This window comes from Rhodanobacter lycopersici, assembly GCF_040812335.1.
Classification (GTDB): Bacteria; Pseudomonadota; Gammaproteobacteria; order Xanthomonadales; family Rhodanobacteraceae; genus Rhodanobacter_A; species Rhodanobacter_A lycopersici.
The window spans coordinates 1-57,414 of the sequence record NZ_JBFOHK010000005.1; the positions used below are offsets into that span (position 1 = coordinate 1).

43 protein-coding genes (1 of these 43 only partly in view) are annotated in these 57,414 nt (G+C 68.0%); 19 read left to right on the forward strand and 24 right to left on the reverse strand.

Going from position 1 to position 57,414, the window contains the following annotated elements; genetic code table 11:
- Nucleotides 1–193 precede the first annotated feature (193 nt).
- Complete coding sequence (locus tag ABQJ54_RS16230) at nt 194–877, forward strand: rhomboid family intramembrane serine protease (RefSeq protein WP_367855367.1); 684 nt, start codon at nt 194–196, stop codon at nt 875–877.
- Nucleotides 878–880: 3 nt separating this feature from the next.
- Here the strand turns inward: ABQJ54_RS16230 and ABQJ54_RS16235 are convergent, their stop codons facing one another.
- Both ABQJ54_RS16235 and tfpB read right to left on the reverse strand, forming a co-directional pair.
- Nucleotides 881–1,615 carry a glutamine amidotransferase gene (locus ABQJ54_RS16235; RefSeq protein ID WP_367855368.1) on the reverse strand — a complete coding sequence of 245 codons (735 nt, stop codon included), beginning with the start codon at nt 1,613–1,615 and terminating at the stop codon, nt 881–883.
- Nucleotides 1,612–3,456 (reverse strand): type IV pilus assembly ATPase TfpB, encoded by a 1,845-nt coding sequence (tfpB, locus tag ABQJ54_RS16240; RefSeq protein WP_367855369.1) that lies wholly within the window; start codon nt 3,454–3,456, stop codon nt 1,612–1,614. Before tfpB ends, ABQJ54_RS16235 begins: the two co-directional genes overlap by 4 nt.
- A 98-nt stretch (nt 3,457–3,554) precedes the next feature.
- Between tfpB and glyQ the strand changes: the two genes are divergently transcribed.
- Entirely contained in the window at nt 3,555–4,466 is a 912-nt protein-coding gene (gene glyQ / locus ABQJ54_RS16245) for a glycine--tRNA ligase subunit alpha (RefSeq protein ID WP_367855370.1), read from the forward strand.
- The gene (gene glyS, locus ABQJ54_RS16250; RefSeq protein ID WP_367855371.1) at nt 4,463–6,616 is read left to right on the forward strand and encodes a glycine--tRNA ligase subunit beta; all 2,154 of its coding nucleotides are present in this window, start codon (nt 4,463–4,465) and stop codon (nt 6,614–6,616) included. Before glyQ ends, glyS begins: the two co-directional genes overlap by 4 nt.
- 80 nt (nt 6,617–6,696) lie before the next feature.
- Here the strand turns inward: glyS and ABQJ54_RS16255 are convergent, their stop codons facing one another.
- Nucleotides 6,697–7,278 (reverse strand): helix-turn-helix domain-containing protein, encoded by a 582-nt coding sequence (locus ABQJ54_RS16255; protein WP_367855372.1) that lies wholly within the window; start codon nt 7,276–7,278, stop codon nt 6,697–6,699.
- Between the two features lie 388 nt (nt 7,279–7,666).
- On the opposite strand from ABQJ54_RS16255, the gene ABQJ54_RS16260 reads away from it, so the two are divergent.
- Entirely contained in the window at nt 7,667–8,533 is an 867-nt protein-coding gene (locus tag ABQJ54_RS16260) for a YbaY family lipoprotein (RefSeq protein WP_367855373.1), read from the forward strand.
- Between the two features lie 161 nt (nt 8,534–8,694).
- Here ABQJ54_RS16260 and ABQJ54_RS16265 read toward each other — a convergent pair whose 3' ends face one another.
- The 4 genes from ABQJ54_RS16265 to mnmG all read right to left on the reverse strand — a co-directional run bounded on the left by ABQJ54_RS16265 (nt 8,695) and on the right by mnmG (nt 16,027).
- Nucleotides 8,695–10,713, reverse strand: a complete 2,019-nt coding sequence (locus tag ABQJ54_RS16265) for an autotransporter domain-containing protein (protein WP_367855374.1) — start codon at nt 10,711–10,713, stop codon at nt 8,695–8,697.
- Nucleotides 10,714–10,829: 116 nt separating this feature from the next.
- Nucleotides 10,830–13,160: a Tex family protein gene (locus ABQJ54_RS16270; protein ID WP_367855375.1), complete on the reverse strand. Its 2,331-nt coding sequence runs from the start codon at nt 13,158–13,160 to the stop codon at nt 10,830–10,832.
- A 136-nt stretch (nt 13,161–13,296) separates the two neighbouring features.
- A complete protein-coding gene (locus ABQJ54_RS16275; RefSeq protein ID WP_367855376.1) occupies nt 13,297–14,067 on the reverse strand; it encodes an RDD family protein in 771 nt (256 codons plus the stop codon).
- Between the two features lie 85 nt (nt 14,068–14,152).
- Entirely contained in the window at nt 14,153–16,027 is a 1,875-nt protein-coding gene (gene mnmG, locus ABQJ54_RS16280) for a tRNA uridine-5-carboxymethylaminomethyl(34) synthesis enzyme MnmG (protein ID WP_367855377.1), read from the reverse strand.
- Between the two features lie 615 nt (nt 16,028–16,642).
- Here mnmG and ABQJ54_RS16285 point away from each other — a divergent pair.
- The gene (locus ABQJ54_RS16285; RefSeq protein WP_367855378.1) at nt 16,643–16,828 is read left to right on the forward strand and encodes a hypothetical protein; all 186 of its coding nucleotides are present in this window, start codon (nt 16,643–16,645) and stop codon (nt 16,826–16,828) included.
- Between the two features lie 78 nt (nt 16,829–16,906).
- Here ABQJ54_RS16285 and pepN read toward each other — a convergent pair whose 3' ends face one another.
- The gene (pepN, locus tag ABQJ54_RS16290) at nt 16,907–19,552 is read right to left on the reverse strand and encodes an aminopeptidase N (protein ID WP_367855379.1); all 2,646 of its coding nucleotides are present in this window, start codon (nt 19,550–19,552) and stop codon (nt 16,907–16,909) included.
- 76 nt (nt 19,553–19,628) lie between these two features.
- Between pepN and ABQJ54_RS16295 the strand changes: the two genes are divergently transcribed.
- Together ABQJ54_RS16295 and ABQJ54_RS16300 are read left to right on the forward strand one after the other, a co-directional pair.
- Nucleotides 19,629–20,627, forward strand: coding sequence for an aldose 1-epimerase (locus tag ABQJ54_RS16295; protein WP_367855380.1), 999 nt, complete (start codon nt 19,629–19,631; stop codon nt 20,625–20,627).
- Complete coding sequence (locus ABQJ54_RS16300) at nt 20,624–21,571, forward strand: pyridoxal-phosphate dependent enzyme (protein WP_367855381.1); 948 nt, start codon at nt 20,624–20,626, stop codon at nt 21,569–21,571. Before ABQJ54_RS16295 ends, ABQJ54_RS16300 begins: the two co-directional genes overlap by 4 nt.
- Before the next feature lie 7 nt (nt 21,572–21,578).
- On the opposite strand, the gene ABQJ54_RS16305 is transcribed toward ABQJ54_RS16300, so the two are convergent.
- Entirely contained in the window at nt 21,579–22,703 is a 1,125-nt protein-coding gene (locus ABQJ54_RS16305) for a sterol desaturase family protein (protein WP_367855382.1), read from the reverse strand.
- A gap of 85 nt (nt 22,704–22,788) precedes the next feature.
- Nucleotides 22,789–23,673: a DMT family transporter gene (locus ABQJ54_RS16310; RefSeq protein ID WP_367855383.1), complete on the reverse strand. Its 885-nt coding sequence runs from the start codon at nt 23,671–23,673 to the stop codon at nt 22,789–22,791.
- A gap of 124 nt (nt 23,674–23,797) precedes the next feature.
- Here ABQJ54_RS16310 and ABQJ54_RS16315 point away from each other — a divergent pair, with 124 nt between their 5' ends.
- On the forward strand, nt 23,798–24,367 hold the full coding sequence (locus ABQJ54_RS16315) for a DNA-3-methyladenine glycosylase I (RefSeq protein WP_367855384.1): 570 nt from the start codon (nt 23,798–23,800) through the stop codon (nt 24,365–24,367).
- Nucleotides 24,368–24,392: 25 nt separating this feature from the next.
- Here ABQJ54_RS16315 and ABQJ54_RS16320 read toward each other — a convergent pair whose 3' ends face one another.
- A complete protein-coding gene (locus tag ABQJ54_RS16320) occupies nt 24,393–24,896 on the reverse strand; it encodes a nuclear transport factor 2 family protein (RefSeq protein WP_367855385.1) in 504 nt (167 codons plus the stop codon).
- 525 nt (nt 24,897–25,421) lie between these two features.
- On the opposite strand from ABQJ54_RS16320, the gene ABQJ54_RS16325 reads away from it, so the two are divergent.
- The 6 genes from ABQJ54_RS16325 to ABQJ54_RS16350 all read left to right on the forward strand — a co-directional run bounded on the left by ABQJ54_RS16325 (nt 25,422) and on the right by ABQJ54_RS16350 (nt 33,407).
- Nucleotides 25,422–25,874 carry a Cif family virulence factor gene (locus tag ABQJ54_RS16325; RefSeq protein ID WP_367855386.1) on the forward strand — a complete coding sequence of 151 codons (453 nt, stop codon included), beginning with the start codon at nt 25,422–25,424 and terminating at the stop codon, nt 25,872–25,874.
- 54 nt (nt 25,875–25,928) lie between these two features.
- Nucleotides 25,929–27,023 (forward strand): sensor histidine kinase, encoded by a 1,095-nt coding sequence (locus ABQJ54_RS16330; RefSeq protein WP_367855387.1) that lies wholly within the window; start codon nt 25,929–25,931, stop codon nt 27,021–27,023.
- The gene (locus ABQJ54_RS16335) at nt 27,020–27,769 is read left to right on the forward strand and encodes a LytR/AlgR family response regulator transcription factor (RefSeq protein ID WP_367855388.1); all 750 of its coding nucleotides are present in this window, start codon (nt 27,020–27,022) and stop codon (nt 27,767–27,769) included. The genes ABQJ54_RS16330 and ABQJ54_RS16335 overlap by 4 nt, the downstream gene beginning before the upstream one ends.
- Nucleotides 27,770–27,874: 105 nt before the next feature.
- On the forward strand, nt 27,875–29,299 hold the full coding sequence (locus tag ABQJ54_RS16340; RefSeq protein ID WP_367855389.1) for a sugar porter family MFS transporter: 1,425 nt from the start codon (nt 27,875–27,877) through the stop codon (nt 29,297–29,299).
- 76 nt (nt 29,300–29,375) lie between these two features.
- Complete coding sequence (locus ABQJ54_RS16345; RefSeq protein WP_367855390.1) at nt 29,376–30,401, forward strand: LacI family DNA-binding transcriptional regulator; 1,026 nt, start codon at nt 29,376–29,378, stop codon at nt 30,399–30,401.
- Nucleotides 30,402–30,515: 114 nt separating this feature from the next.
- The gene (locus ABQJ54_RS16350; protein WP_367855391.1) at nt 30,516–33,407 is read left to right on the forward strand and encodes an EAL domain-containing protein; all 2,892 of its coding nucleotides are present in this window, start codon (nt 30,516–30,518) and stop codon (nt 33,405–33,407) included.
- A 25-nt stretch (nt 33,408–33,432) separates the two neighbouring features.
- Here ABQJ54_RS16350 and ABQJ54_RS16355 read toward each other — a convergent pair whose 3' ends face one another.
- From ABQJ54_RS16355 to ABQJ54_RS16385, 7 genes are all read right to left on the reverse strand, one after another.
- On the reverse strand, nt 33,433–33,753 hold the full coding sequence (locus ABQJ54_RS16355) for a type II toxin-antitoxin system RelE/ParE family toxin (RefSeq protein WP_367855392.1): 321 nt from the start codon (nt 33,751–33,753) through the stop codon (nt 33,433–33,435).
- Nucleotides 33,741–33,998, reverse strand: a complete 258-nt coding sequence (locus ABQJ54_RS16360) for a type II toxin-antitoxin system prevent-host-death family antitoxin (RefSeq protein WP_367855393.1) — start codon at nt 33,996–33,998, stop codon at nt 33,741–33,743. The genes ABQJ54_RS16355 and ABQJ54_RS16360 overlap by 13 nt, the downstream gene beginning before the upstream one ends.
- Before the next feature lie 69 nt (nt 33,999–34,067).
- The gene (locus ABQJ54_RS16365; protein ID WP_367855394.1) at nt 34,068–35,537 is read right to left on the reverse strand and encodes an MFS transporter; all 1,470 of its coding nucleotides are present in this window, start codon (nt 35,535–35,537) and stop codon (nt 34,068–34,070) included.
- Between the two features lie 241 nt (nt 35,538–35,778).
- On the reverse strand, nt 35,779–37,944 hold the full coding sequence (locus ABQJ54_RS16370) for an alpha-L-rhamnosidase-related protein (RefSeq protein ID WP_367855672.1): 2,166 nt from the start codon (nt 37,942–37,944) through the stop codon (nt 35,779–35,781).
- A 188-nt stretch (nt 37,945–38,132) separates the two neighbouring features.
- Nucleotides 38,133–40,478, reverse strand: a complete 2,346-nt coding sequence (locus ABQJ54_RS16375; RefSeq protein ID WP_367855395.1) for a TIM-barrel domain-containing protein — start codon at nt 40,476–40,478, stop codon at nt 38,133–38,135.
- Complete coding sequence (locus tag ABQJ54_RS16380) at nt 40,478–42,073, reverse strand: alpha-amylase family glycosyl hydrolase (protein WP_367855396.1); 1,596 nt, start codon at nt 42,071–42,073, stop codon at nt 40,478–40,480. Before ABQJ54_RS16380 ends, ABQJ54_RS16375 begins: the two co-directional genes overlap by 1 nt.
- Nucleotides 42,074–42,259: 186 nt before the next feature.
- On the reverse strand, nt 42,260–45,235 hold the full coding sequence (locus ABQJ54_RS16385) for a TonB-dependent receptor (protein ID WP_367855397.1): 2,976 nt from the start codon (nt 45,233–45,235) through the stop codon (nt 42,260–42,262).
- Nucleotides 45,236–45,694: 459 nt separating this feature from the next.
- Here ABQJ54_RS16385 and ABQJ54_RS16390 point away from each other — a divergent pair, with 459 nt between their 5' ends.
- From ABQJ54_RS16390 to ABQJ54_RS16400, 3 genes are all read left to right on the forward strand, one after another.
- A complete protein-coding gene (locus ABQJ54_RS16390; protein ID WP_367855398.1) occupies nt 45,695–47,317 on the forward strand; it encodes an alpha-glucosidase family protein in 1,623 nt (540 codons plus the stop codon).
- Between the two features lie 231 nt (nt 47,318–47,548).
- Nucleotides 47,549–48,385, forward strand: coding sequence for an EamA family transporter (locus ABQJ54_RS16395; RefSeq protein ID WP_437343371.1), 837 nt, complete (start codon nt 47,549–47,551; stop codon nt 48,383–48,385).
- Between the two features lie 357 nt (nt 48,386–48,742).
- A complete protein-coding gene (locus ABQJ54_RS16400) occupies nt 48,743–49,894 on the forward strand; it encodes a M23 family metallopeptidase (protein ID WP_367855400.1) in 1,152 nt (383 codons plus the stop codon).
- Nucleotides 49,895–50,053: 159 nt separating this feature from the next.
- Here ABQJ54_RS16400 and bioC read toward each other — a convergent pair whose 3' ends face one another.
- From bioC to bioB, 5 genes are all read right to left on the reverse strand, one after another.
- Complete coding sequence (bioC, locus tag ABQJ54_RS16405) at nt 50,054–50,935, reverse strand: malonyl-ACP O-methyltransferase BioC (RefSeq protein WP_367855401.1); 882 nt, start codon at nt 50,933–50,935, stop codon at nt 50,054–50,056.
- Nucleotides 50,928–51,701: a pimeloyl-ACP methyl ester esterase BioH gene (gene bioH, locus ABQJ54_RS16410; RefSeq protein ID WP_367855402.1), complete on the reverse strand. Its 774-nt coding sequence runs from the start codon at nt 51,699–51,701 to the stop codon at nt 50,928–50,930. The genes bioC and bioH overlap by 8 nt, the downstream gene beginning before the upstream one ends.
- Nucleotides 51,698–52,606, reverse strand: a complete 909-nt coding sequence (locus ABQJ54_RS16415) for a sulfurtransferase (protein ID WP_367855403.1) — start codon at nt 52,604–52,606, stop codon at nt 51,698–51,700. The genes bioH and ABQJ54_RS16415 overlap by 4 nt, the downstream gene beginning before the upstream one ends.
- A 28-nt stretch (nt 52,607–52,634) precedes the next feature.
- Nucleotides 52,635–53,813 carry an 8-amino-7-oxononanoate synthase gene (gene bioF / locus ABQJ54_RS16420; RefSeq protein WP_367855404.1) on the reverse strand — a complete coding sequence of 393 codons (1,179 nt, stop codon included), beginning with the start codon at nt 53,811–53,813 and terminating at the stop codon, nt 52,635–52,637.
- A 159-nt stretch (nt 53,814–53,972) separates the two neighbouring features.
- Entirely contained in the window at nt 53,973–55,016 is a 1,044-nt protein-coding gene (bioB, locus tag ABQJ54_RS16425; RefSeq protein WP_367855405.1) for a biotin synthase BioB, read from the reverse strand.
- Nucleotides 55,017–55,144: 128 nt separating this feature from the next.
- On the opposite strand from bioB, the gene ABQJ54_RS16430 reads away from it, so the two are divergent.
- On the forward strand, nt 55,145–55,867 hold the full coding sequence (locus tag ABQJ54_RS16430; protein ID WP_367855673.1) for a ComF family protein: 723 nt from the start codon (nt 55,145–55,147) through the stop codon (nt 55,865–55,867).
- A gap of 53 nt (nt 55,868–55,920) precedes the next feature.
- On the opposite strand, the gene ubiA is transcribed toward ABQJ54_RS16430, so the two are convergent.
- Nucleotides 55,921–56,946, reverse strand: a complete 1,026-nt coding sequence (ubiA, locus tag ABQJ54_RS16435; RefSeq protein ID WP_367855406.1) for a 4-hydroxybenzoate octaprenyltransferase — start codon at nt 56,944–56,946, stop codon at nt 55,921–55,923.
- A gap of 153 nt (nt 56,947–57,099) precedes the next feature.
- Here ubiA and ABQJ54_RS16440 point away from each other — a divergent pair, with 153 nt between their 5' ends.
- On the forward strand, nt 57,100–57,414 hold the 5' portion of the coding sequence (locus ABQJ54_RS16440; RefSeq protein ID WP_367855407.1) for a VOC family protein. It continues 63 nt past the right edge of the window; 315 of the gene's 378 nt are visible here — the first part of the coding sequence; its start codon is at nt 57,100–57,102; its stop codon lies beyond the right edge, outside the window.

Here is a 57,414-nt window from a genome sequence, read left to right on the forward strand (position 1 = left end):
GCACCTCGCATGCAAGAGTAGGTCACCGCCAGGGGCTTTATCCCTCAAACGCCCCCACCGATATCGGTGGGGGCGTTTGCTTGTGCGGCTTCGTCGTATGTCGGTGCCACGGATCGGCGCCGCCGTGCTGGAGTCGTTGCGCAATCGCCTATCATGCACAGTCGGCCGATGACGGCGGCAGCGGAGCGCGAGCTTGTTTGTACACGTCGAGACACGCCGGCGCCGGCAATGGCAATGGGCCACTCTGCTCATCGTCAGCGTGTGCGTGCTGTGCTTCGTGTGGCTGTCCCTGTTGCCGCTGCCGCGGCGGATTGCGGTGCTGGGGGAGTGGGGCACCGTGCCGGCGAACATTTTCAATGCGCACGAGCCATTGTGGCCGCAGTTGACCGATCCTTCGCTGTTGCGCCTGTTCACAGCGCTGTTCATCCATGTCACCTGGTTGCACCTGCTGAGCAACCTGCTGTTCCTGGTGATCTTTGGTTTGCCGGGCGAACGCACGCTGGGCTCGCTGCGTTTCCTGTTGCTGTTCGTAGCCGGCGGCATCGTGGCGAACCTGATCGGTGCGCTGTCGCTGGCTGGCGTGCGTTTGCCGATCATCGGTTGCAGCGGTGCGGTGTCGGCAGTGGTCGGCACCTACATGGCGCTGTTCCCGCGCGCGCGGCTCGGACTGGTTCTGCCGCTTGGCCTGTACCTGGAATTCGTGCGCGTGCCGGCCTTTCTGCTCATCGGCATATGGGTGCTGCTGCAGCTGCTCTTCAGCTATGCCGGTCCCAGCTATGGCGCCTACGTGTGGTGGGCGCACATTGGCGGTTTCGTGTTTGGTCTGGTGTTCGCCTTGTTTTCGCGCGATGCGATCGCGCGACGCCTGCGGCATTGATTCTCAACGATGACGGGCGCCGTGCGACAGCCCGTGATGGCGCGCGAAGCTGTGCAGCAGCCCGCGTGCAATCGGCGTGGCTGCCACCTCGCGGAAGCTGCGCTGCGGATCGAATCCTTCGCGCCGCATGTCGGCACGCCTGCGGCGGATGTAGGCGCGCATCACATCGGCGCTGAATTCCGGATGGAACTGCGTACTGAGCGCATGTGGACCGTAACGCAACAGCTGATGCGGGTCGCGTGCCGAGCGCGCCAGCACGATGGCGCCGGATGGTGCTTCCAGCACACTCTGCTCATGCGTGGTGTGGGCACGGAAGCTCGCCGGCAGTTTGGCGGCAAGCGGGTCACGCACAGCCTCTTGCAGCTTTTCGATCGGCAGCGTACCGATCTCGCGGCCGCCGGGGAGGTAGTCGACGCGACCACCCAGTGCGTGCGCCATCAGCTGATGGCCGAAGCAGACGCCGAACAGCGGCAGCTCCGCGTCCATCGCGTCGCGGATCCAGCCGGCCGTGCGTTCGCTCCAGGCGGCGCGTTCGGTGACCATCGCCGCCGAACCGGTGATGATGGCGCCGGCCAACGCGCCTGGCGTTGGCAGCGCATCGCCAGCCGCCACGTCGACGACCTGCAACCGCTGTGACGGTAGTTGCGCGCTGAGCCGGAACCAATGCGGGAAATCGCCGTGACGGGCACGAATGGCGTCCGGCGCGCGGCCGGTGCGAATGATCAGGACGGGCTTCATGCGTTGCCGGGCTGCTGGGGTAGGTCGGGATCGTCGGGCGCTTCGATCGGTGGCAGCACGGCGAGCACTTCCTGCACCGTGGTGAGTCCGCGCGCCACCTGCTCGGCGGCGGAAATGCGCAGCGGCCGCATGCCTTCGGACAGCGCGGTTTTGCCGAAGTTGCCCAGCTCTAGTTGCGCCGCGATCAACCCGCGCAGCCGCGGCGAGATCGGCATCATCTCGTAGATGCCGGTGCGGCCCATGAAGCCGGTGTTGCGGCATTCCAGGCAGCCGACCGGTGCGCATACCGTCGGCGGCACGGGCAGCGACCAGCCGTGGGTGAGCGCGGCCCATTCGTGCGGGTTTTGCGCAGCTTCCCTCTTGCAGTAGGGGCAGAGCGTGCGCACCAGGCGCTGCGCCACCACGCCAGTGAGCGTGGACTGGATCAGGTAGTGCGGCACGCCGAGATCGAGCAGGCGGGTCACCGCGCTGGGTGCGTCATTGGTGTGCAGAGTGGAGAGCACCAGATGCCCGGTGAGCGACGCCTGCACCGCCATCTGCGCGGTCTCCAGGTCACGGATCTCGCCCACCATGATGATGTCGGGATCCTGCCGCAGCAGGGTACGCACGCCGGCGGCGAAATCGAGATCGATCGAGGGCTGCACCTGCATCTGGTTGAACTCGGACGAGACCATCTCGATCGGGTCCTCCACGGTGCACACGTTCATCGCCGGTGTGGCCAGGTGCTTGAGCGTGGAGTACAGCGTGGTGGTCTTGCCCGAGCCGGTGGGGCCGGTGACCAGCACGATGCCGTGCGGCCGTTCCACCATGTGCCGCCACTGCACCGTCTCGCCCGCGGAGAAGCCGAGCTGGGCGAAGTCCTTCACCACCAGGTCGGGGTCGAAGATGCGCAACACCATCTTCTCGCCGAACGCCGTGGGCATGCTGGAGACGCGCAACTCCACTTCGCGTCCGGTCGAGGAACGGGTCTTGATGCGGCCGTCCTGCGGGCGTCGCTTCTCGGCCACGTCCATGCGCGCGAGGATCTTGATGCGCGCGGTCACTGCGCTCATCACCGGCGGTGGCAGCTCGAATACCTTGTGCATCACGCCGTCGATGCGGAAGCGCATCTGCCCGGCCTCGCGGCGCGGCTCCAGGTGGATGTCGGAGGCGCGCTGCTCGAACGCGTACTGCAGTAGCCAGTCGACGATGTGCACCACGTGGCGATCGTCCGCGCCCACTTCGCCGCTTTTGCCCAGTTCGACCAGCTGCTCGAAGTTGAGGATCGCCGAGGTGTCGTAGCCACCGTTGGCCTTCGCATCCTGCGCCAGCTGGATCGAGCGCTGGACGCCGTAGAACTCCTGCAGGTAGCGGTTGATGTCGATAGGGCTCGACACCACGCGGTGCACGTCCCGGCGCAGCATGTGCGAAAGGTCGGTGGCCCAGGCCGCGTCGAACGGTTCGGCGGTGGCGAAGGTCACCTCGCCGGTCGCGGCGGCCACGGGCAGGATGCGGTGCCGCTGCGCGTAGGCGTGGCTCACCACCTGGGTGACCGCGGCCACGTTGACCTTCATCGGGTCGATCTTGAGATAGGGCAGCCCGGCGTGCCCGGCCAGCCATTCGACCAAGGTTTCCAGGCTCAGCGGGCGGCCGGGATCGCGCTGGTTCGGCAGCTTGGCGTTTGCGATCAGCACCAGCGGATGCAGCTCCACCGCGCTGCGGCCGGAACGCGAACCCATGCGCACCTGCTTGGCGTCCTCGGCAGTGACGTAGCCGTCGACCATCAGCGCGGCGAGCAACTCGTCCAGCTCCAGCCGGCCGCGGCGGCCGAGCAGGCTTGCGATTTGTGGTGATACGGCCATCCGTACAACTCCCCCGTGGCGCGGCGCAACGGTGGAGAGCCAGTGCGCAAGCGTGCTGCGGCTATACTAACGCGCTTTGTTCACGGTCACGGAAAGCCATGTCCGCACGTACCTTCCAGGATGTGATCCAGACCCTCAACCGCTATTGGGGGAACCAGGGTTGCGTGCTGCTGCAGCCGCTCGACACCGAGGTTGGCGCAGGCACTTTCCATCCGGCCACCTTCCTGCGTTCGCTGGGTCCCGAACCATGGGCTGCCGCCTACGTGCAACCTTCGCGCCGCCCCACCGACGGTCGCTACGGCGAGAACCCGAACCGACTGCAGCACTACTACCAGTACCAGGTGGTGATGAAGCCGAACCCGGAGAACATCCTCGATCTCTACATCGGTTCGCTGAAGGAGTTGGGGCTGGATCCGCTGGTGCACGACCTGCGCTTCGTCGAGGACAACTGGGAATCGCCCACGCTGGGTGCCTGGGGCCTGGGCTGGGAAGTCTGGTTGAACGGCATGGAAGTCACCCAGTTCACCTACTTCCAGCAGGCCGGTGGTTTGGAATGCCGCCCGGTGACCGGCGAGATCACCTACGGCCTCGAGCGCCTGGCGATGTACCTGCAGAACGTGGACAACGTCTACGACCTGGTGTGGACCGAGGGTCCGCACGGCAAGGTCACGTATGGCGACGTGTTCCACCAGAACGAGGTCGAGCAGAGCACCTACAACTTCGAGCACGCCAACGTGCCGGAACTGCTGCACTGGTTCGACGTGTGTGAAGCCGCCGCCAACCAGCTCATCGCGGCGAGCCTGCCGCTGCCCGCCTACGAACAGGTGATGAAGGCCAGCCACACCTTCAACCTGCTCGATGCGCGTCGTGCGATCAGCGTCACCGAACGCCAGCGTTACATCCTGCGCGTGCGCACCCTGGCGCGCAGCGTGGCCGAAACCTATGTGGCGCAGCGCGAGAGGCTCGGTTTCCCGGGCCTGAAGAGGAACGCAAAGGAGCAGGCCGCATGAGCGCCGCCAAGTCGCTGCTGATCGAACTGGGTACCGAGGAACTGCCGCCCAAGGCGCTGGACGAATTGTCCGCCGCCTTCCTGCGTGGCGTCTGCGACGGGCTGGCCAAGCGCGGCATCGAGGCCGCGCTGGACGAGGCGCGAGCCTGGTGCTCGCCCCGGCGCCTGGCCGTCCACGTGCCGCGCGTGGCCGCCATCCAGCCGGAGCAATCCATCGAGCGTCGCGGCCCGGCGGTCAACGCCGCGCTGGATGCGGAAGGCAGGCCCGGCAAGGTGCTGCTTGGTTTCGCGCAGTCCTGCGGCATCGCAGTGGAGCAGTTGGAAAAGCTGGAGACCGACAAGGGCGCATGGTTCGTGTTCCGCGCAGTGAAACCGGGCCAGACCCTGGCGGCGCTGCTGCCGGAAATCGTGGACGAGGCGCTCAAGGGCCTGCCGATCCCGCGCCCGATGCGCTGGGCCGACCACGACTATGCCTTCGTGCGTCCCGTGCATTGGCTGGTGATGCTGCACGGTGCCGACATCGTCGACGGCGAGGTGCTGGGTCTCCAGAGCGGCCGCAAATCGCGCGGCCATCGCTTCATGCATCCGCAACCGGTGCACGTGGCCGATGCCGACGGCTGGCTCGATGCGATGCGCAGCGCCAGGGTGCTGGCCGACCCGGTCGAGCGACGGGCGCGCGTGCGCGACGAAGTGGCGCGCGCGGCGAAGGAAACCGGCGGCATGCCGCGGCTCGACGGGGCCTTGCTCGACGAGATCGCGAACCTTGTCGAGTGGCCGGCGGCGATCGCCTGCAGCTTCGAACGCGGCTTTCTCGCCGTACCGCAGGAAGCACTGGTCACCACCATGGAAACCAACCAGAAGTTCGTGCCGGTGTTCGACGCGGACGGCAAGCTCACCGAGCATTTCATCGGCATGGCCAACATCGAGTCGAAGCAGCCCGCGGAGATCCGCAAGGGCTATGAGCGCGTGATCCGCCCGCGCTTCGCCGATGCGAAATTCTTCTGGGACGAGGATCTGAAGGCGCCGCTGGCGAGCTACCAGGAGCAGCTCAAGGGCGTGACCTACCAGCAGGCGCTGGGCAGCCTGTGGGACAAGAGCGTGCGCGTGGCTGAGCTGGCGCGCATCGTCGCCAACCGGGTGGGCGTCGACGCCGGCGCCGCCACGCGCACGGCCTCCCTGAGCAAGTGCGACCTGCTTACCCGCATGGTGGGCGAATTCCCCGAGCTGCAGGGCGTGATGGGCCGCTATTACGCCCTCCACGACGGCGAGCCAGCCGAGGTGGCCGTGGCGCTGGACAGCTACTACCAGCCGCGTTTCGCGCGCGACCACATCGCTGCCGACAAGCTGGGCCAGGTGCTGGCCGTTGCCGAACGACTCGACACGCTGGCCGGCATCTTCGCGGTGGGCATGAAGCCCAGCGGCAACAAGGATCCGTTCGCCCTGCGCCGCGCGGCGCTTGGTCTGGCGCGCACCCTGATCGAGGGCGGCCTGGAGCTGGACCTGCGGGGCACATTCGTCGAGGCACTGGAGCTGCTGCCTGAAGCCGCCTTCATGGCAGGCACAAAGCCCGGCAAGGACGGCAAGAAACCCGCGGTGGACATCGGCCAGCGCCGCGCCAACTTGGCTGTGGAACTGGGCGATTTCGTGCTGGACCGTCTGCGTGGCTATTACGCGGAGCAGGGCTGCCCGGCCGAGGCCTACGAGGCCGTGCTCGCAGTGCAGCCGGAGACTCTGCCCGACTTCGATCGCCGTCTGCATGCCGTGGTCGAGTTCGGCCGGTTGCCGGAGGCGGCCAGCCTGGCGGCCGCAAACAAGCGCGTGGCGAACATCCTGCGCAAGCAGGTCGAGGAGATCGGCGCGCCGGTGCCGGACCAGGCCGTGGATCCGGCGCATTTCGAGGGTGATGCCGAACGCGCCCTGGCCGACGCGCTCGAGGCGGCGGGGAGGGAGACTTCCGAGGCACTGCAACGAAGTGATTACGCAAGCGTACTGAAGCGGCTCGCACAGTTGCAGGTGCCGGTGGACGCATTCTTCGAGCAGGTGCTGGTGAATGCCGAGAACCCGGCGGTGCGCCGCAATCGCCTTGCCCTGCTGGGACGGCTCAAGGCCGCATTCGGCGCGGTGGCCGACATCGCGCTGCTGCGCGACTGATCAGGCATGCGAAGACGCGGCGGCCCGGAGTGGGTCGCCGCGTCTGGATGCAATCGAAGCGCGGATTGCTTGAGGAGGGCTCAGGCGATTTCGCGCGACGACTTGGACTGGCGAATGCGCTCGGCCAGCTGGCGATTGAACCTCAGCATGGCGGTGGCATCCACGCTGGAACCGTCGGTGCCCAGGATCTCGTACAGATTGGTGAGCATGTCGGTGTTCTCGGCCAGCGTCAGCGGGCTGTTCGCCAACTCCAGCTCCGACTGCAGGATCTGCATGGCGGTATTCAGCCGGCGCGGATCGACCGAGGTGTCCGCGACCGCGGCCAGGCGATGGGCATGACCGATGCGGCCGCGCGCGCGATGGGGTGAGACCGTCTCGGAGCTGTATTGCGAGTCGTCCGTGTTCGTGGCGCTCGGGTCGATCTGCAGGGCACCTTCGCCGGCCACCAGCCAGATCAGCGAGATGCCCAGCGTGCGGGCCAAGGTAACGCAGCGTGCGCGTGAGGGATCGGTGTGGCCGTCACGCCAGCTGCGCACCACGCCTTCCGAAAAGCCGCACATGCGTGCGATTTCGGTGGCGCTGCCTACGCGCTGGATGAGCAGCTTGATGCGATCGGCGAAGGTCGACTGGAATGGATCGTGCGTGATTTTCTGCGTATTCATGGCGGTGGGTCGCAATTGGCAGGAGGTTTGTCGCAAGATTACGCGTTGTCGTGTCGAAAAGGCGTGCTGACAGCGTGAAGGAACCGTCTGGCCACGAGGTTTTCTTGCGGTTGCGGTCCAGCCTCCGGCATCCCGGGACCAAGCGCCTTTTACCCTTGGCCCGGAACGAAATCTCCCGCGGAAATGATAAGACTCGCCAGGATGCTTCACTCGATAGGTATTACGAGGCCGTTTCGTATACGTTCACGCAAGAATGCGGGTAGACCGGCTTGACTTTCCCGCAACGATGCTTTTTGGGCTATGCTCGGAATTTCCCCCGCGGCGAAACCGAGGCCTTTCCATGTCTGGGTTTCCGTGTCCGATCCAATTCAGTAACGAGGCTTACCCCATGCGCAAGATGGTTTTGTCGGTGATGTCGATGGCCGTGCTTCTGGCTCTGGCCGGTTGTGGTTCGTCGACGTCCTCGCAGACGGAGGAAGGCGCCGCCAGCGCCAGTTCGACAGCGGCCGCCACCGCCGGTTCCGTGAGCGGCACCATCGCGGTGCGCGGCCCGATCCAGCCCTCGCCGAATGCGCAACTGGTGATCAATCTGGTCGACGTGTCGTCCGCCCAGACCGGCGCGGCGCCGATCGCCAGCAAGACGGTGGCTTCGGGTGCCACCTTCCCCTATTCGTTCGAGCTGAACTTCAAGCCGGGCGAGATCAATCCGGCTGACCTGTACGTGGTGAAGGCCATCCTCACCGATGGCGCCCGCCACTACAGCATGCCGATCCAGGCGCCGGTGCTGACCAAGGGCAACAAGAACCAGGCCACGATCGAGCTGGTGGCCGAGCAGACCCCGGCCGAGAAGGACCTGGCCGACTTCAACACACTGATCAAGCAGATCGGCGGCATGAAGGTGACCAGCGGCACCAAGCTGGAGCCGAATGCCTCGCGCGGCTGGCAGGTGTTCCGCCAGAACGGCGAGACGAAGGTGATCCGCGAGCTGGTGGATTACGGCGACAAGGGTTTCACCAGCACCGATTACGCCTACAAGAACGGCTCGCCGTGGGTGGCCGTGCAGCAGAAGAAGGCGAACAAGGACGCCAAGCCCAGCTCGATCGAGCGCGCCAGCTGGACCGAGAACGGCATGCTGGTGCTGCACGAGCAGCAGACCGGCGACAAGACCGGCGACCTGGACTCCGACGATGCCACCAGCCTGCGCCAGCAGGCGACGGCCATCTACAACCTCGCTGGCGGCAACAAGAAGAAGTAAGCAGTACCGGCACGTCCGATACGAAAAAGCCGTCCGCATCGCGGACGGCTTTTTCATTGCGATGATCCCTGATCACGAGCGTCGAACAGGCGGGCCATCCATGGCCGCACTTTTCAGTGGAGCGGGTCATCTCGTACAGGCTGCCCCACCGACCGCAGGCGTCAGAAGGCGTACTTCACGCCCAGGTTGACGCTGTTGTACTTCTGGCTGTCGTCGCTGAAGTGGCCGTTGTAGCTCACCCAGCCGCTGAGCCGCCGGTTGAACTGCGCGGACAGGCCGAGGTCGGCAGAACCCCAGTTCTTGTCGGGCGTGAAGCCGGGTAGCGCGAAGCTGCCGTTCATGCTGTTGAGGCCGGCGGTGATGTCACGCGCGTTTGCCTTGCTGTCGTTGTTCCAGCCGATGTCGGCATAAGGCGCCAGCACGGTGTTGCCTGCCTGCCAGTGGCCCTGCACGCGCCAGCCCAGCGTGCCGATCAGCGCATTGCGCTGCTGGCGGCCGAACCACATCGCGGTGCTGTCGTCGCCGTCCTCGCTGTAGCCGTTGATCTTGATCGTTTCCCATTCGAGGTTCGCGTAGGGGCCGGTGCGCAGGCTGCCGAAATCGAACCACCAGCCGCCGGTGAGGCCACCGCCGAGGTGCGAGCCGTCAGCCTTGCCGGTTTCGCCGCGCGAGGCGATGCCGATCTGGATGCGGCGATCGATATCGCTGAAGTTGGCCTGGCCGAAATTCACGTAGCCGCCCACATAGCCGCCGCCCTGGTGGTAGGTGAGGTAACCCAGGCCGCTGATGTCCTGCAGCTGGTAGCCGCCACCGCCGGTGAAGTCGGCGTTGCTCTGGCCCACGCCCAGTGCGACGCCGGCCGAAAGGTTGTCGTTGATGCGCGCGTCGGCACCCAGGGTGAGGTTGACGTCGTTGCTGGTGGTCTTCGGCGAATTGCTCTGCGCATCGTAGCTCTGGTGCGCGTAATTCACGTTGACGAAGGCGCGGGTGTCGCTGCCGTTGCTGTCGGCCAGCATCTCATTGCGGATCGCGCTGGTCTGCGCGGTGGTGCTGGCCAGCGCCGTCTCGCCCAGCAGCGAAATCTGGCCGGGTGCGTTGAGTTCGGACAGCACCACCTGGGCCAGCATGGCGTGTGCCGCCGTGGTGGGATGCACCCCGTCGGCGAACAGGTAGCTCTGGTCGGTGCCCGCTGCGTAGGTGTAGGGCAGGCCCGAACCCTGCGGGCCGCATTGCACCGAGCTGGAGCCGGCGCCGCAGGCCGGCGTGGTGACGTTGCTGAAGCCGTAGAGCGACGGGTTGGCAATCACTTCGTTGATCAGCGCGTAGGTGTTGACCGGGATGATGCCCTTGCCCAGCTGGCCCAGGCCGGTGTTGAGCGTGCCGTTGAAGATCACGCTGAGGTCGGTCAATTGCTCCGCTGCCGTGGCGCCTTCACTGGTGCCGTCGGGCGTCAGGCCGATGTTGGGCAGGTTGAACACCAGGATGTTCTTGACGCCGGCGGATTGCAGTGCGCCGATCAGCTTCACCTCCTGCTGGGCGGCGGTGGTGATGGCGGCCTGGGCCTGGTCGGCGGTCATGAAGCCGGACACCTGGGCCTTGGCGAGAACCTGTTGCGTGACGGTCGCGGTTACCTGCTGCGTGATCGTGGGCGTCAGCGCCTGGATCTGTGCGGCGGTGTAGCCGGCCAGTTGCAGCTGGGCGATCTGCGCGGCCACGTTCTGCTGGATCAACTGCTGCGCCGTGGCAGCGGCGCCGGCCGAGGTGGCGGCGTAGAAGATGTCGTTCGCGCCACCCCAGATCGAATACAGCGCGTGCGGATCGACGTTGCCCGCGGCGAGATAGGCGTCCACCTGGTCGGTGATCGTCGGCACTGCCGCCGGCGTGCCGGGCGAGTTGGTCAGCACGCCGGCGCCACCCCAGGCGTAATCGGTGCCGCCCGCGAGCGACGGCCCCAAGGCATAGCCCAGGCTGCCGGCGAGATCCTGCACGGCCACGTGGCCCGGATTGGTGGTGAATTCCAGCGGCGGCTGGATCGACGGGTCGCTCGCCAGCGAGATGTTGCCGGCATCGCTCAGGCTGTCGCCGAACACGACGACCTTGCTGAAGTCGGTGGCGCTGGCGGCGGTGCTGAACAGCAGGGCGGTGGCGATGGCGCCGACCAGGTGGCGGGTGCGAAGCATGAAATACTCCCCTCGGCCGGGATGGCCTTGTTAGCTGGGCGTTACGGTAAGGCATTCCATACGGAACCGCATGCTGCAGCGCATCGCTGCCGCATGCGGTTCCGTATGCCGAGGTTTCAGCGCTTGATCGCGCGTGCCAACGCGTCGGCGAAGGCACTGTTGGCCGGGGCGGGAGCCGGCTTGGGCGCGTTGCCCGGCCGCGGGCCGCGGCCGTCGCGCTGGCCGGGTCGGGCGTCGCCGCCGGCAGGCTTGCCGCGCGTCTGGCCCGGCTCGTCGTCGAGGCGCATCGACAGGCCGATGCGCTGGCGCGGGATGTCCACCTCCATCACCTTCACCTTGACGATGTCGCCGGCCTTCACCGCGTCGCGCGGGTCCTTCACGAAGGTGTGCGACAGCGCGGAGACGTGGACCAGGCCATCCTGGTGCACGCCGATGTCCACGAACGCGCCGAACGCGGCCACGTTGGTGACGCGGCCTTCGAGGATCATGCCGGGGCGCAGGTCCTTCACGTCCTCCACGCCTTCGGCAAAGCTGGGGGCCACGAATTCGGGGCGCGGGTCGCGGCCGGGCTTTTCCAGTTCCCTGAGGATGTCGCGCACCGTGGGTACGCCGAACTTCTCGTCGGTGTACTGCTCGGGCTTGAGGCCGCGCAAAAAGCCGGTGTCGCCGATGATGTTGCGCACCTCGCGGCCGCACTGGGCGATGATGCGCTCGACCACCGGGTAGGCTTCCGGATGCACCGCGCTGGCGTCCAGCGGGTTGTCGCCGTTCGGTACGCGCAGGAAGCCTGCGCACTGCTCGAAGGCCTTGTCGCCGAGCCGCGGTACCTTGAGCAGGGCCTTGCGGTTGGCGAACGGGCCGTTGGCGTCGCGGTGCTTCACCACGTTCTCCGCCACGCCGGCGGAAAGGCCGGCCACGCGCGAGAGCAGGGCGGCGGAGGCGGTGTTCACATCCACGCCCACCGCGTTCACGCAGTCCTCGACCCTGGCGTCCAGCGCCCGGGCCAGCTTCACCTGGTTCACGTCGTGCTGGTACTGGCCCACGCCGATCGCCTTGGGTTCGATCTTCACCAGTTCGGCCAGCGGATCCTGCAGGCGGCGTGCGATGGAGACGGCGCCGCGCAGGCTCACGTCGAGCTCGGGGAATTCCTTCGCGGCGGTTTCCGAAGCGGAGTACACCGAGGCGCCAGCCTCGCTCACCACGATCTTCGACAGCTTGTGCTCCGGGTGGCTCTTGGCCAGACCCTTGATCAGTTCGCCGGCCAGCTTGTCGGTCTCGCGCGAGGCGGTGCCGTTGCCGATGGCGATCAGGTCCACGCCATGCTTCTGGCACAGCCGCGCCAGCGCGGCCAGCGATTCGTTCCACTGGCGGCGCGGCTCGTGCGGATAGACGGTGTCGGTAGCCAGCAGCTTGCCGGTGGGATCGACCACCGCGACCTTGCAGCCGGTGCGGATGCCGGGGTCCAGGCCCATCACGGTCTTGGCACCGGCGGGCGCGGCCAGCATCAGGTCCTTGAGGTTGTCGCCGAACACGCGGATCGCCTCGTCCTCGGCACCCTCGCGCACGCGGCCGAACAGGTCCAGCGTCAGGTGCAGATGCAGCTTCACGCGCCAGGTCAGGCGCACCGTTTCGCGCAGCCAGGTATCGGCGGCCCGGCCGCGATCATGGATGCCGGCGTGTGCGGCCACACGCCCCTCGCCTTCCAGATGACCCTGCTCGGCGTCCAGCGTGGGTTGCAGGTCCAGTTCGATCACACCTTCGTTGCGCGCACGCATCAGCGCCAGCAGGCGATGCGAGGGAATCTTGCCGATGGCTTCGACGTGGTCGAAGTAGTCGCGGAACTTCGCGCCTTCGTTCTCCTTGCCTTCGACCACCTTGGCGCGAATCTGGCCTTTGTCCCACAGCCAGTCGCGCAGTTCGCCGACGAGATGCGCGTCCTCGGCAACGGACTCCATCAGGATCGCGCGGGCACCGTCGAGCGCGGCGCGTACGTCGGGCACCCCCTTGTCGGCATCCACGAATCGTTCGGCGACGGCTTCGGGCGACTGCGTGGGATCTTCGCGCAGGCCGCTGGCCAGCGGTTCCAGCCCCGCCTCGCGGGCGATCTGCGCCTTGGTGCGGCGCTTGGGCTTGTACGGCAGGTAGAGGTCTTCCAGCCGCGCCTTGGTGTCGGCGGCAAGGATCTCGTTCTTCAGCCCGTCGCTCAACTTGCCCTGTTCCTCGACGCTGGCGAGGATCGCCGCGCGCCGCTCCTCCAGCTCGCGCAGGTAGCGCAGGCGTTCCTCCAGCAGGCGCAACTGGGTGTCGTCGAGGCCACCGGTGACTTCCTTGCGGTAGCGGGCGATGAACGGCACGGTAGCGCCGCCGTCGAGCAGCTCGACCGCCGCACGCACCTGTTCGGTCTTGGCGGCGATGTCTTGGGCAATGCGTTGTTCGATGCTGAGCATGGGTGGATCGGATTCCTTGCGGTGAAACGGAGCGGCGCCTGCGGCCGGTCGAGGATGATAGCAAGCGTGTTCATGATGCCCGGGAAAGCAAACGGCGCCGGAGTCGCCTCCGGCGCCGCGATTTGGCAGCAGCGAATCAGGCGCTGAATGAACCGCCGTTCGCGGTGGGCTTGACTGGCGCGTCCTTGAATTCGCTGGCACGGCCGTTCAGCACCAGCGTGCCCGCGATCAGGTCGTGCAGGCCCTGCTTGCGACGGGTGAAGGCCACCATGATGAAGCCGATGCAGAGGATGATGGCACTGATGTATTTCGCGAGATAGCGGCCCAGTGCCCGTGGAAAGCCGATGCGCGCGCCCTGCATGTCGGTGACCCGGATGCCGAGCGCCAGCTTGCCCACGGTAGCTTGCCAGACCGAGCTCTCGCAGAAGGCGAAGTACAGCCAGGTCAGCACCGTGGTCAGCAGGGTGTACGCCCACATGCCGCTGTAGAAGTGCTCGTAGGCCTGCATGAAGGGAGTGCCGCCGAGCATCTCCTGTTTCATCGCTTCCTGGGCCGCCGACATGCCGAAGAACGTGCCGATCACCCGGAACACGATGTACAGCAGGATCGCGTCGAGGATGTAGGCGGCCACGCGCTTCCAGAAGCCGGCGTGATCCTCCAGCGCCGCGGCGGTGGTCTGCGGCAGGTTCTGCATCGGCGCGGCAGGTGCCGAATAGGGGTTGCCGGCAGCGGGGGCGGCGCTCGGCATCTCGTCGGGGAACAGGACCGACAGCGGCTGCCAGTCGGCGAGGCCTTCGTGCCATGCCAGATCGTCGCGGCTCACCTGGCCACTGCGCAGCCATTGCCGCACGTCTTCTTCCTTGTAAGGGCCGTGGCGTTCGCCGTTCCGTCCGATCCAGATTTCCATCGTGCCCACTCCTCGCGCTGGTGAATGCGGGCATCATGCCACGGGCGCGGCCGGTGGAGAGTGCCGGACGGCACGGGCCGCTCGCTCAGGCGGCGTGGCGCTTCAAGTGCACCAGCAGCAGCGAGATCGCGGCCGGGGTGATGCCGCTGATGCGGGCGGCCTGGCCGATGGTGGCCGGCTGCGTGCGCTTGAGTTTCAGGAGCACTTCGGCGGAAAGGCCGCGCACCTTGTCGTAATCGAAGCCGACTGGGATCGCGGTCTGCTCGTGGCGCCGCTGACGGGCGATTTCCTCGTGCTGGCGTTCCAGGTAGCCCGCATACTTGGTCTGTACCTCGACCTGGGCGGCCACGTCCCCACGCCCCACGGCGGGGCCGAGTCCGGCGACCGCGGTGAGCTTCACGTAGTCCAGCTCCGGGCGGCGCAACAGGTCCAGCGCATTCGTCTCCCGGCTCAGCGTAATGCCGAGCTGGCGTTCGATGGCTGCGCCCAGCGTGTTGTTCGGCGCGGCCCACAGCATGGCGAGGCGCTGCGTCTCGCGCTCCACGGCCTCGCGCTTGGCGCACAGCGCGTCGTGGCGCGCCTGCGGCACCACGCCCAGTTCGAAGCCCTTCCCGGTAAGGCGCAGGTCGGCGTTGTCCTCACGCAGATGCAGCCGGTATTCGGCGCGCGAGGTGAACATGCGGTAGGGCTCGATCGTGCCGTTGCTGGTGAGGTCGTCGATCAGCACGCCGATGTAGGCCTCGTCGCGGCGCGGATACCACGGCGCCTTGCCCTGGGCGCCGAGCGCAGCGTTGAGGCCCGCGACCAGTCCCTGCGCGCCGGCCTCCTCGTAGCCGGTGGTGCCGTTGATCTGGCCGGCGAAATACAGGCCCGGGATCATCCTGGTCTCCAGCCACGGGTTGAGACCGCGCGGATCGAAGTAATCGTATTCGATCGCGTAGCCGGGGCGGGTGATGTGTGCCTGCTCGAAGCCCTTGATCGAATGCACCAGCGCCAGCTGCACGTCGAACGGCAGCGAGGTGGAGATGCCGTTGGGGTAGATCTCGAAGGTGTCCAGGCCTTCCGGCTCGATGAAGATCTGGTGCGAGGTTTTCTCGGCGAAGCGCACCACCTTGTCCTCGATGGACGGGCAGTAGCGCGGACCCACACCCTCGATCTGGCCGGTGTAGAGCGGCGAGCGGTCCAGTGCGCCGCGGATCAGTTCGTGGGTGCGCCCGGTGGTGTGGGTGATCCAGCAGCTGACCTGGCGCGGATGCTCGTCGCGCGAGCCGAGGTAGGAAAACACCGGTGCCGGGTCGTCGCCGCGTTGTTCTTCCAGCCCCGAGAAGTCGATGCTGCGCCGGTCGATGCGCGGTGGGGTGCCGGTCTTGAGCCGGTCCGCCGCCAGCGGCAGCTCGCGCAGCCGTGCCGCCAGCGCACTGGCCGGCGGATCGCCCGCACGGCCACCCGCGTACTGCGCCGGGCCGACATGGATCTTGCCGGCGAGGAAGGTGCCCGCCGTGAGCACTATGGACCAGGCGCGGAAGGAAACGCCCATTTGCGTCACCACGCCGACGGCACGGCCGCCTTCCAGGATCAGGTCGTCCACCGCCTGCTGGAACAGGTCGAGGTTCGGCTGGCTTTCCACGATGTGACGTATCGCGGCACGGTACAGCGCGCGGTCGGCCTGGCAACGGGTGGCGCGCACCGCGGGGCCCTTGGAGGCATTGAGCGTGCGCCACTGGATGCCGGCCAGGTCCGCCGCATGCGCCATGGCGCCACCCAGCGCATCGATCTCCTTCACCAGGTGGCCCTTGCCGATGCCGCCGATGGCCGGGTTGCAGCTCATCGCACCCACCGTCTCGATGCTGTGGGTGAGCAGCAGGGTGCGCGCCCCGGCACGCGCGGATGCCAGCGCAGCCTCGGTGCCGGCATGGCCGCCGCCGATCACGATCACGTCATAGCGGGTAGGGTGGAGCATCGTTCCGAACGGGCCGAAAAGTGAGGTGGCTATGGTACTGCGCGAATCCGGGCATGGTACTTGGCATGCAAACTGCATTACCCACGTCGCACTTTCATGGGCAGCGGCTGTGCGGGAACGCGCGCCGGGATCGGGAGGACAGGGGCCTGATCACGTGCCGTGAAAGGAAGCAGGACGGCGCCCCTCGGGGCGCCGTCGTTTTTTGAGCAGTACGGCCATGTATGGCCGCCCGTTTGATTCCCGCGATCACGGATGATCGCTAAAGATTGGCCGCCGAAAACACGAGACCCCGCACGGATGCGGGGTCTCGTCGTTCAGATCTGGCGCCCGGCGGTCTCAGGAACAGGGGGAATCCAGGATGACCGTATTGCCGGGCGCCAGAAACAGTGAAACTTGGGGTGCTTGGCCGTCTTTGCCGCCAGACCGTGGGTCGATATTCACCGCATACACGTGAACAAGCGGTGACTGAAATGGAACTTTCTGCCGATGCATGGCAGCTGCTGACGCCCCGCGTCAGTCCCGGTCTCCAGCCCGAACACACAGTGTGATGGAAATCACACTTTGGCACGACCAATGCATCGCCTCTGGCGGCAGAGAAAACCGAGAGGTGAGGTCATGGGCATCAACATCGATTTCGAGAAGTTCTTTCCGCATCACGACCTGCTGATCGAGATCGGCCGGATCGAGATGGCGATGGAAACCCTGCAGGAGCGCGCCGAGAACGAGCGTGCGATGCTGCAGCCGCGGCTGGAGTCGCGCATGGTGCGGCTGCGCACCGCGTTGAAGAGCCTGCCGGTATGAGGCGGTGTCGCGGGGACGTGTGACGCGTGGCCTTGCCGGGGCGGGTGCAGCGGCGGCGTGAAGCCGCCGCTTTTCGTTTCAGCTCTTGAGCATGTTGCCCACGATCTCGGCGAGATTGCGCGAGAGTTTGTCGTGGGCGGCCAGCGCGACGAGCGCGGCATGGGCCGCCTCGCGGCGTTGCGGTTCCAGCCGCTGCCAGCCGTTGAACGCGGTGGCCAGCCGGGCGGCGATCTGCGGGTTCAGGGTATCCAGTGCCAGCAGGCGCTCGATATACAGCCGGTAACCCGCCCCGTCCACACGATGGAAGCCGGTGGGATTGCCGCTGGCGAACGCGCTTAGCAGGGCACGGGCGCGGTTCGGATTCTTCAGGGTGAAGGCGGGGTCGGCCTCCAGTGCCTGCACGCGTGCCAGCGCGCCCTCGCCCGGCAACTGCGCCTGCAGTGTGAACCACTTGTCCAGCGCCAGCGGGTCGTTCGCGTAGCGGGCACGGAAGTGTGCCAGCGGTTCCGCGCTGCGTGCCGCGTCGTGGCGCGCGAGCACCGCGAGCGCACCGAGGCGGTCGGTCATGCCGTGTGCGTCGCGGTATTGCACGGCGGCGTGGTCGCAGGCTCCGGTCGGATCGAGCAGCGCCAGCAACTGCAACACGCGCTGCTTCAGGCGGCGATGGGCCTGGCTGGCCGCGTCGAGCGCTGCCGTGGACTGCGCGGCCAGCGCGCGGTAGCGCGTCTCCAGCTTGTCGGGGCCAATACGCGTGGCCAGGCGTTGTTGCAACTGCTGGCGCAGTGCGTGGATGCGTGCAGGGTCGACCACGGACTCGCGCTCGGCCAGCTCGATCTCGCCAGGCGGGGAAAGCAGGTCGGCGAGCAGGGCGGCATCGAGATTCGCGTCGTCGAACAGGGCGGCCAGTGCATCACACCAGGCCGCGACAGCCTGCGAACCCATGCCGTCGCGTAGCGCATCATGCGCGCGCAGCGCCAGTTGCTGACCGGCTTCCCAGCGGTTGAAGCCGTCGGGATCATGGGTCAGCAGCAGGGCGAGTTCGGCTGGTGTGTAATCGCATTCCAGGATCACCGGCGCGGAGAAGCCGCGCAGCAGCGAAGGTATCGGACGCTCGGCCAGGTCACGGAACACGAAGTGCTGCTCGGCTTCGGTGAGCACCGTCACGGCTTCGGTGCCGGCCGTCTGGTCGTCCATGTGCAGGGGCAGCATGCGGCCGTCGCTGCCGAACAGCGCGAGCTTCACCGGGATCGGCAGTGGCTGCCTGTGTGGCTGGTCGTGACCGGGCGTGGTGTGTTGCGACAAGGTGAGCACATATTCGCGCCGCGCGGCATCGTAGGTGCCGTGCGCCTTGAGCCGAGGCGTGCCGGCCTGGCCGTACCAGGCCAGGTAGGGCGTGAGGTCGACGCCGTTGGCCTCGCCCAGCGCGGCGAGGAAGTCCTCGATGGTGGCGGCGCGCCCGTCGTTGCGCGCGAAGTACAGGTCGGTGCCGCGGCGGAAGCCTGCCGCGCCCAGCTTGCCGGCCAGCATGCGCACCAGTTCGGCACCCTTCTCGTACACGGTGGCGGTGTAGAAGTTGTTGATCTCGCGGTATTCGGCGGGGCGCACCGGATGCGCCAGCGGGCCGGCATCCTCGGGAAACTGCGCGCGGCGCAGCAACGAGACATCCTCGATGCGCTTCAGCGGCGCCGAATTCATGTCGGCCGAGAAGCTCTGCTCGCGGAACACGGTGAAGCCTTCCTTGAGGCTCAGCTGGAACCAGTCGCGGCAGGTGACGCGGTTGCCGCTCCAGTTGTGGAAATACTCGTGCGCGATCACCGCCTCCACGCGGCGGTACTCGTCGTCGGTGCTGGAATCGGGGTCGGCCAGCAGGCACTTCGCGTTGAAGATGTTGAGGCCCTTGTTCTCCATCGCACCCATGTTGAAGTCATGGGTGGCGACGACGTGGAACACGTCGAGGTCGTAATTGCGGCCGTAGGCCTGCTCGTCCCAGCGCATCGAGCGCTCCAGCGCATCCATGGCGTAGTGGCAGCGTTCGATGGCGTCGGCCTCGGCCCAGATCTTCAGCTGCACGTCGCGGCCATCGGCGGTGCGGTAGTCGCGCTCGATCTTCTCCAGGCGGCCCGCGACCAGGGCGAACAGATAACTGGGCCTGGGATGCGGATCGACGAAACGTGCCCAGTGGCGGCCGCCGTCGAGTTCGCCGGCGCCGTCCGGATTGCCGCCGGCCAGCAGCACCGGGAAATGCGCGCGGTCGGCGCGCAGGGTCACGGTATAGGTGGACTGCACATCGGGGCGGTCCGGGAACCAGGTGATGTGGCGGAAACCCTGTGCCTCGCACTGGGTGAGCAGGAAGCCGGCTTCGCGCGACCCGGAAAGGTACAGGCCTTCCAGCGCGGTGTTCGCGGCAGGATGCACGCGCACCCGCGTCTCCAGCACGCTGCCGTCGCGGGCACCGTCCACTTCGAGGCCGCCGTCGATCTGGCGATACGCCGTGGCAGGCAGCGGCTGGCCGTCCAGTGCGATGGACAGCAGCTCCAGTTGTTCGCCGTCGAGGCGCAGCGGCTCGTTCTGCGCGGGATCGCGGCGCAGCAGCAGTTTCGCGGCTACCTCGGTGGTGTCGGTGCCCAGTTCGAAGTCCAGCTCCACGTGTTCCACCCGCCAGGCCGGTGCCCGGTAGTTGGTGAGGCGGATCGGCAGGTTGGCAGCTTCGGGACGTGCGTTCATGCGGGCAAACATCGGGTACGGGGATGGATCAGGCTAACATGCGGGGTCTCTTTCCCGCCTTCGACTGGAGCCTGCGATGACCCGTTTCCGCGCCGCCGAGGCCATGCTGGGCACGCAGCCCGTGGTGGAACTGGAGGATGTCGCGGGTGGCCGCCGCGTGCGCATCGCGCGCGGCGGCGCGGCGCTGCTGAACTTCGAGGCGAACGAGGGCGGAACGTGGCACGACTACGCCGACGGCTACCGCAGCGACGCCGAGATCGCCGCGCACTCCGGCTCGCGCTTTGCGATCATGGTGCCGTTCGCCGGCCGCATCGCCGATGCGCGCTACACGTACGACGGCCAGGCGCAGGACCTGCAGCCCGGCGTGGCTGGTGATGCGCGCGCCAGCCGCCATGGTTTCGTGCGCGGCACCACGTTCGATCTGGCTGCGATCAGCGCGGGCGAACAACAGGCGCGGGTGACCCTGGCCACCACGGCGATCCGTCCGCAGCCCGGCTACCCGCACGCGATCGATCTCGCGGTGACATTCACGCTGGATGCCGCCGGTCTCGCACTGGAGGCAGTGATGCGCAACGTGGGCGACGGCGTGGCGCCGTGCTTCTTCGGCTGGCACCCCTATTTCCGGCTGGCCGACGCCACCGTGGACGGCTGGGAGCTGGCGATTCCCGCCGAGACGCTGGTCCGCACCGGTGCCGACCTGATCGCCCTGTCGGGCGAGGCGGCCTACGTGGCGCTGGACGACGCACCCGCGCTGGATTTCCGCGAGCCGCGCGTGATCGGCGACCGCATCATCGACCAGGGTTACACCGACCTGCAGGCCGACGGGGATGGCCGCATCCGCACGCACCTGCGCGACCCGGCCAGCGGCCGTGCGCTGGTGGTATGGCAGGAGCACGGCCTGATGCACGCCTTCACCTCCGACACGATCAGCCGCGACGTGCGCCGCGCGATCGCGCTGGAGCCGATGGAGTGCATGGCGAATGCGTTCAACCGGCCCGAATGCGCGGATGCGATCCGGCTGGAGCCGGGCGCGGAGCGGCGCTACCGCTGCGGCGTGGAGATCGTCACGCCATGAGCGCACTGCCCGACATCGACGCCATCCGCGATGCCGCTGCCCGCATCGCGCCACACGCCATGGTGACCCCGGTGCTGCGCAGCGCGGCACTGGATGCATTGGCCGGCGCCGAGCTGCATTTCAAGTGCGAGAACCTGCAGCGCGGCGGCGCGTTCAAGTTCCGCGGTGCCTGCAATGCGGTGTGGTCGCTGACGGATGAAGAAGCTGCGCGTGGCGTGGTCACGCATTCCTCCGGCAACCACGGCAATGCGCTGGCGCTGGCTGCTGCGACTCGCGGCATCAAGGCCCATGTGGTGGTACCCGAAGGTGCGGTGCAGGCCAAGCTCGACGCCATCGCCCGGGCGGGCGGCACGCTGCACCGCTGCGCACCCAGCCAGGCGGCACGCGAGGCGATGTGCGCCGACGTGCAGGCCGGGACCGGTGCCGCGCTGGTGCATCCCTATGCCGATGCGCGGGTGATGGCGGGACAGGGCACGATCGTGCTGGAGCTGCTGCGGCAGGCGCCGCAACTCGATGCGCTGACCACGCCTGTCGGCGGCGGCGGCCTGGCCGCGGGCGTAGCCATCGCCGCGCATGCGCTCAAGCCGGAGCTGGCGCTGTTCGGCGCCGAGCCGGCCGGCGCCGACGATGCGGCGCGTTCGCTGGAGGCGGGCCGGCGCGTCACCGGCGTGGTGCCGGATACGGTTTGCGATGGCCTGCGCGCACTGGTGGGCGAGCCCAACCTCGATGCGTTGCGCGCGCATCACGTGGAAGTGGTCACGGTGAGCGACGCCGAAGCCGTGACCGCGATGCGCCTGCTGTGGAGCGAGCTGAAGCAGGTGGTGGAAGTGTCCAGCGCCACCGTGCTGGCGGCGATTCTCAAGCGGCCGCGGTGCTTCGCCGGCAAGCGCGTGGGCGTGGTGCTCACCGGCGGCAACGTCGATCTCGACGCGCTGCCGTGGTGAGCGTGCCTCAGGCCGTCGCGGATTCCTCGACGGCTGCGTCGTCCATCGCCGCGCTGGTCGCAGGCGCGGCGGGGGCGCCTGGCAGGTGGTGTGCCAGCGCATGCAGGTCGAGCTGATCGACCGGAACCGGGCGCAGGCTCACCGGATCGAACGCCACTTCGCCAGGCCGCCACCCATCCAGGCGGCGCACCGTGCACAGGAAGCGTTTCGTCGAGGCCCAGTGCAAGCCAAGCAGGCCGTAATTGTTGTCCGCGTCCACCACGGGGTCGCCCACGCCGGTCGGGCGCGGCGGCTCGCCGTACAGCGCCGTACCGAAGATCACGTCCCAGATCGAGAACACCTGGCCGAAGTTGCAATTGTGCAGTCCGGGGCGTTCGGGATCGACCAGCATGTGGTGCAGGCGGTGGAACTTCGGATCCACCAGCAGGCGCTCGAACAGGCGTCCGAACCCGAGCCGCGTATTGGTGTGCGACAGGTTCTGCACCAGCTCGCCCAGCAGCATCAGCCACGCGAACTCATCGGGATCCACGCCCATCGCCAGACCCACCACGGCGAGGATCATCGACTGGATGAAACCATCGATCAGGTTGCCGCGGTCGTTCGTCCAGCAGCTCATCTGCCGCGTGCTGTGGTGCATGCTGTGCAGCGCCCACCACCACGGCAACGCGTGCTGGGTGCGGTGCATCCAGTAGTACACGAAGTCGTACACCACGTAGTACGTGGCGAACAGCAGGTAGGGATGGCCGTTGAACCACGGCACCAGGGTGGTCAGCGCCAGCGGCGAGCCGGTGCTGGTGGTGTCCGCGCCACCGCCACCGAGCAGGTTGCTGAACGGCATCAGGATCAGATAGGTGAACAGCGGGAAGATGCCCACCAGCATCATCACCGTGTAGTTGCGGTCCACCAGGGTGAGCTTGCGGTCGGCCCATTTCTCGGCAGGGAGGAAGGTTTCCAGCGGCCGGAAGATGAAGCCGATGATGCTGATCTGCAGCGCCGCGATCAGCAGCGAGGCGGCGATGTCGCGCGGGTCGCCGGACAGCTTGCCCAGATGCAACAGATCGAGCGCCGGCGTCACCGCATGGTTGCTCAGCCAGTCGACAAGATGGGACCACAGGTGGGGTAGGGAAAGCATCGGCGTATCGGCGGGGGACGACATGTGGATGATATCGCCGTCGACGCATTGTTGCGCTGAATGCGGTCGCGCGAACTTGCGCCGCTCAGCGCCGCCGCAGGCGGATGCCGCTCACCGCGCACAGGCCCAGCAGCACGAAACCGATGCCTGCCCACTCCATCGTGCGCGGCTGCTCGCCGAGGATCAGCCATGCCAGCAGCACGCCCACGATGGGCACGCCCAGGCTGCTGACGCTGGCGACCGTGGTGGGCAGCCGGCGCAACACGATCGACCACAGCCACCATGCCAGGCTGGAGGCCATCAGCACGCTGTAGGCCAATCCCGTCACGAAGGCGCCGCTCCACTCGATGCTCCGTTGCGGCACTGCCAGCGCCACGATGCCCAGCGCCACGCCACCGGCCAGCATCTGCCATGCGGTGAGTCCCAGTGCGGACACAGTGTGTTGCCGGAACAGCCGCTTGCTCAGCACCGTGCCGCCGGCCCAGGCCACGCCACCCGCGATGGCCAGCACGGTGCTCGTCGCGTTGCCCAGCCCGCGCCACGGCTCGATGATGCAGACGAGGCCCAGCGCGGCCAGCGCCAGCCCCAGCCAGTGCCGGCCCGCGGGCCGTTCACGCAGGATCAGCCAGGCCAGCAGCACCGCCCAGAACGGCATCGTGTAGGCCAGCAGCGCCACATGGCCCGCGCCGCCGCTCACCAGTGCCCACTGTTCCAGCCCCTGGAACGCCGCGGTCTGGCACAGGCCGATCAGGATGGTGGGCAGCGGCGGCGGCGGCTTCAGCGATTGCCGCGCCAGCAGCATCGCCGCGAACAGCACGGCCGCGCCCAGCAGGTAGCGCATCGCCGCGAAATCGAACGGCCCCGCATAGGCCAGCACCTGCTTCATCACCACCCAGCTGTAGGCCCACAGAACTATCGTGGCGAGCAGCGCCAGCACGGCACCGCGTTGGGAGTTGGACGATGCGGTCATCGATGGCGAGCAAGTGGAAAGGCGCGAGTGTAGTCGCTCCGCTCCTCCATCCGCTTGCAGCGGGAGGCCGGGAGGGGGTTCACTACCGCCCTTCGCGCGCACCGCGCCGTATCGGGATCTCCACATGCACCGTTGCCACTGGGCCAGCGCCGACGATGCGCTGATGTGCGCCTACCACGACGCCGAATGGGGCGTGCCGCTGCACGACGACCATGCACTGTTCGAGTTCCTGTGCCTGGAAGGCGCGCAGGCGGGCCTGTCCTGGCGCACCGTGCTGGCCAAGCGCGACAACTACCGCAAGGCCTTCCACGGTTTCGACATCGCCCGCGTGGCGGCGATGAAGGATCGCGAGCTGGAGAAACTACTGCTCGACCCCGGCATCATCCGCAACCGCCTCAAGGTGACCGCGGCGCGCGACAACGCCATTGCCACGCAAAAAGTCATCGTCGAATGCGGCAGCCTGGATGCGTACCTGTGGTCCTTCGTGGACGGCAAGCCGCTGCGCAATCGCTGGAAGGACCGCAGCGAGGTGCCCGCGAGCACGCCGCTGTCCGACCGCATGAGCAAGGAGCTGAAGAAGCGCGGCTTCCGCTTCGTCGGCACCACCATCTGCTACTCGCTGATGCAGGCCACCGGCATGATCAACGATCATTTGGTGGGATGTTTCCGGCACAAGCCGTGCGGCGGGAAGTGATCGCCAACCTTTTTTTGCGAGCTGCCTACTTCTTCTCTGGGAAATTCATCGAATACACGATGCCCGAAATCTTCCAACCCTGGTCAGTCCGGGTGAGTAGCCACGATTCGCTGCCGATATTCTGCGGTTCGCCGTTGCTCTCAAACACGAAGTCGAAATAAACCGACGCCACCGCGCCATCGCTGTGGATGCGTACGTTGGAAAATATTTCCCGGGAAGCCGCGGCATCCCCGACGATCGAGTCCACGAACTTGCCGCTGGTTGAGGGGACGACTTTCGCCGCATCGGCTTTCTTCAGACGAATCCTGGCGATGGTCTTGTCGCTGGCCACGCCCATGACGGGAACGGAGTCGTTCAGGAAAAGCGCGAGTAGCGAATCTCTGTCTTTTTTTGCCAGTGCGGCCTGGAACTCCACCGTTACTTGCTTGACGTCATCCACGCTTGATGGGTCGGTGGCAGGCTGCTCTGCGGCAAAACTCAAGGACGAAGTCAGCGTGAGTGCTAGCAGTACAACGATATTCCTGATCAAGGCGTTCTCCTTCTCGCGAGGCGTTTTTCCTCGCCGCTTGTAGTGCCCGATGATGCTCCTGGTCCAACTATCCACCGGCGCCGAGCGAAGTCGAGGTGATGGATGCCGGCAACAAACATGATATCGACGCGGTGGACTTCAGTGTGACCTGTCCGTCGCGTAGATGACACGGTTCGTCGCATCACGCTGGATATTGCCGCGTCGGCAACGATCTGATCCTTCCCGTATCCAACTGCCCGGGAAGGTTGAGGCGGCTGGCGCCAGGGTGCCGTCAATGGAGCTATCCGGCACTTCGCACATCGCGCCGCAACGACAAAGGCTGCAATCCTGCGTTTCGCCTTCCACCTTCTGCGGCGTAGCCGGTTGGCACTCGTCTCGTCGCCGGCAAGGCACGGTCTGGCGCAGTGCGTTGGCAATCCCGCCATGCGTGTGGCTTCAATGTGGCCTCGATTCCATTGAAGGGCAACGCGCATGAAAAAGATCGCGATGACATTCGGTTTGCTGGCATGTCTGGCGTGCGCAGGGGTGACGACTGCGGCTAAGGCCTCCAATGCCGATGATGCGACGGCGCAGATCGAGCAGGTGGTCGAGCACTTCCAAGCCGCCATCATCGCGCATGACAAGGCGTCGTTGGAGGCGTTGTTTGTCCCTGACGGCGGCTCCTGGTTCGAGGTGCTGGGCGACGATGCGTATCGCCAGCTCAGCGCGAAGCATCCGCAGATGCCGCGCTTCCATGCCGACAACTACCGGCATTTCATCGACTTCGTGGTCGGCAGCAAGGGCCGCATGGAGGAGCGGTTCTCCAACGTGCGCATTGCGACCGACGGCGCGATCGCCTCGGTGTACTTCGACTTCGTGTTCCTCGCCGACGGCAAGGTCAACAACCGCGGCCACGAGGCTTGGCAGCTGGTGAACACCGGCACTGGCTGGAAGATCAGCGCGATGGCGTATTCCAGCGAGCCCACGCAGCTGCGCTAGAGTGAAGTGGTGGCAGGCGATTTGCCCGCCGTCGCTGCCGGAAACCCCTTGCACATGAGCCTTGCCGTACCCGCCGTCCGCCGCGGCGCCGATGTCCCGTTCTGGTTGCCGCTGCTGGCGGGCTTGCCGCTGGTGCTGTGCATGGCGGTGATGGCGCTGCCCGAACTGGGGCGTGGCCGCGCGGTGGATTTCCGCGTGCTGTACGCGCTCACTTACCTTGTGTGGATCGTGCCGATGGCGGCCGCGCAGCGCGGGCTGCGGCGGCGCGGCGTGTCGTGGTGGCTGGCGATCCCCGCGTTGCTGGCGCTGAGCTATGCCATGTCGTTGGCGAACAACGCGCTGGGTGAGCTGCTGGCGATCCGGCTCGGCGCACTGCCGCGCTTCGAGTGGAAGTTCCTGTTCCAGCAGCTGGACAGTTGCTGGCTGGCGTTGATCGCGTTCGCCGCCGTGCATGCCGTGGTGGACCACTACGCGGCGCTGCAGGCCGAACGCGAACGCGTGCGCGAGATCGCCGCGCAGGCGCGCGACGCCGAGCTGCGCGCGCTGCGCTACCAGCTGCAGCCGCATTTCCTGTTCAACACGCTCAACGCGATTTCCACCCTGGTGGCCGAGCAGCGCAACCCGGAAGCGAACCGCATGCTGGCCCGGCTCGGCGACCTGCTGCGCGCCACGCTGGACAGCGGCGAGGCGCACGAGGTGACGCTGGCCGAGGAACTGGCGCTGGCCGGGCATTACCTCGACATCGAGCAGGTGCGCCTGGGCGAACGCTTGCAGCTGGACCTGCGCATCGGCCCCGAGGTGCTGCAGGCGGCGGTGCCGCCCTTGCTGTTGCAACCGCTGCTGGAGAACGCGATCCGCCACGGCATCGCGCCGCGCATCACGCCCGGCCGCGTGGCGCTGGCGGTCGCGCGCGACGGCGACATGCTGCGGCTGTCGCTGCGCAACGACGGCGTGCCAGTGGCGGCTGGCGCGACCGGTGACGAGGCACGTCCGGCCGCCATCGGCCTGCGCAACGTGCGTGAGCGGTTGGCGAGGTTGTATGGCGAGGCGCAACGTTTCGAGTTCGCACTCGCCGACGATGGCGGTTGCGCCATCGACATCGCGCTGCCCTGCCGCGCCATCGTGGCGCCCGTGCCGCAGCCGGCATGACGCTGCGCGTGCTGGTGGTGGACGACGAGCCACTGGCACGCGGCGGCGTGCGTGCGCGGCTGGCGACACAGCCGGACGTGAGCGTGATCGGTGAATGCGCCGACGGCGAGGCGGCGCTGGCAGCGATGCGCACGCAGCGCCCCGACCTGGTGTTCATCGACGTGCAGATGCCGGGAATCAACGGCCTGGATGCGCTGGAACGGCTGTCGCCGTCGGAACGGCCGCTGGCGATCCTGCTCACCGCGCATGTGCAATTCGCGTTGCGTGCCTTCGCCGTGCACGCGCTCGACTACCTGCTCAAGCCCGTCGACGAGGACCGCTTCGCCGATGCACTCGATCGTGCGCGGCAGGTGCTGGCGCTGCGCCGGCTCGACCCGGCCGCATCCCGCGCGGCACCGGTGTATGCCAGCCGTTTCGAGGTGCGCCTGGGCCAGCGCGTGCGGCTGGTGGATGCGGCGCAGATCGACTGGATCGAGGCGCAGGGCGACTACGCCGGCCTGCACGCGGGCGGCTGCCTGCACCTGCTGCGCGAGCCGCTGCACCGCCTCGCCGCGCGGCTGGACCCGGCGCAGTTCGCGCGCATCCATCGTTCGGCCATCGTGCGGCTGGACCGGGTGGCCGAGCTGCAGGCGCTGTCCAACCGCGACAGCCTGCTGCGCCTGCACGACGGCACGCCGCTGCGCGCCAGCCGCACCTACGTGGATGCGCTGCGCGCTGCGCTGCTGGCGGTCGGCACCGCTGCCTGAGCGGCCATCCCGCGGCGGCGGCTTGCATACGTATTCAAGGGGACGGCGCGGCAGTCGCACAGCAAGAATCGTAGCCTTGCAGGCGACGGTCTTGGGGAGAACGCGATGAGCGCAGTGGGCGGCGTGGAAGGCACGAGCGCGCAGCGCGCGACGGCACGGGTGGTGCTGATCGCGGCGGCGGCGGCGCTGGGCGGTTTCCTGTTCGGCATGGACACGGCGGTGATCAACGGTGCCGTGGATGCGGTGCGCGCGGGCTTCGGGCTCGATGCGGGGCAGATCGGCTTCGCGGTGTCCTGCGCACTCCTGGGTTCGGCGGTGGGCGCGTGGTACGCGGGCCCGCTGGCGGACCGCTACGGTCGCGTGCGTGCCATGCAGGTGGCGGCGCTGCTGCTGGCGGTGAGCGCGCTGGGCTCGGGCCTGGTGCACGGCGTGCGCGACCTGGTGCTGTGGCGGCTGGTCGGTGGCACCGGGGTGGGCATGGCTTCGGTGATCGCGCCCGCCTACATCGCCGAGGTGTCGCCCGCGGCGATCCGCGGCCGGCTGGGTTCGATGCAGCAGCTGGCGATCGTGCTGGGCATCTTCGCCGCCCTGCTCAGCGACGCCTGGCTGGCCGGCACGGCAGGCGGCGCAGAGAAAACCTTGTGGCTGGGACTCGAAGCCTGGCGCTGGATGTTCCTCGCCGCCGTGGTGCCCGCGCTGGTCTACGGCACGCTGGTGCTGGGCGTGCCGGAGTCGCCGCGCTACCTGGTGGCGCGCGGCCGGCTGGACGAGGCGAAGGCGGTGCTGCGCCAGGTGCTGGGCGTGGACGACGATCTGGCGCTGGAGGCCAAGCTCGCCGACATCGGGCACAGCCTGCGCATCGAACACCGCCCGCGCCTGCGCGACCTGCGCGGCAAGTGCGCCGGCCTGCTGCCGGTGGTGTGGATCGGCATCGCGCTGTCGGTGTTCCAGCAGTTCGTGGGCATCAACGTGATCTTCTACTACTCGTCGACCCTCTGGCATTCGGTGGGCTTCAGCGAGGCCGATGCCTTCAGCATCACCGTGGTCACCTCGGTGGTGAACGTGCTGGTGACCCTGGTGGCGATCGCGCTGGTGGATCGCATCGGCCGCAAGCCGCTGCTGGCGGTCGGTTCGGCGGGCATGGCGGTCACCCTGGCGCTGATGGCGTGGTGCTTCTCGCAGGCCAGCGGCAGCGGCGCGGCACTGGTGCTGCCGCACGGCGTGGGCATGCTGGCGCTGGTGGCGGCGAACGCCTACGTGGTGTGCTTCGGCGTGAGCTGGGGGCCGGTGGTGTGGGTGCTGCTGGGCGAGATGTTCCCCAACGGCATCCGCGCGATCGCACTGGCGGTGGCCGCGGCGGCGCAGTGGCTGGCCAACTTCGCGATCACCAGCAGCTTCCCTGCGCTGGCCGAGCTGGGCCTGCCGTTCGCCTACGGCCTGTATGCGGCCTTCGCGCTGCTGTCGTTCCTGTTCGTGCTGGGTGCGGTGCGCGAGACGCGGGGCATGGAGCTGGAGGAGATGCGCGCGTAAGGTCTTGCACTTCGCGACACGGTACGATGCGGAGATGGGCGACGCGTCGCCGCCCGTGCCACGCATCGGGTCGCGGATGAAGGGAAAGGCCACATCGTTCGATATCGCCCACCTTGCCGGGGTCTCGCAGTCCACGGTGTCGCGGGCGTTGCGCGGCAGTCCGCTGGTCAGCGAGGAGACCCGGCGGCGCATCCAGTCGGCCGCCGACACGCTTAACTACAAGGTGGACAAGAACGCCTCCAACCTGCGCCGCCAGCACACCGGCACGCTGGCGCTGCTGCTGTTCGAGGACCCCACCGCGGACGACTCGCACATCAATCCGTTCTTCCTGTCCATGCTGGGCTCGATCACCCGCGCCAGTGCGCAGCAGGGCTACGACCTGCTGATCTCGTTCCAGCAGTTCTCGCGCGACTGGCACGCCGACTTCGCCGGCTGCCAGAAGGCCGACGGCCTGATCCTGCTCGGCTACGGCGACTACCAGTCGCACCGCGACAAGCTGGAGAAGCTGGTCGCGCAGGGCACCCGCTTCGTGCGCTGGGGCGCGGTGCTGCCCGGCCAGCCCGGCGTATCGATCGGCTGCGACAACTACGCGGGCGGCCGGTTCGCCACCGCACACCTGATCGCCCAGGGCTGCCGGCGCATCGCCTTCCTGGGCGACGCCACGCCGCACTACCCGGAGTTCCATGAGCGCTATCGCGGCTACGCGGCGGCGCTGCGCGAGGCCGGCTTGGCGGTGGACGAGGCGCTGCAGGCCGATGCCGAGACCACTGAACGTGCCGGCTACGAGGCGGCCGAACTGCTGCTGGAGCGCGGCGTATCGTTCGACGCCGTGTTCGCGGCCAGCGACCTGATCGCCATCGGCGCCTTGCGCGCCCTGGCCGAGCGTGGCCTCGCGGTGCCCGGCGACGTGGCGCTGGCCGGCTTCGACGACATCCCGATGGCCAGCTTCGTCAATCCGGCGCTCACCACGGTGCGCCAGGACACCGGCAAGGCCGGCGAGGTGCTGGTCGAGCAGTTGCTGCGGCTGATCCGCGGCGAGGGCGCCGAGAGCGCGATGCTGCCGGCGGAACTGAAGGTGCGGCGTTCGAGCCTGCGCCTGTAGCGCGGCCACGCACAAGATCTTGCATCTGGTCTCCGTTTTTCGCATTGCGGGACATCCGCGGCTGGCATAACCTGCCCACGCCGTCCACGCTATCGCGACAGGATCGCGTATCCCATGGGGCGTAGCCCGTTCGAGTCGGAGTCCCTGCATGTCTTCGAACGCATCACCGATGCGTGCGTGGCGCTGGACCGGAACTGGCGTTTCACCTACCTCAATGTGCGGGCCGGCGAACTGCTCGGCCGGTGCGTCGAGGAGCTGGTCGGCAGGCACATCTGGACGGAATTCCCGAAAGACGCGGGCTCGCCGTTCCGGCAGGCCTGCGAGCAGGCGATGGCCGAACAGCGGCCGCGGATCATCGAGGCCTGGTACCCGCCCGAGCGCTGGTTCGAGAACCGCATCTACCCGTCGGCCGACGGCCTGACGATCTATTTCCAGGACATCACCGAGCGCAAGCAGGCGGAGCAGCAGCTGCAGCAACAGCAGCGCCTGCTGGACCAGGCCCAGCAGCTGGCGCGGGTGGGCAGCTGGAGCTGGGAGGTTGCTGCCAACCGGGTCCGCTGGTCGGCCGAGCTTTACCGCATCTACGGTGTCGATCCGGCAACCCACGCGGCCACTTTCGAGGCCTACCTGGAGCGCGTGCATCCGGATGACCGGGCACGCGTGCGCGGCATCGTTGAGCATGCACTGCGGGACGGCGGCACGTTCGAGTTCGAGGAGCGCATCCTGCGGCCCGACGGCGACGAGCGCGTGCTGCACAGCCGGGGCGTGGTGGAAGCCGATGCGGATGGCCGCGCCATCCGCATGCTCGGAGCCTGCCAGGACATCACGTCGCGCCGGCGCGACGAGCGGATGGCTGCCGGGCAGCACGAGATCCTGCTCGGCATCGCCGCGCAGCAGCCGCTGGCGGAAAGCCTGCAGCGCATCGCCTGCCTGCACGAGTCACTTAACCCGGGCGCATTGTGTTCGCTGCAGCTGCTCGATGCCGATGGCCGTCACGTGCTGCACGGTGCCGCGCCCAGCCTGCCCGAGGCCTACAACCAGGGCATCGACGGGCTGGAGATCGGCGAAGCGCACGGTTCCTGCGGCACGGCGGCGTGGTGCGGCAAGCGGGTGGTGGTGGATGACATCGCCACCCATCCGTACTGGGTGAACTACCGCGAGCTGGCGCTGGCGCACGGGCTGCGGGCCTGCTGGTCGACGCCGGTGCCCGGCAGCCACGGCGACGTGCTGGGCACCTTCGCGGTGTACTACCGCGAACCGCGCGCGCCGCGGCCGGACGAGCTGGCGAACATCGACCGCATGCTGCCGATCGCCGGCATCGCGATCGAGAGCGAACGGCTGGTCGGGCGCCTGCGCGAACGCAACCGCTTCTTCGAGATGTCGCAGGAGATCTTCTGCATCCTCGACCCGCGCAGCGAGCGCCTGATCCAGTTCAATCCCTCGCTGCCGCGCCTTGCCGGCTACAGCAGCGACGAGCTGAAGTCGCGCAGCTACCGGAACTTCCTCAGGCCGGAGCGCGATGCCGCGACGCCGGATCCGATCCTCGGGCCGGCCGGCACGGAGCAGCGGGTCCACGAGTTCGTCAACCGCTGCGTGGCGAAGGACGGCAGCGAATACCTGCTGGAATGGACCGCGTTCGCCACGCCGGATGGCCTGCTCTACGCCGTGGCGCGCGACATCACCGCACGCCGCCAGGCCGAACGCGAGCTGGCCCATGCCGCCAGCCACGACGCGATCACCAGCCTGCCGCGTCGCCCGCTGCTGGAACGTGCGCTCGCGGTGATCCTGCAGAATCCCGCCACGCCCGCCTGGGTGTTGATGATTGGCCTCGACCGCTTCCAGATGGTCAACGAATCGGTGGGTCACGTGATCGGCGACGACGTGCTGCGGCGCGTGGCCGGTCGCCTGCGCACAGCGCTGGGTGCGCAGTGGCAGATCGCGCGCATCACCGGTGACAGGTTCGCGGTGGCGGCGGGTGGCCTGGGCAGGGAGGCGGTGCTGGAGCTGGCCGAGCGCCTCCGCGGCGTGGTGGCGCGGCCGATCGAAGGGCAGGATTACCGCCTGCTGCTCACCGCCAGCGTGGGCCTCAGCCATTCGCCCGAGCACGGCGACACGCCGCCGACCCTGCTGCGCGGCGCCGAGGCGGCGATGATGCAGGCGAAGCGCGACGGCCGCGACCGTGTCAGCGAGTTCAGCGTCGCGCAGAAGCAGGCACTCGAGGAACGCGTGCTGCTGGGCGGCCGCCTGCGCGACGCGCTGCGCCACGACGAGCTGGAGCTCTATTACCAGCCGCAGTACAACGCGCTCGACCATGCGTTGACCGGCTTCGAGGCGCTGTTGCGCTGGAACTGCGGCGAGTTTGGGCGGGTGCTGCCAGCTCGCTTCATCCCGGTTGCCGAGGCGCTGGGCCTGATGCCCGAGATCGGCGGCTGGGTGTTCGCGCAGGCGGCGCGGCAAATGCGCGCGTGGCTGGATCGCGGCCATCGCGGCTTCACGCTGGCGGTGAACGTCTCGGCGCAGCAGCTGCAGCATCCGCACCTGGTCGAGCAGGTGGCCGAGGCGCTGCAGCGTCATGCCGTGCCGCCCGCGATGCTGGACATCGAGATGACCGAGAGCGCGCTGATGGAGAACGTGGCGCGGATCCGCCGCACGCTGGGCGGCCTGAAATCGCTCGGCGTGCGGCTGTCGCTGGACGATTTCGGCACCGGCTATTCCAGCCTGGCCTACCTGAAGCAGTTCCCGATCGACAAGCTGAAGATCGACCAGAGCTTCGTGCGCGACCTGCCCGGCGATGCCGACGACGGCGCGATCGCGCAGACCATCATCGAGCTGGCCCACCAGCTGCGCATGCTGGCTGCGGCCGAAGGCGTGGAAACCCCGGCCCAGGCCGTCTTCCTCGCCGGCCTGGGCTGCGACGAACTGCAGGGCAACGGCCTGGGTGCGGCCATGCCGGTGGTCGATGCGGAGCGCTTCTTCGCCGCGGCGCGAGGAGCGTCCTCGGCGTGACAATCGCGTCGGAGCGGTGGGGGCTTCAGGCTTTTGCCTGTCTGGCGCGTCCGGCGAGATGCCCCGGACGAAGCAGGCGTTCCGCGCGCATGACATGCAGGATGAATACCTTGCCGTCATCGTGGCGATAGAAGATACGGCAGGGCGGTTCCACGACCTGTCGGTAGCGGGATCGCCCGAGTTCCTGCGGGCGGCTGCCACTGTCAGGGTGGTTGGCCAGCTGCCCCACATGCGCGAGGACGCGCATGACGAGTTCCGACGCAGCCTGCGGGTTTTCCAGTGCGATGTAGTCGGCGATGGCGTCCAGGTCGCCAAGCGCCGGTTCCGACCAGATTATTTCAGCCATCGGGCAAGGTGTTGCCTGGCCTTGGCGTGGGAAACCGTGCGGCCCTGGGCCACCGCTTTTTCGCCACGTGCGATGCCTTCGAGCAGTGCCATGCGCTGCTGCATGAGCTGGTAGCTCTCCACGTCCACCAGGTAGGCGCTGGGCAGGCCATGCTGGGTGATGAGGATGGGTTGCCGGTCCCGCTCGATGTCGGCGAGCAATTCGGTTGCCTGGCGCTTGAGCGTGGTGACGAGTTCAGTACGCATGACAGTGATACTAAAGTGCCATTCAGTCATGCGCAAGCGAGCTGCTGCTGCCACGGTGTCGTGGGTATTTCATGCTGTCCCGTGCGGCTCCTGCACGCGCAGCGTGCACAGCCCGGCCAGCAGCAGGCTGGCGCCGCCCAGCGCCAGCGCCCAGATCGGCTGGTCGTGGAAGAACAGCTTGAGCAGCACGCCCAGCACGCTGGCCGCCATCAGCTGCGGGATCACGATGAAGAAATTGAAGATGCCCATGTAGATGCCCATCTTCGCCGCGGGCAGGTTGTCCGACAGCATCGCGTAGGGCAGCGACAGGATCGAGGCCCAGGCGAAACCCACGCCGACCATCGAGGCGATCAGCCAGCGCGGGTCGCGGATGAACAGGAACGAGAGCAGACCCAGGCCGCCCAGCCACAGATTGATCAGGTGGCTCCAGCGCAGGCCGCAGGCGCGCACCAGCAGCGGGATCACGATCGCGGCCAGCACGCCCACGCCGTTGTAGGTGCCCATCAGCACGCCGGCCCAGTTCGCGCCTTCGTTGTAGGCGACAGAGGTGGTGTCGGCGCTGCCGTAGAAGTGGCCGGCGACGGCGGGCGTGGTGTTGATCCACATCGCGAACATCGCGAACCAGGAGAAGAACTGCACCCAGTTCAGCCGGCGCATCGCGCGCGGCATGCCGTACAGGTCGCCCATGATCTGGCGCAGCGCGCCCCGCTGGCGCGTACGCGCCAGCCACAGGAACAGCGCGCCGGCGCCGACCAGTCCGCCGGCGAGTAGATACAGTTCCGTGCGCAGCGCGTAATGCCGGATCAGTGCGAGCAGCGCGACGCCCAGCAGCAGGAACAACGCACCCGGCCGCCAGGCACGGCTTACCTCCACGGGTTCCTCCACCACATGGCTGTCGGCGAAGGCTTCCAGCTGTTCCGGCGGATATTCGCGCGTGGTGAAAATCGTCCACAGCATCGCGCCCAGCAGCACCGCCGCACCCGCATAGAAGGAGTACATCACCGAATGCGGCACCGTGCCGGCCGGCGCGGTGTTGGCCACGCCGCAGCGGGTGAGCAGCCAGGGCAGGAACGAGGCCACCACCGCGCCCACGCCGATGAACACGCTCTGCATCGCGTAGCCCAGCGGGCGCTGGCGTGGCGGCAGCTGGTCGCCCACGAAGGCGCGGAACGGCTCCATCGACACGTTGAACGAGGCGTCCATGATCCACAGCAGGCCCGCCGCGATCCACAGCGCAGGCGAGTTCGGCATCGCCAGCAGCGCCAGCGTGGCCAGCACGGCGCCGGCGAAGAAATACGGCCGGCGGCGGCCGAAGCGGTTCCAGGTGCGGTCGGAGCAGTAGCCGATCAGCGGCTGCACGATCAGTCCGGTGAACGGCGCCGCGATCCACAGCACCGGGATCTGGTCCACGTTCGCGCCCAGCGTCTGGAAGATCCGGCTGACGTTGGCGTTCTGCAGTGCAAAGCCGAACTGGATGCCGAGGAAGCCGAAGCACATGTTCCAGATCTGCCAGAACGACAGCTCGGGCTTGCGGGTCATGGGGCGGTTCCCATGCACTGGGCGGCGGTGGCGGAAGGCGTGAATGGGAGCATGTGACGTGCGTGACCTTGTCGGGTGAACTCCTCGCGCTCTCCTGCTTCCGACTTCCCTCTCCCGCTGGGGGGAGTGGGTGCCCGACGGGCGGGAGAGGGTACGGGCGGAGCGAGGCGTCGCACTCCGAACGTGCCCTCTCCCCCGGCCCCTCTCCCGCAAGCGGGAGAGGGGAGCAGGGCATGGCGTGTCATCGGGTGTCTTCCGCCGGCAGCGGTGTGATGCGCAGCGCGCCCACGTCGGCGTCATTCAGCGGTCCGCTGCTGCCGCCAGCGCCGCCGGTGTAATGCGCGTTGTGCGCGAGATAGCTCATGTTGAAACCCTGTTCCAGCGCGAAGCGGCAACGCGCACCCGCGTTGGCGTTGAACTGTGCCGTGGTGGAAAGCTGCTCGCCCGTGCTGTGCGGCATCACCACCGGCACGGTCTGCACCGGGCTGCCCTCGCAACGGATCGAAAGCTGCTTCACCGCGGCGGTGATGCCGGTGTCGATCGGGCCGTGGTCGTTGCGATAGGTGAGCGCCACCTGGTAGCTGCCGGTGGCCGGTGCGGTCCAGGCCCGCGGCCAGGTGCCTTCGACGCTGCTGACCGGACCTTCGCATTGCGGCGGACTCTGCAGCGATTCGAGATCGTCGGCGCCCGCCTGCGTGACGCTGAAGCATTGCAAGGCGTTGACGGCGGGTACCGTGAGCGTGCCATCGATCGCGCCCACGCGCTGGCCATTGAGATAGAGCGTGCCGGGCGCGCTGCTGCGCACCTGCCAGTTCGCGCCGTCGCGCGTCACCTCCGGCGCGGCCGGAGCGGTCGGGGCGAACGGCGGCACCTTGCTGCGCAGCGGCAGCTCGGGCACCTTGACCGCCTTCAGCAGCACCACGCTGTCGTTGCCGTGCTGCTCGATGCGATCGGCCACCAGCAGGTTGCCGTCCAGTTTCTGCGGACGCTGCAGGGTGATGCGGCGGCCGGGCAGCTGCAGGCTGATCGTGTCCTCGCGGCCGAACAGCATGGGCACCAGCGAGACGGGCAGCTTGGGTTCGATGCGGTCGTCGTCGGTGAGGCCGAACACGCCCTCGCTCACCATCGCGAGGTAGCCGGCCACCGACCACAGCTGGCGCGGCGAATCCACCACCGGGCCGCTGAGCTTGCCGTCGTCCACGTGGGTGGCCTCGGTGGTGAGCTCGTAGTTCTCCATGTTGGAGCCGGCCAGCGCCGCACCGCGCATCACCGAGGTGATCTCGAACGCGATATGCGCCGGATCGTCCAGCGTACGTGCGGCGCGCAGCGCATAGGTGCTCACGAACGGCCAGATCGCCCGGTTGTGGTAGACCGGCTGGTCGATGCGCTCGGGCCAGATCACCGGGCTGCCGGCGGGCCATACCGGGTAGTTCGCCAGCGCCTGCCGTGCATGCCCGGCATCGGCCACGCCGCTGGTGATCGCCAGCGCGATGCCGAGCAGGTCGTAGCTGTCGTAGGGCGCGCCGTCGCCGCCGAGGTAACTCATGTACATGCCGCGGTCGGCGCGCCAGAAGCGCGCGTTGATCGCGGCTTTCAGCGCGTCGGCCTGCGCCTGGTACTCCGCCACGCGCGCGTCGTGGCGCTCGCCGGCCATGCGCGCGGCCAGTTCCAGCGCCTGGTAGTGCAGCACGTTGGTGGACAGCGCATAGGACTGCGCGATCGGCACCACGTCGTCCGCCATCCACGCGGGGTAGCTCTGCTCGCGCCAGTCGAGGAAGGAGGTCTCGCCGCGATACAGGCCCATGCCGGCGTCGAAGGCATAGCGGCGGTCCTGCGCCAGCGTGGCGGTGAGCGCACGCCAGGTGGTGTCGGCGAAGGCGGGATCGCCCAGCAGGTGGCGTGCGCCGAGGAACCACACCACGCGGTCGGTACTCACCGGCCAGCTGCCGCCCGAGCCGGTGTCCTGCATCACGAACGGACCCTTGGGAGCGTCGGGCACGCGGCTGTCGGAGAGCTTGAAGCGCAGGCCGTTGCGCGCGCGCACGGCATCGAAACGCCAGAGGCCCAGGTCCACCGCGAAGGAGAGGTCGCGCGTCCATACGTAATGCCACTTCGCGCCGGTCTCGAAGCAGGTGCAGGGGATGGGCTGGCCATGGTCGAAGGCGTCGTCGCGGATCGAGCCGACCGAATCCTGGCGCAGGTCGTCCTGCGCCATCGCGTACAGGCCGTCGAACAGGGGGCTTGCGGTCTGCACGGCCCAGGGCGGCGCGGGGATCGCACGCTTGTCGTGTGCCGCCTGCAGCAGGAAGCCGCCACCCGGCTGCATGGTCATGCTGGCGCTCTGGCCCCGCCAGTGCAGGCTGTCGTGCCAGAGCGGGCCGTGCGCGGCGGCGGTCAATGCAATCATCAGGCTGCTGAAGATGCTCACGACGATCTCCCATCGATGCGGCGGGCGGGCCGCGCCATCGTGCGCCTGCCTTTCGCCCGCATGTCAGCGGCCCACCGTGGCCGGTGCGCTTGCCCGGTGAGGAGGCAGGCGCATCTGCTGCCAGTGTAGACGCCCATGCACTTGTTCTTGCAAGGCGCCGTCACGGCTCAGTGCGCGGCCAGCCGCAGCGTGCGTGCGACGCCGGCATCGAGCCTGAGCACGGTGACCGGGCCGTAGCGGTCGCTGGCGGTACTCCAGCCCTCGCCGTCGCCGGCTTCCAGTGCGGCCGGCGTCGCGGCATGGGGCAGCGCATGGCCGGCGGCATCGACCGTGGCGGAGGCGATGCCGTGCACGCGCACCAGCCAGTAGCGCAGCGCGGGGTGGTAGCTGCCCGCGGGTGCCGTGGTGCTGAAGTTCACCGTGTCGCCGCTGCGTTGCGTGGCGAGGCGCTGCGTGAAGTACGCGCCATCCGTGTAGTCGTAGGTTTCGCCGTCGTCGTCGTAATAGTCGAAATGGGTGGCCTCGGCGGCGGGGAACACGTCCACGCTCACCGTGCCGACCGGGTGCTGGCTGCTCCAGTCCATCACCGGCTGGGTGGGGATGATCGCGCCGGCGCGGACGAACAGCGGGATGTCGCGCCAGGTCTTCGCGTCCACCGGGTAGGCTATGGTCTGGCCGCCCCGGTAGACCTTGCCGCTGGTCCAGTCGGTCCAGGAGCCGGCGGGCAGGTAGATGCGCTTCGTGGTCTGGCCCTGTTCGACCACCGGCGACACCAGCAGCCAGTCGCCGAACAGCCAGGCGCCCACGTCGTTGCGCGCCTGCGGGTCATGCGGCCACGCAAAGGCCAACGGCTGCACCAGGCCCACGCCGGCGACGCTGGCACGGTGCTGGTAGCTGTAGATGTAGGGCAGCAGCGCATAGCGCAGGCGGATCGCATGCGTCGCCGCCGCCTCGGCCACTGGGCCGTACTTCCACGGCTGGCGCTTCTCGCCCTCGGTGCCGTGCACGCGGAACACCGGCGTGAACGCGCCGAACTCGATCCAGCGCGCATAGTTCTCGTCGGACGGATGGCCGACGAAGCCGCCGCCGTCCATGCCCCACTGCATCTCGCCCACGTCGATCGCGCTGAGCATGCGCGGACGCTGCGCGGCCATGCTGGCGAAGCCGGTCCGGATGTCGCCCGACCACAGGCCGTAGGCGTAGCGCTGCGCGCCCAGCCAGAAGTCGCGGTTGATCGACCACACGCGCAGCTTCGAATGTGCGCGCTGGCCGTCATACGTGGCGCGCTGCATGTTGAGGAACTGGGTGTCGCTCCTGGTGGTGTCGGCCTCGTCGTTCCACCAGCCCACGATGCCGGTGTCGAAACTGTGTTGCAGGTGCGGGTTGAACCACCACGCGCGCGCGGCCGGCTTGTCGAAGTCGATGTCCTTCACCGGCTTGTGCGAGAAGTAGTCGGGGCTGACCTTCTCGCCGGGCAACCACAGGTCGTGCGCGGTGGCGTAACGGCCTTCCACGGTGTCGACGTGCACGCGCGGCTTCATGATGCCGGTCATGTGCACGCCGAGCATGTCCATGTCGGCCTTCAGCTTGCCGGTGGGGCCGTCGGGGAATTTCACGGGATTCCAGCTGAACTCGCCCCAGTCATTGCCCCAGTCCTTCCAGTCGAAGTCGAAGGTGAAGGCGTCCAGCGGGATGTGCTTCGCGCGGTAAGTGGCGATGATCTGGCGGAACTCGTTCTCGTCGATACCCCACTGGCTGTTGATGAAGCCGTTCGCCCACCGCGGGAACAGCGGCGCGTGGCCGCTGAGGTCGGCCAGTTCGCCGAACAGTTGCTGCGGGTCGCCGGCCAGCAGGTAGACATCCAGCGCCGGCTTGGACAGGCCCGCGATGTCGATGCGGCCGCCCTTGAGCGAGAAATCCGCGCCGTCGCTGTCCACCAGCACGCCGTAGCCGGCGGTGCTCCACACGAACGGCGCGCCGGGATGACCCTGCTCGCCGGCCTTGGCCACCTGCCTGCCGCTGCGCAGCAGGCCGGCGGAGGCATCCTGGTCCTTGTCGTAGCCGCCGATGCCGTACAGCGCGTCGCCCGATGCATGGGTCAGCACGACATGGCCCTGCGCCAGCGCGGCGAGGTCGAGCGTGAGCAGCGGATGGTGTTGCGCGTCCTGCAGCTCCAGCGTGCCGGCGCTCTTGTGCCAGACCGCGGTGAGCTGGTCGCTGGCGAGGGTGAGCGCGGCGCCGTCGTCGTGCACGCGCGCATCGGCGACGGTGCCCGGCTTCGCGTGCGGATCGAGCACCAGCGTATGCGCATCGGTGGCACCGGGGAGCAGCGCCTGCACATGCACCACGCCCGTGCCATCGAGACGGATCGAAACCTGTTCGGCACCCAGGCGGAAGGCCACGCCCTGCGTGTCGACGTGCATGGCGGAGGCTGCCGGTGCCGTGGCGGACAGCGCCGGCATGGAAGCCAGCAGGCCGGCGGCCAGCGCGGCGGCGAGCATGCGCCGGGCCATCACTGCAGCACCACGCTGGTATAGGCCGGCACGCTCAGCGTGTTGTCGTGGATCGCCGCGCCGGGGCCGGTCTGCTTCAGCACGTGGCTGAAATGCGGTTCGCCGGGCGCGTCCAGCGCCATCGTCTGCGGCTGGCCGGAGAGGTTGTGTACCACCAGCACGGTGTCGCGGCCGTCGGTGCGCTCCCATGCGGCAAGGTGGTCGCTGGCCTCGGGGTAGGCGCGGAAGCCGCCGTTGCGCAGCGCGGGCACCTCGCTGCGCCAGTGGATCAGCTGCGTGTAGTAATGCAGCAGCGAGTGCGGGTCGGCCTGTTCGGCCTCGACCGAGACGGCTGCGCCGTTGGCGGGGTTGCCGGCTTCCCAGGTGGTTTCGCCCCTGGCCTTCGTCGAGCGGTCCCAGCGCATCGGCTCGCGCAAGGCGGGATCGGGCTTCTTGCCCAGCGTACCCAGCTCCTCGCCGTAGTAGACGTACGGTTCGCCCGGCAGCGTGAGCAGCATCGCGGCGGCCGTGCGCATGTGGCGGGGATTGCCGTCGAGCTGGCTCATCACGCGCTCCTGGTCATGGTTGGAAAGGAAGGGGGCGTCCTTGATGACCTTGCCGCCGACGGCTTCGTAGGCGGCATAACTGCGGTCGAGGGTGGGGCCGAGCCCCTGGTTGCGTTCGCTTTTCGCGGCGTCGATCAGTTGCACCGCCAGCGGGAAGTTGAACACCGCATCCAGCGGTTTCAGGTACGGCGCCAGGTCGGTGGCCGTGGGCTGGGTCACCTCGCCGACCAGATAGGTGTGCGGGTTCACCGCGTCGAGACCGCGGCGATATGCGTTCCACCAGTCGAGGTTCTTCGCCAGCGCGACGGGATCGTCCACGTCCCAGGGGAAGTTCTCGTAGATATGCCGGGCGGCGTCGAGGCGGAAGCCGTCCGCGCCCTGCTTCAGCCAGAACTGGCCGGCCTTGATCATCGCGGCGCGCACGGCCGGGTTGTCGTAGTTCAGGTCGGGCATTTCCGCGGCGAAGATGCCGAGATAATGTTGTTCAAGACCCGGCTGCTTGCCCGCCGCATGCCAGGCCTGGCTGCCGGCGGCGCTGGCGCTTTCCAGGTCGGTGTACTTGTCGGCCCAGCTGTACCAGTCGTGGTAGGGGCTGTTCGGATCCAGCGCGGCCTTGAACCACGGGCTCTGGTTGCTGGTGTGGTTGATCACCATGTCGATGATGACGCGGATGCCGCGCTTGTGCGCCTCGGCCGCCAGGCGGCGGAAATCGGCCAGCGTGCCGTACTGCGGATTCACCGCCTCGTAGTCGGTGACGTCGTAGCCGTGGTAGCTGGGCGAGGGATTGATCGGCATCAGCCAGATCCCGCTGACGCCCAGCGACTGCAGGTAGTCGAGCTTGGCGGTGACGCCGTCGAGGTCGCCGATGCCGTCGCCGTTGGTGTCGTACCAGCTGCGCACGAAGATCTCGTACCACACGCCGGAAGGCGCCCGGGCAGCAGAGTTCCCGGGGGCGGCGGGCGATGCGGGCTGTGCAGGCGCCGCAAAGGCGCAGCCCAGCGCAAGCAGGGCGGAAAACAGGGCCGAGGCGGCGGCGCGGCGACGGATCATCGGCAACTCCTGCGGGCGGCGGAGTGATTGTCCTGGATGGAAAAGCGATCGTTCATGGTGCCGTACCCGGATATCCGCTTTCGTGATCGCGCCATCGCCTTCGGCAACGCGTCGACGGAGAAAAAAATGCCCCGCTGGTTACGCAACGGGGCATCGGGGAGAAACAGTGAACCGCGTAGCCGCGCTTTACTGGAACTTGTACGAGGCGCCCAGCGAATAGGTGCGGCCGTAGCGTTCCCAGATCAGCACCTGGCGCGGGTCGTTGTTCTGGTAGGTGGAGAAGATCTTGTTCGACAGGTTGGTGCCCGTCGCGATCAAGGTCAGGCCCTTGAAGGTGCCGCTGCTGAACGTGTAGCTAACCTGTGCGTCATAGCTGCTGCCGCCCTTCAGCGTCTGCTCGATGCGCGAGGCGCTGATGCCCGATACCTCACCCAGGAAGCTGGAGGTGTAGTCGTCGCTGACACGTGCCTCGAAGCCGTTGTGCTGGTAGTACAGCGTGCCGTGGGCCACCCACTTCGACAGGCCCGGCACGGTGATCGGCGTGGGGTTGTCGCCGTACACCAGCGAGCTGTCGTTGTGGGTGCCGGTCAGGATGGTGCCGAAGCCGTCGAGTGCCGGGACGAGCAGGTTGAACGGCAGGTTCAGGGTGGCCTCTTCGCCACGGATGAAGCCGCGGCCATCGTTGGTCGGACCGGAGACGATGCCGTACGGCGTGCCGAGCTGGGCCTGCTGCGCCGGCGTCAGGTAGTTCGGAATGAACGCGCTGAAGTCGTACAGGTAGGCTGCGTTCGGGTCGATGTAGTTGTACAGGTGCAGGAAGTAGGCCGACACCGCGACGTAGCCGCCGCCGCCCCCGTTGCGGCACAGGTCCGAGCTCTTCGAGTCGGCGTCGTTGCACTGGTAGCCGCCGACGATCGGGCCCGAGAAGTAGTGCTCGTAGCTGATGTTGTAGTTGTCGGCCATGGTGGGCAGCAGCGCGGCATTGCCGCCGCTGGAGCTGAAGGCGGCCTGGTTCGGGTTAGTGGATTCCAGATAGGTGGGGTTGTAGCTCGGTGCCTGGCTGGCATTCATCTGATCCATGCGCGGCTGGGCCATGGTGCGTGCCGCGCTGACACGCAGGTCGTCGTTGTCGGTGAAGCCGAAGATCAGGTTGGCGCTGGGCAGGTAGCGGGTGTAGCTGGTGCCGCCGGTCACCGGGATCAGCTGGGTCTGGCCACCGGTGAGTGCGCTGCCGGGTGCCACGCGCTCGCCATCCGAGGTCTGGTTGGTGTGGTCGATCTGGATACCGAAGTTGCCGCGCAGGGCGATGGCACCCAGGTTGGTGTCGAGGTTGAACTGCAGGTAGGGGTTGAAATCGCGCTCACGCACGCGCCAGTTCGGCGGCAGTGGCAGCGACGACATGAAGGTGGGGACTTCCACCAGGGTGCCGTTGTCGATCAGGCTGAACGGGTTGTAGCACTCCTCCGAACCCATGCCCATCCACGCCAGCGGGCTGCAGTTGCTGCCGCTGAACGGTGCTGACAGCACGGGCGTGTTAGAGCTCGTGAAGCTGCCGCCGCCCAGGGTCAGGAAGTCCTGGGTGATGTTGTAGGTCTTGGTGCGGGTGGTATCCGACAGGCCGAACTTCATGCTGGAGAACGGGCCGCTGCTGAAATCGCGCTCCACCGCGATGCGGAAGTTGGCCAGCCAATCGACGGTGTGCGGCGCGTTGATGAAGCCGGCCTGCACTACCTTGTTGCCCGCGCCCCAGCCCTCTGGATCGGTCAACACCATACCTTGGGTGTAATTCAGCGAAGGTACGGCGTAGAGCATGCCATCGGGTAGTTCACTGAAGCCAAAGGCGCCACTGGGAGCGTGCGAACTACCTGTGATGTTGCCGTCTGCGTCCAAGTGTGCATCGGGGCCGTAGTAGTAGCCGGTGCCCGAATAGCTTTCCAGGTTCACGTCCTGGCGGGTGGCGCGCGAATAGTTCGCATCGGCGTCGATCGACCAGTCTTCGTTGATCGTGAACTTGTTGTCCCAGTTGAAGTTGTAGACGCGCGCGGTGGTGCTGTTGAAGTCGTTGCGGATCACCGGATTGATGTTCTGGTAGACGCCGCTCTGCACGAAGCCGTTCTCGACATTGCCGGGAACCAGGGCCGGGCTGGGCTGGATCGCGCCGGTGCCCCACAGGAACGGCAGCTCCATGCCCTTGGCCTGCTGGGTTTCCTTGAAGTTGTCGTAGGTGAGGTCGAGCGTGCTGGTGTAGTGCTCGTTCGGCTGCCACTCGAAGGTGGCCAGCAGGCCATTGCGCTTCATCGAGTCGGTGATGCCGTAGTTCTTCGAGCCGCCGACCACCTGGTCGCCGTTGCTGTCAGCCAGGTAGCCCCACGGCGCCTGGTGCTCGATCTGCGTCGGGTTGTTCTCCAGGTCCACGCCCAGCGTCACGCCGAAGGTGTGGTCGGCGAACTGGTCCACCCACACACCGTTGACGTTGTAGCCGCTGTTGCCCACGCCGGGGCCCGGGGCCAGCTGGGACATGCTGTTCCAGATGTACTTGGCGTTCACCGCCGCCTCGGGGCCGCTCTTGTCCAGCGGGCGGATGGTATGCATGTCGGTGGTGCCGGCCATGCCCTGGCCGATCAGGTCGGCCTCGGGCGAGAGGTGCACCACCACATTGTCGAACCAGCTCGACGGGTACTGGTCGAGCGCGACGTCACGGTTGTTGTTCGTGCTGACCTGCTGGCCGCCGTTGACCAGCACGGTGGAGAAGTCGGGACCGAGGCCGTGGATGTTCAGCACCTGCGGGCGGCCGTCCACGTCCTGCGCCGCGATGCCCGGCAGGCGGCCCAGCGCGTCGGCGATGGAGGCGCCCGGCAGCTTGCCGACCTGCTCGGCCGAAACGGCCTCGACGATGGTGTCGGCGTTCTTCTTCAGCGCGGTGGAGTTCTCGATACTGCTGACGAAGCCGTTCACCTGCACGGCCTGCATCTGCTTCGCCTTTTCCTTGTCCTTCTTGGTCTTGTCGGACTTGGAGTTCGCGTCGGCGGACTGGTTGCTGCTGGCGCTCTGCTGACTGTCTTGCTGCTGCGCGGCGGGCGTCGGCGCGGTGGCGGCGCTGGCCACGGCACAGATGCCGAGGCAGGCCGACGCGATCGCCATGGCCAGCAGCTTGTGTTTCATCAACATGTCTCGTCTCCCCACGAAATGGTCGTTGTCGTTGTCGCGGCGTGAACCGTCCGGCGATTCCATCGACGGCAGTCGTCAGCTCTGGCTTGCGCCCGTGCCCCCCGTCGCGTGATTGCATGGTAGGGCGGCGTTTTCGACGTGAACGATTCGTGCATACGTATTCATGGCGCGGCACAATCGCCTCCGCTGCGTCGCAGCATCGCGCCGCCGCGCCCCCTGGCGCTGCGGCGCGCTCGGCGTGCAAAGCCGCATCACTCCTGCATCCGTGCGTGGTGACGTGGTTGGCATGGATTCGTTTGGACGTCCATTTGTTGCAAACGCATGACGCGGCTGCAGCATCCATGAATACGTATGCAGCACTGTGCGGGATCGGTGTGCCCTGCCACTAAGCTGAGCGCCGTTCGACGACAGGCGGCCCGGAAGGCCGCCTGCCTCACGTCATGGGGTCCAGCAATGACCGACACACCGTGGTGGCGCGGAGCCGTCATCTACCAGATCTACCCGCGCAGCTTCCTCGACACCGACGGCGACGGCGTGGGTGACCTGCCCGGCATCATCGAGCGGCTCGACTACGTGGCCGGGCTAGGTGTGGACGCGATCTGGATCGCGCCATTCTTCCGCTCGCCGATGGCGGATTTCGGCTACGACATCGCCGATCCCTGCGACGTCGATCCGCTGTTCGGCACGCTGGCCGACTTCGACCGCCTGCTCGGCGAGGCGCATGCGCGCGGCCTCAAGGTGATGATCGACCAGGTGCTCAGCCACACCTCGGCGGAGCACGCCTGGTTCGCGGAGAGCCGGCAGGGCCGCGACAATCCCAAGGCCGACTGGTACGTGTGGGCCGACGCGAAGGAAGACGGGACGCCGCCCAACAACTGGCTGTCGATCTTCGGCGGGCCGGCCTGGCGCTGGGAGCCGCGGCGCGGCCAGTACTACCTGCACAACTTCCTCGCCGCGCAACCCGACCTCAACTTCCACAACCCGGCAGTGCGCGCGGCGGTGCTGGACAATCTGCGCTTCTGGCTGGATCGCGGCGTGGACGGCTTCCGGCTGGATTCGATCAACTTCTGCTTCCACGACGCACAACTGCGCGACAACCCGGCGAAGCCGAAGGAGCAGCGCACCGGGCGCGGTTTCAGTCCGGACAACCCGTACGCGTTCCAATACCACTACTACAACAACACGCGACCCGAGAACCTCGCGTTCCTGCAGGATCTGCGCGCGCTGATGGACCGCTATCCCGGCATCAGCACGCTGGGCGAAATCTCTTCGGAGGATTCGCTGGCGACGATGGCCGAATACACCAGCGGCCACCGCCTGCACATGGGCTACAGCTTCGAGCTGCTCACCGACGACTTCAGCGCCGCCTACATCCGCGACACCGTGCGCGCGCAGGAGGCGAAGATGGTCGAAGGCTGGCCGTGCTGGGCGATCTCCAACCACGACGTGGAGCGCGTGCTCAGCCGCTGGGGCAATGGCCATGGCTCGGCCACGATGGCGAACCAGCTCACCGCGCTGGTCTGCTCGCTGCGCGGTTCGGTCTGCGTGTACCAGGGCGAGGAGCTCGCGCTCACCGAGGCGGAGCTGCCCTACGAGGCGCTGCGCGATCCCTACGGCATCGCGTTCTGGCCCGAATTCAAGGGCCGCGACGGCTGCCGCACGCCGATGCCGTGGGACGACGGCGAGCACGCCGGCTTCAGCCGCACCACGCCGTGGCTGCCGGTGCCGCCCGAACATCGCGCGCTGGATGTGGCGCGCCAGCAGGGCGACCCCGCCTCTGCGCTCAACGGTTACCGCCGCTTCATGCGCTGGCGCCGCGGGCAGCCTGCGCTGCGCAGCGGCGCCATCCGTTTCCTCGATACCCCCGAGCCGGTGCTGGCCTTCGTGCGCGAGCTGGGCGAGGAGAGGGTGCTGGTCGTGTTCAACCTGTCCGCCGCACCGGTGGAATTCGCGTTGCCGCTGCCGGAAAAACTGCAGCCGCTCGAAGGCCACGGCCTGGCGGCAGGCACGCTGGACGGCCAGCGCCAGCGCCTGCGCCTACCCGCCAACGGCAGCCTGTTCGCACGGATGACTTGACCAGGAACGCCTCGTAGGAGCGCACCCTGGGCGCGATGGCCGTTGGCTCCGGTCGAAGCGCCAGAGCCATCGCGCACAGGGTGCGCTCCTACGGGTTTGCTGCGTAGGTGGCCTTGCCCGTGGGCGGGGTGGGCTTTGCGCACGGGCGCAGGCATCATGGCGCTCCTTCCCCGACTATCATCGCCCGTGTCCGCGCACACCTCCCGTGCTTCCGTGCTGCTCGCGGTCGGCATGCTGCTGGTCAGCATGGCCTCGTACCAGCTGGGCGCCGCGCTGGCCAAGCAGCTGTTCCCCATGGTCGGCGCACAGGGCGCCACGGCCTGCCGGCTGGGCCTGGGCGCGCTGATCCTGCTGCTGGTGCGGCGGCCGTGGCGCACGTGGCAGCGCGGCCGCGACCTGCGTGCGCTGTGGGGCTACGGTCTGTCGATCGGCATGATGAACCTGGTGTTCTACATGTCGCTGCGCACGATCCCGCTGGGGATCGCAGTGGCGCTGGAGTTCACCGGGCCGTTGGCGCTGGCCCTGTTCGGCTCGCGCCGCCTGCAGGATTTCATCTGGATCGCGCTGGTGGTGGCGGGCCTGCTCCTGCTGCTGCCGCTGCGCGGACGGACGCATGCGCTCGATCCGGTCGGCGTGCTGTACGCACTGGCCGCGGGCGTGGGCTGGGCGTGCTACATCGTGCTGGGCCAGCGCGCGGGCAGTGCACATGGCGGCGATGCGGTGACCTGGGGCACCTCGATCGCAGCGCTGCTGGCGATCCCGGTGGGCGTGGCACACGCCGGCAGCGCACTGTTCAATCCGGCGCTGTTGCCGTTCGCGCTGGGTGTGGCCCTGCTCAGTTCCGCCTTGCCGTATTCGCTGGAGATGGTGGCGCTGACGCGGCTGCCGACGCGCAGCTTCGGCACCCTGCTCAGTCTGGAGCCGGCGTTCGCGGCACTGGCCGGCGTGGCGCTGCTCGGCGAGCGGCTCAGCCTGCTGCAGTGGCTGGCGATCGCGGCGATCATCGTGGCCGCGGCGGGCACGGCGCTCAGCGTGCGCAAGCCGGTGGCCGAGCCGCTGGTGAATTGAGCGGCGGCCGGTGGCGCGTGGCCAAGGCACGCGTCGAATGAAGAAGCCGCAGGGTCACGCACCAGTGCTTCTTCGACCACGGGACATGAGCTTCCTCCGCGGGTCGGGCTGCGAGCCCATTGCCGGGCAAGGACACGGGTGATCCAGTACCCCGCCGGCCCTCCACCGATCGTCCGTGGTCGGAGTCGGCCATTGGTCATGGAGCAAAGCGCCCGTGTTCGAAGTAACGTTCGACGGCAGGGAAGAGCTGTTGCCGGGTCTTGATGACCTGCACGGGCAGTTCTGCCGCCATTGCCGCGAAGTGCGCGTGAGGCCGCGCTTGCTCCGGCGGCAAGCACATGACCCGATGAGGATGCCATGGGACGATGGTTCGCAACGCTGGTGTTTGCAGCTGCTCTGACATTTGCGTTGCGCGTGGACGCGCGGGAACCGGCGGTCCGCAACGGCTTCGCCGTGGAAGTCCCTGTGCTGCCCATGTCGGTCAAGGTCCATGGGCAGCAACTGGTCAGCTATGAAATCCACTTGACGAATTTCTCCAGCGACCGATTGGAGATAAGCCGTATTGCCGTGCTGGACGCCAGGAACGGTCAGCCGGTAATCCGGCTTTCCGGCGACGCGCTGGCGGCGGCCACCGCCGTTGTGGGCGGCGCGGCAGCGAAGCCCGGGGAACGCAAATTCATCGATCCCGGGCAGCGGGCCGTGGTGTTCATGGATTTCACGGTGCCATTGGGATCGCTGAAGGGGGCGATACGGCACGAGATCGACTATGCCGTTGTGTCCACCGGGGCCACGTCGACCATCAGCGCGGGTCCGCTGTCGCTGGACAGGCACAAGCCATCGCTGATCGCGCCGCCGCTCCGCGGCGGCCCGTGGGTCGCCATACACAGTGCCGCATGGCCGCGCGGGCATCGGCGCGTGTTCTATGCCGTGGCGGGCCGCGCGCGACTGCCCGGGCGCTTTGCCATCGACTGGGTCAAGGTGGACGGCAATGGCCGTACGACGGGCGGCGATCCCGACATCGCCAGCGAGGCATATGGCTACGGCGACGATGTGCTGGCCGTGGCCGATGCATCCGTGGCGGCGGTGCGCGACGGCATGGACGAGCCCTTGAAGATATCGCAGCGCACCGCGCATCTGCCGGCGGAAGATGCCGGCAATTACGTGACGCTGCGACTTCCGGACGGCCGATTCGCTTTCTACGAACATCTCAGGAAGGGCAGTATCCGGGTTCACGCGGGCGACAAGGTGACGACGGGACAGGTGCTGGGGTCGCTCGGATTCTCCGGCGAATCCACGGGGCCGCACCTGCATTTCCACGTGGCCGATGGCGACTCGCCTCTCGATGCCGAAGGCGTGCCGTTCGAGATCCGGAGCTTCCGGCAATTGGGCCGGTACGACGATATTTCGAAGCTCGGCAGCAGCCGGGCGCCTGCGCAGGGAGCGGCGGTGCGCGAGAACGAATGGCCCGATGCCAACGCCGTGGTGGATTTCAGCGCCGCGGCGCGATGACCTGCGTGCCCGGGCATTGCAGGGAAAGCGACGTGGGTACGTCGGCGCACGCAACCGCTTTTCAGTATGTCACGCGATACACGCCAATCCTCGCCGGCACCGCGCGGACATCGGGGTGGATGTCCGCGCAGGGGAGCGCGGTGGTGGCAAAATGGAACCTCAGCGCCGCCGCGAACCGCGCAGGCTGCTGAGCGAGAAACTGGCCACCTCGCCACCGCCGGGGAGGCGTCGGGACTGGCCTGGCGGCGGCCCCCAGGCGTGGGCGGTCACCACTTCCCAGGTGGCGGGAATGCGGCCGTCCACGCGCATCGCCTCGTAGGCGGCGAGCATCGCGCGGTAGTGCGACTTGCCGGTGAGGTGGCGTTCACGTGCGGCATCGGCATGGGTGGCGCCCAGTCCGCGCAGTTCTTCCAGCAGCTTGCGCGGCTCGCTGTAGGTGAGCGTGTAGCGATCGACGTCGAGCACCGGGTCGCGCAGGCCCGCATTGAGCATCGCGTCGCCGATGTCGTGCATGTCGAGGAAGCGGCTGACGTGGGAGTGGCCGTCCACCGCGGCCCAGGCTGCACGCAGCTCCTTCAGCGTGTCGGGGCCGAAGGTGGAGAACACGAGCAGGCCGCCGGGCTTCAGCACGCGACAGCATTCGCCGAACAGCGCGGCGAGGTCGTCGATCCACTGGAAGCACAGGTTGGAGTGCAGCACGTCCACGCTGTGGTCGGGGAAGGGCAGCGCCGTGGCCTCGGCGCAGACGCGGCGGAATGGCTTGAGCCAGCCGCTGTGCGCCTTCGCCGCGCGCAGCATCGGCAGCGCGAGATCGACCGCGATCACCTCGGCCTTGGCGTAGCGCTGCTTCAGCAACGCCGTGCCGCGGCCGGTGCCGGCACCCACGTCGAGCACGCGTGTGGGTGTTTCCAGGTAGAAGCCGAGGCGATCCAGCAGCGACTGCTGCACTTCGCGTTGCAATGCGTCGTGCTGTTCGTAGCTGCGCGCGGCGCGGCCGAAGTTGCGGCGCACCTGGGTGCGGTCGAGGTGGAAATCACTCATGGAAGCTGTCCAGCAAGGGCTGCAGCGTCTGCGCCACTGCGCCGGCATGCGCGACGAATGGTGCGTGGCCGGCATGTTCGATCTGCATGTAGTAGCCGCGCGACTGCTGCGCCGACCACTCCATGGCTTGCGGATGCACCAGCCGGTCGCGGCGGCCGGCGATCCATGCGTTGGGCTGGCGCAGTGAAGGCAGTTGCATGCGCAGGTCGTTCGTTTCAAGGATGCGGATGCCCTCCTGCAGCACGCGCAGGTCGGGTTCGCCGCGGGCGAAAGCGATGTCGCGCAGGTGGCGCAGCGCGGCGCGCGGATCGGCGCTGCCCATCGCTTCCAGCGAAAGGAAGCGGTCGATGGTGGCGTGGTAATCGGTTTCCAGATCCAGCGCGAGCTGGTGCACCAGAGTCGCATCGCTGCCCCAGGGCCAGCTGTCGTCGCGCACGAATCGCGGCGTGGCACACAGCATCGCGAGGCCGCGCACTTGCTGCGGCTGTTCCAGCGCCGCGGTCAGCGCGATCAGCCCGCCCAGCGACCAGCCCAGCCAGATCGCCGGCGGCGTGGCGGCGGCGATCGCCGCGGCGCAGGCGGAGGGCTCCAGCGGCAGCCCGCAGCCGCGCGACCAGCCGTGGCCGGGCAGGTCCACCACGTGCAGCGTGCAGCGATCGGCGAGCGCGTCGACCAGCGGCGCCACCACGCCGCCGTGCATCGCCCAGCCGTGCAGCAGCACGAGGGGGACGGGGCCGCTGCCGAGTTTTTCGATGTGCAGGCTCATGCCCCGCCCCAATGGGGTGAAGCGCCTTTTGCGTTCGCTTCCTCTCCCCTCCGGGGAGAGGATTGAGGTGAGGGGTGGGTGCTCGCGGGAATGTTGCTCAGAGCCGGCTTTGATGCGGGTTCATCGCAAGAGCCGCCCCTCACCCCAGCCCTCTCCCCGGAGGGGAGAGGGAGTTCGCCCGCAGGGAGCAGATCCGGTCCCACCGCCCCGCGCCCGTCGAACACGAAGCAGTCCCCCTGCCAGTGCGCGCCGTCGGTGAGTTCCAGGTATTTCAGGATGCCGCCCTCGAGCTGGTGAACGTGCTCGATGCCCAGCTCCTGCATGTGCAGCGCGGCCTTCTCGCAGCGGATGCCGCCGGTGCAGTACGACACCACAGTCTTGTCCGCGAAACGCGCACGGTCGGCGGCCACGGCGGCGGGGAAGCCGGTGAAGCTGGCGAGGCGGTAGTCCACTGCCTGCGCGAAGCGGCCCACGTCGGTTTCGTAGTCGTTGCGGGTGTCCAGCATCACCACGTCGCGGCCGTCGTCGTCGTGGCCCTGGTCCAGCCAGCGCCTCAGCGTGGGCGCGTCCACCGCCGGCGCGCGGCCGCCTTCGGGGCGGATCGCCGGCATGTGCATGGTGATGATCTCCTTCTTCAGCCGCACGCGCAGGCGGCCGAAAGGCACGTCGTCGGACAGCGATTCCTTCGCTTCCAGTCCGGCAAAGCGCGGGTCGCTGCGCAGCCACGCCATGAAGGCATCCGCCGTCTCGCGCGGGCCGGCGAGGAACAGGTTGATGCCCTCGGGCGCGAGCAGCACGGTGCCCTTCAATGCCAGCGCGGCGGCGCGTTCGCGCACGCGTTCGCGCAGTGCGGGCAGGTCGTCCAGCGCGACGAAGCGGTAGGCGGAGAGGTTGACGATGTTCATGCGGAAAAGGCGGCCAAACGACTCGCCATTATACGGGGCCGCCCGTGGCGGCCGGTTTCGGCAGCGTGGCCAGCGCATCCAGCAATTGGTCGACGTGTTCGTCCTCGTGCGCCGCCGAGAGCGTGATGCGCAGCCGCGCCTGGCCTTGCGACACCGTGGGTGGGCGGATCGCGGTGACCAGCAGGCCGCGTTGTTCCAGCCATTGCGCAGCCTCCAGCGCGGCCTGTGCATCACCCAGCTGCAACGGCTGGATCGCACTGGGCGAATCCATCAGCGGCAGGCCGAGCTGTGCCGCGCCGGTGCGGAAGCGGGCGATCAGTGCCTGCAGTTTTTCGCGGCGCCAGTTCTCGTTGCGTGCGATCGCCACCGCGGTGCCGGCCGCCGCGGCCAGCGCCGGCGGCATCGCGGTGGTGTAGACATAGGGACGGGCGAACTGCACGAGTCCGTCGATCAGCGTGGCCGAGCCGGCCACGAAAGCGCCGCTGCCGCCCAATGCCTTGCCCAGCGTGGCCATCAGCACCGGCACGTCGTGCTGGCCGAGGCCGGCGGCACGCACGCTGCCCGCGCCATCCGCGCCCAGCACGCCGAGGCCGTGCGCGTCGTCCACCATCAACGTGGCATGTTCGCGCGCGCACAGCGCGGCGAGCGCGGCGAGTGGCGCCACGTCGCCGTCCATGCTGAACACGCCGTCGGTGGCGAGCAGTGCGGCAGCCTGCGGGCGGCTGCGCAGCTGGCGCGCGGCGGCCTCGACGTCGGCATGCGAATAGCGCTTCAGTTCGGCGCCTGCGAGCCGCGAGCCATCCAGCAGGCAGGCGTGGTTGAGCTTGTCTTGCACACACACGTCTTCGCGTGCGAGCAGCGCTTGCATCGTGCCGAGGTTGGCCATGTAGCCGGTGGAGAACAGCAGCGCACGCTCGCGTCCGGTCCATTCGGCCAGCGCCTCTTCCAGTTGCGCGTGCTCGCGGCGATGGCCGCAGATCAGGTGTGCCGATCCGCTGCCCACGCCTTCGTCATCGGCCGTGCGTTTCAGCGCGGCGATCAGTTGCGGATGCTGCGCCAGCCCCAGGTAGTCGTTGCTGCAGAAACCGAGCAGGCGGCGGCCCCCGCTTTCCAGCCACGGGCCTTCCGCGTGTTCGATGGTACGCAGCCGACGGCGCAGCCTGGCGTGCTCCCGTCCGGACGTCTGGATGGCCAGACGGTGGAGCAAGTCGGCTCTTGCTCCCTCTCCCCCAGCGGCATAGCCGCTGGGGGAGAGGATTGGGGGGAGGGGGGCTTTGCTGGTCATGGGCGAGGCAGGGGCGAGAAGCACCCTCTCTCCCCGGCCCTCTCTCCCAGGCTTCGTCTGGTGGAGAGGGGGACAGGAAAATCAGGCCGCCGCACTGCACCCGCACCCATGCCCGCAACCTGCCGGCGCGGCTTCCATGATGTCCGCGTGCACCGTGCCCGCTTCCACCACCACTTCCATCGCGTGCAGGTCGAGGCGGCGGAACAGCGCGCGGTCGTGCTCGGTGTCGGGGTTGCCGGTGGTGAGCAGCTTCTCGCCGTAGAAGATCGAGCCGGCGCCGGCATGGAAGCACAGTGCCTGCACCGCGTCGTCCATCTGTTGGCGACCCGCGGAAAGACGCACGATGGACAGCGGCATCAGGATGCGCGCCACCGCGATGGTGCGCACGAACTCGAACGGGTCGAGCTTCTCCGCGTTCGCCAGCGGCGTGCCCGGCACCGGCACCAGCTGGTTGATCGGCACCGAGTGCGGGTGCTCGGGCAGGTTGGCCAGCGCCTGCAGCAGGCCGGCGCGCTGCGCGCGCGTCTCACCCATGCCGACGATGCCGCCGCAGCAGGTCTTCAGGCCGGCGTCGCGCACCTGTTCCAGCGTCTGCAGGCGATCCTGGTATTCGCGGGTGTGGATGATCTCGCCGTAGAACTCCGGCGCGCTGTCGATGTTGTGGTTGTAGTAGTCGAGGCCGGCATCCTTGAGCTGTTGCGCGTGGCCGTCGCCGAGCAGGCCCAGGGTGGCGCAGGTTTCCAGTCCCAGGTCCTTCACCGCGCGAACGATCTCCGCGACCTTGGGGATGTCGCGGTCCTTCGGCCCGCGCCATGCCGCGCCCATGCAGAAGCGGCTGGCGCCGGCGGCCTTGGCGGCCCTGGCGCGTGCCAGCACGTCGTCGACCTCCATCAGCTTCTGCGCCTGCACGCCGGTGTCGTAGCGCGCCGCCTGCGGGCAATAGGCGCAGTCCTCGGGACAGCCGCCGGTCTTGATCGAGAGCAGGGTGGATACCTGCACCGCGTTCGCATCGTGGTGTGCGCGGTGCACGGTATGCGCGTGATGCAGCAGCTCGTTGAACGGCAACGCGAACAGCGCGGCGACTTCGTCGCGGCTCCAGTCGTGGCGGATCAGGGCTTCGGGCATGGGGAGGCTCCGTGGCAGAGGCCGCGAAGTGTGGGCGGCCTGCCGATATGCGTCAACCGTTCGCACGGGTATCGAGGTTGACGAAGGCTGCCGCTACCATCGACTCGTCCAGCAAGGAAGGCATGGCGATGATCGGCAAGGAAGCATGGCTCCAACCGTGGCGCGGGTTGCAGTACTGGCTGTTGCCGCTGCGCTGCCTGCTCTGCGGCGCCCGAGGCGGGCACGGCGTGGACCTGTGCGCCGATTGCGCCGCGGAATTGCCGCGCAACCGCAGCTGCTGCGCGCGTTGTGCCCTGCCGTTGCCCGTGCCCGCCGCGCTGTGCGGCGAATGCCAGCGCCACCCGCCGCCGTGGGACGCGGCGTGGGCGCCGTTCCGCTACGGCTGGCCGCTGGATCGGCTGGAGTCGCGCTTCAAGTTCGGCCGCGACCTTGCTGCCGGCCGCGCGCTGGCCACGCTATGGCAACGCGAGAACATGCCGCTGCCGAAACCCGGGCTGCTGCTGCCGGTGCCGCTGCATCGTGCGCGCCTGCGCCAGCGCGGCTACAACCAGGCGCTGGAACTGGCGAAGCCGCTGGCGCGCCAGCTCGGCGTGCCGCTGCGCCACGATGTGCTGCTGCGCAGCCGCGGCACCGCGGCGCAGACCGAACTCGATGCTGCCGCGCGCCGCCGCAACGTGCGCGGCGCCTTCGTCGTGCGCCCCGGCATCGCATTGCCCGCGCACGCGGCGATCCTCGACGACGTGATGACCACGGGCGCCACCCTGGCCGAATGCGCACGGGTGCTGAAGCGCGCCGGTGTGCAGCAGGTCGACGTGTGGGCGCTGGCGCGGGCACCGTCGCCGAAGGCGTAGGAGCGGCTTCAGCCGCGACCGGCGGCACAGGGGCATCGCGGCTGAAGCCGCTCCTACCGTACCGCCAGCGCCAGCACGATGCCGATCCACACCGCCAGTCCCCACCAGTTGTTGTGGCGGAAGGCGGCAAGGCAGGGGCCGCGTTCGCGCTTGCGGATCAGCCAGAGCTGGTAGGCGAACAAGCCCGTGGCGACCAGCAGACCCAGCCAGTACGGCCAGCCCAGGTGCGCGCGCTGGCCCACGAACAGCATCGCCAGCAGCAGGGTGGCCATCAGGATGCCGAGGATCGGCAGGTCGGCGTCGCCGAACAGGATCGCGGTGGATTTCGCGCCCACCTTGAGGTCGTCGTCGCGGTCCACCATGGCGTACTCGGTGTCGTACACCACCGACCACAGGATGTTGGCGATGAACAGCAGCCAGCCCAGCGGCGGTACCGTGCCTGCCACCGCCGCGAACGCCATCGGGATGGCCCAGCCGAACGCCGCGCCCAGCACCACCTGCGGCAGGTAGGTCCAGCGCTTGGTGAACGGATAGATCGCCGCCAGCGCCGCGCCGGCGAAGGACAGCTTGATCGTCAGCGCGTTGGTGAAAAGCACGAGGATGAAGGCGAACACCAGCAGCGAGGCGAACACGATCAGGGCCTCGCGCGGCGTCACCCGCCCGCTGGCGATCGGCCGGCCGGCGGTGCGCGCCACCTGCGGGTCCAGCTTGCGGTCGGCGTAGTCGTTGATCGCGCAGCCCGCCGCGCGCATCGCGAACACGCCCAGCGTGAAGATCGCCAGCGGCTTCAGCGGTGGCCAGTCGCCCGCCGCCAGCCACAGCGCCCACCACGTCGGCCACAGCAGCAGCAGTGCGCCGATCGGGCGATCCATGCGGGTCAGCACCAGGTAGTCGCGGGCCTTCTCGCGATGGCGCGGCGGCAGCCACTGCAGCAGCCAGTCCAGCGTGCGCGACGCGCGGGTGGAGCTGTCGGCGGGGCGTACCGGCGACGCCCGACCGGTCGCGGCGGTGGCCCGCGGACGCGAGGCGGTGGGGGGGGGTGAAGTGCGTCGCTGGCGCTTGCGGGAGGTCGGAGCCATCCGGCGAGTTTAGCGTGGCGGCCCGACCCGGGTACCGTGACCGGGCCGGCCGACCGGGGGCCTCGACATGCCGGCAGCCCCGGTGTGGCGCAAGTCCCGGTGTGGCGTACGCTATGCGCCAGGTTCCATTCCACCTGTCCTGGGAGCCGTGCCATGCCCGAGTCGATCAGCCATATCGCGTTGATCGTCTGTGACCCCGCGCGTACCGCGGAACTGTTCGCCGGCGTGTTTGGCGCGCGCGTGATAAGCGATGCGGACGACGACGGCCATCGCCAGTCGCTGGCCAGGTTCGGCGGTGTCTGGTTCGTGCTGCGCCAGGGCGAAGGGCCGTCCGTCCGCAACGGCGACCACATCGCCTTCGAGGTCGAGAAGGCCGAACTGCCGGGTTATGCCGCGAAGTTGGTCGCGTTCGGCGTGGAATATTTCATGGCGCGCGAAGACTCCGCGCTGTACTTCACCGACTACGAC

Excerpts from the sequence above, each read along its gene's own strand:
- ABQJ54_RS16235 (WP_367855368.1), bottom strand. The coding sequence starts at position 1,615 with ATGAAGCCCGTCCTGATCATTCGCACCGGCCGCGCGCCGGACGCCATT.
- tfpB (WP_367855369.1), bottom strand. The coding sequence starts at position 3,456 with ATGGCCGTATCACCACAAATCGCAAGCCTGCTCGGCCGCCGCGGCCGG.
- glyQ (WP_367855370.1), top strand. The coding sequence starts at position 3,555 with ATGTCCGCACGTACCTTCCAGGATGTGATCCAGACCCTCAACCGCTAT.
- glyS (WP_367855371.1), top strand. The coding sequence starts at position 4,463 with ATGAGCGCCGCCAAGTCGCTGCTGATCGAACTGGGTACCGAGGAACTG.
- ABQJ54_RS16255 (WP_367855372.1), bottom strand. The coding sequence starts at position 7,278 with ATGAATACGCAGAAAATCACGCACGATCCATTCCAGTCGACCTTCGCC.
- ABQJ54_RS16260 (WP_367855373.1), top strand. The coding sequence starts at position 7,667 with ATGCGCAAGATGGTTTTGTCGGTGATGTCGATGGCCGTGCTTCTGGCT.
- ABQJ54_RS16265 (WP_367855374.1), bottom strand. The coding sequence starts at position 10,713 with ATGCTTCGCACCCGCCACCTGGTCGGCGCCATCGCCACCGCCCTGCTG.
- ABQJ54_RS16270 (WP_367855375.1), bottom strand. The coding sequence starts at position 13,160 with ATGCTCAGCATCGAACAACGCATTGCCCAAGACATCGCCGCCAAGACC.
- ABQJ54_RS16275 (WP_367855376.1), bottom strand. The coding sequence starts at position 14,067 with ATGGAAATCTGGATCGGACGGAACGGCGAACGCCACGGCCCTTACAAG.
- mnmG (WP_367855377.1), bottom strand. The coding sequence starts at position 16,027 with ATGCTCCACCCTACCCGCTATGACGTGATCGTGATCGGCGGCGGCCAT.
- ABQJ54_RS16285 (WP_367855378.1), top strand. The coding sequence starts at position 16,643 with ATGGGCATCAACATCGATTTCGAGAAGTTCTTTCCGCATCACGACCTG.
- pepN (WP_367855379.1), bottom strand. The coding sequence starts at position 19,552 with ATGAACGCACGTCCCGAAGCTGCCAACCTGCCGATCCGCCTCACCAAC.
- ABQJ54_RS16295 (WP_367855380.1), top strand. The coding sequence starts at position 19,629 with ATGACCCGTTTCCGCGCCGCCGAGGCCATGCTGGGCACGCAGCCCGTG.
- ABQJ54_RS16300 (WP_367855381.1), top strand. The coding sequence starts at position 20,624 with ATGAGCGCACTGCCCGACATCGACGCCATCCGCGATGCCGCTGCCCGC.
- ABQJ54_RS16305 (WP_367855382.1), bottom strand. The coding sequence starts at position 22,703 with ATGCTTTCCCTACCCCACCTGTGGTCCCATCTTGTCGACTGGCTGAGC.
- ABQJ54_RS16310 (WP_367855383.1), bottom strand. The coding sequence starts at position 23,673 with ATGACCGCATCGTCCAACTCCCAACGCGGTGCCGTGCTGGCGCTGCTC.
- ABQJ54_RS16315 (WP_367855384.1), top strand. The coding sequence starts at position 23,798 with ATGCACCGTTGCCACTGGGCCAGCGCCGACGATGCGCTGATGTGCGCC.
- ABQJ54_RS16330 (WP_367855387.1), top strand. The coding sequence starts at position 25,929 with ATGAGCCTTGCCGTACCCGCCGTCCGCCGCGGCGCCGATGTCCCGTTC.
- ABQJ54_RS16335 (WP_367855388.1), top strand. The coding sequence starts at position 27,020 with ATGACGCTGCGCGTGCTGGTGGTGGACGACGAGCCACTGGCACGCGGC.
- ABQJ54_RS16340 (WP_367855389.1), top strand. The coding sequence starts at position 27,875 with ATGAGCGCAGTGGGCGGCGTGGAAGGCACGAGCGCGCAGCGCGCGACG.
- ABQJ54_RS16345 (WP_367855390.1), top strand. The coding sequence starts at position 29,376 with ATGAAGGGAAAGGCCACATCGTTCGATATCGCCCACCTTGCCGGGGTC.
- ABQJ54_RS16350 (WP_367855391.1), top strand. The coding sequence starts at position 30,516 with ATGGGGCGTAGCCCGTTCGAGTCGGAGTCCCTGCATGTCTTCGAACGC.
- ABQJ54_RS16355 (WP_367855392.1), bottom strand. The coding sequence starts at position 33,753 with ATGGCTGAAATAATCTGGTCGGAACCGGCGCTTGGCGACCTGGACGCC.
- ABQJ54_RS16360 (WP_367855393.1), bottom strand. The coding sequence starts at position 33,998 with ATGCGTACTGAACTCGTCACCACGCTCAAGCGCCAGGCAACCGAATTG.
- ABQJ54_RS16365 (WP_367855394.1), bottom strand. The coding sequence starts at position 35,537 with ATGACCCGCAAGCCCGAGCTGTCGTTCTGGCAGATCTGGAACATGTGC.
- ABQJ54_RS16370 (WP_367855672.1), bottom strand. The coding sequence starts at position 37,944 with ATGATTGCATTGACCGCCGCCGCGCACGGCCCGCTCTGGCACGACAGC.
- ABQJ54_RS16375 (WP_367855395.1), bottom strand. The coding sequence starts at position 40,478 with ATGGCCCGGCGCATGCTCGCCGCCGCGCTGGCCGCCGGCCTGCTGGCT.
- ABQJ54_RS16380 (WP_367855396.1), bottom strand. The coding sequence starts at position 42,073 with ATGATCCGTCGCCGCGCCGCCGCCTCGGCCCTGTTTTCCGCCCTGCTT.
- ABQJ54_RS16385 (WP_367855397.1), bottom strand. The coding sequence starts at position 45,235 with ATGAAACACAAGCTGCTGGCCATGGCGATCGCGTCGGCCTGCCTCGGC.
- ABQJ54_RS16390 (WP_367855398.1), top strand. The coding sequence starts at position 45,695 with ATGACCGACACACCGTGGTGGCGCGGAGCCGTCATCTACCAGATCTAC.
- ABQJ54_RS16395 (WP_437343371.1), top strand. The coding sequence starts at position 47,549 with ATGCTGCTGGTCAGCATGGCCTCGTACCAGCTGGGCGCCGCGCTGGCC.
- ABQJ54_RS16400 (WP_367855400.1), top strand. The coding sequence starts at position 48,743 with ATGGGACGATGGTTCGCAACGCTGGTGTTTGCAGCTGCTCTGACATTT.
- bioC (WP_367855401.1), bottom strand. The coding sequence starts at position 50,935 with ATGAGTGATTTCCACCTCGACCGCACCCAGGTGCGCCGCAACTTCGGC.
- bioH (WP_367855402.1), bottom strand. The coding sequence starts at position 51,701 with ATGAGCCTGCACATCGAAAAACTCGGCAGCGGCCCCGTCCCCCTCGTG.
- ABQJ54_RS16415 (WP_367855403.1), bottom strand. The coding sequence starts at position 52,606 with ATGAACATCGTCAACCTCTCCGCCTACCGCTTCGTCGCGCTGGACGAC.
- bioB (WP_367855405.1), bottom strand. The coding sequence starts at position 55,016 with ATGCCCGAAGCCCTGATCCGCCACGACTGGAGCCGCGACGAAGTCGCC.
- ABQJ54_RS16430 (WP_367855673.1), top strand. The coding sequence starts at position 55,145 with ATGATCGGCAAGGAAGCATGGCTCCAACCGTGGCGCGGGTTGCAGTAC.
- ubiA (WP_367855406.1), bottom strand. The coding sequence starts at position 56,946 with ATGGCTCCGACCTCCCGCAAGCGCCAGCGACGCACTTCACCCCCCCCC.